We start from the raw sequence: 57,671 nt of genomic DNA, 5'->3' as shown, positions 1-57,671 counted from the left end.
CACATCGAGGATCACGACCCTGGCGGATGCTTTCGCGTCCTTCGGCCGGGGCCTGTTCGAGGTTTATCTCCTCCAGGCAGGCGTCCCTCAGCACACATTCAGGCCGAAACCCGGCGTCACAAAGATCGACGTTCCCTATCCTTTTTACAGCAAAGCGCAGTTCAAAAATCTTCCGGCAGACATCCGGAACATCGGCCTGCGCGCCGATTTCATCCTCGATAAAACCAAAGACATCATGCCGGACGTCTTCATGACGGAATACTTTCCTTTCGGCAGGAGCGAATGCTTCCTGGAGCTTTCCGAGGCGTTCCTTTTTTTGAAGAAACAACGCAAAAAGATCCTGGCAACCATCGGCTATCCCTACATCACTCTCGATGTCATCAAAAATGTCCAGCGTTTTTTCAAAGAAGTGCGTTTCTACGACAAGATCTTCATCCATACGCCGGAGAATTTCGAATACCCGTATTTCCTCGAGCTCGTCCCGGACAAAGAACGCAGGGACTTGTATGCCTCGATCTTCGCATCGCTGAAGGAAAAAATCATCCACACGGGCTATATCCTGCCGCGCTGCACCGAAGGCGCCGGCCATCCGGCGGCAGAACGGCTGATGAAACGATGGAAAAAATCCAAACGCAAAAAAATCCTTGTGAGCAGGGGAGGGGGGACGACCTGCCCCAAGATCATCGCGAGCGCAATCCTCGCCAAACGATATCTGGGAAACGATGCCGCCATGCTGCTGTCCGCGGGTCCTGCGTCGGGTAGAAAAGAAATGGAATTTTTCGAAGCCCTCGTCCGCAAACACGGCATCAAACACACGTCTGTCGTGCCGTACGTGCCTCATTTCGCCGACTGTCTTGGCGCCTGCGATGTCTCCGTCAGCCTGGCCGGCTACAACACATCCGTCCAGCTGCTGCACCTTGGCAAGAAATGCATCATCGCCCCCTATACCGTCCTCGCTAAGTCCGGGTGGATCAATGACCAGACGCCGCGCGCGCGCCTCCTTGAAAAACATCTCAACGCGCGCCTCTTCGACTATGACGGATTGCGTTCGGAAACCCTTGCCGGGGCCATCAAAGATGTCTTGCAGGCGCCGGCGCCAAAACCGCTGCCCCCGGCCTTTTTCGAAGGGGCGGCCGCCACCGTCAAAACCGTTCTCAAAATCCTCTAAACCTTCTCCAGATTGACCGTCTTGAGGAAACCGTGGTAGGCGTAACAACGGGGACAAAGCCCCTGGAGCCCCATCCGTATCCTTTCTTGGTGCTCAGGGCCGTAGATATCTTTTAAAAAGTGGCTCCCGATGGACGAGACGGGGGGCATATACAGACAAGGATGAATAGCGCCGGCGCATGTAATAAACAAGAAGTTCCCCGGAGTCCGGCAGGCGGTGATGGCCGACACCCCCCGCCTGACAATCCTCTCCAGGAAGGAAAGGACCCTCCCGTCTGCCGTTTGTGTTCCGGACGATTTGACATCTGAAGCGATCGCGCGCAACTGACGGATGATCTCAGTCTTGATGCGAGGATCGTCCCAATCCAGCCCGGCCGTGCGTCCGGATACCCGATGATAATAGGCCTCGGTGCCGAACTCGGCCAGTTTCGGCATAAAACGGAAACCGCGGGATTCCGCAAGGCGATACAACGCAAAAAGATCCCCGTAATTGCGCCTGTTGATCGTGAACTTAATGGCGGGCTTGACGAGCCCTCTGCACCGATACGCCACGTAATCCACCGTCTTCATGCTCGCATCGAAAGCGCCCGCCCGGCCGCGCAGGTCGTCATGATGCGCCTTTAGGCCGTCAAGGCTGATCCCCAGGCTGACACCCTTGAGCATATCGCCGTGCTTTTCAAGAAAACCAACAATACGGGAGTGGCCGAAACCGTTGGAATAGATGCCGATCGCGCGGACAAGCTTTTTAAGCTTCAGGATGTGAAAAAATTTAAAAATACCGTCAAACTGGGGATGAAGAAAAGGTTCTCCGCCGGTCAAGGCCACGGAATTGATTTTGATTTTTTTAAGGAGAACCGATACAATATATTCGATTGCAGAAAGAGACAACGACCTGGCCTTGCGTTCTTTCCAGATGCCGCAACAGCGGCAACGCAGGTTGCACGCGTTGGTGATCTCCAGCGTCAAGTCTGTCAACTGCGGGATTTCTGCCATGAGAAACTTTATTTAAGCATCGTCTTTGTCTTCCGTCAATACCTATGAACGAATCCTCTGACTTTGTCTTTCATGACCGTCTCGACCCGTTCCGGCTCGAAGCCGCAAGGGGAAAACGTCCGGCTGTCGGCCCGCGCTCCGTCAATATCCACCTGACGAACCTTTGCAATCTCCGCTGCATCTTCTGCTGGGAGAAATCACCGCTGGTCATCCCGAAAGACCGCCGCATCCGGCACATGGACTTCCAGCTCCTCAAGAAAACAATCCAGGACTGCGCCAGGATCGGCACGACCGGCATATGCCTGGAGGGGGGAGAAACGATGCTCTACCCCCGCATCAAAGAGCTGATCCTTTTCATCAAACACCTGGGCTTGCGCCTCGAGGTCTATTCCAATTGCGCCGTTGAGACCGCCCTCATGCGCTACCTGGCGCTCGCCGACAAAGTAAACGTCAATCTTTCAGCCGCTGACCCCAGGAATTATTCCAGGATACACGGGCCTCGCGCCGCCGGCGCATTCCGAAAAACATTGAACAACGTCTGCGCCCTGACGCAAAACAAGAAAAGACACCCGCTCGTGCAAATGATATTTATCATCAACGAGATGAATTACGAAGACATCCCGCGGGCGCTCGTATTGGCGAAAAATGCACACGCCTCCGAGGTCAAATTTAAACTTATCGAAGCCACCGCCCAGACACGTTCCCTCTTGCTCTCCGACAACGGCCTTCAAGAATTGAAGGCCTTCCTGAAAGACTTTCGGCCGACAAAGGACGGCGTCAAAACAAACTTAGAGGAGATCCGCCGCGCGGTCCTGCATCCCGGTTTCATGAAAAACAGGAAATCATTGAGAAAAAGCGCCTGGCACAATGACCGTCTTTTCTATTTTAAGGCGTTCCATGAAAAACGCATGCCTTGTTATGTGGGGTGGTTTTACGGTTTTATCGACCTGGACGGCCGCGTGGTCGCCCCCTGCGACAATGTCGGCGTGGCTATCATGGGCAATATCCACGAGACGCCATTTTCAAAAATCTGGTTCTCAAAAAGGTTTGAACGCCTCAGGGCAGCCGCAAGACAGGGGACGGACCCGAAAAAAAAATTATGGCAGGAATGCAGGTATTGCGGATTTGCAGCCTTCAACAAAAGCGTCTGCCGCACCCTCAAAGAAATGTGATCCCCTTCAAGAAGACAGGACAGCCAGAGGATCCTTCATCAGATATTCCATCTTTTTCTGGTGCCGGAGCAACTCGCGCCTGAAGGCAACAACTTCTTTGCCGCGATAAGTCTTCCCAAGGCGATGCGCATCCTTCAGATACTCTCCGAAAGCCTCCAGCCTGATAAGAACGGCGAGGGCCTTTTTCCACCCCCTGGGAAAAGATGCATTTTCTTCGCCAGAAAGCAGAATTTTTCCCAGGGCGGACGAAGGCATCTCCTGCACAAAGCACGAAACAAGCAGACTGGCCATGTCCGTCTGAAGACACGCATGCCGCACATGGGTCAAGTCGATGAAAAACACCTGCCGGTCGCTGCATAATATATTGGAAACCGACAAATCCGCATGCAATGGCACGAGAGGAAAATCCGCAGGAGCGTCTCGAAAAGCCTTGAGACAATCATCCAGAAGCCCCCTGGCGCCCGCGTTCCCTTTGCAGGCTTTCGAAGCATCTTTGAGCTGCCTGACTTTTTCGATAAAAGATTGGCGGCGCAAAGCCAATCCCTCGTGTATCAAGGATCTTAAAGTCTTATTGAATGACTGGATGGCTTCGGTTATCCCCAGATGACGCATCCTGGAAACAGGAAATCGGTAAAGCGGTGCCGCATCGAGCCATTCATGGCAGGTGACAAGATAATGCCTGAAAGGGAGGCAGGGAGGAGAAAACATGCGCGGAACGCAGACGCCTTTTTGCCGCAAGAGACGATGCAGAAGGTGTTCGTGCCGATGAAGATTCGCTGAACCATGAGGATGGAATTTTAACGCATAGCGGCCCCTGGATGTCTCCGCATACACCAGAAAATTGGAATGAGAGATCCTGACGTTCTTCTCCGGCTCGAACGAACAGAGCATCCCGAGCCCGAAAGCCTTGCAGATACCCTTCATCCCGGACTCCGAACAATGAAGGCGCCTGAGATCAAAACGCTTGGCATCCACATTCAGCGGCATCGCCGTTTTTTTCATATACCATACCCTCTTTCTTTTGTCGTGTATTATATCATTTTCGGGAGGCGTGCAAAACACCAAATACCAGTTGCCCGCCGCCTGAAGTTTGCATATAATGACTGGAGTCCCCCTCGGCCTTCGACCGGCGCAGGCCACCGCATCGCTCGCACGATCTCTTGCGGAACAGGCAGTTGCCGCAACCCCGTCTCATCATGGTTGTACGCGCGGCCGGCGCCGCGAACTCGACCAAGCCACGACAGACACAGAACAATGGCAAAGCAATCCAAATCAAGATAGTCATGACCACGCGTGACGATCATCTCAGGCTATTCTCGATCAATAAGAGCAAGGTATTGGCCGGCCCCCACACAGCCCTCCTGCACCTCACGGACGCCTGCAACCTCAGGTGTCTCCATTGCTGGTATCATTCCTCTCTCGATACGCAAGCGCCAAGGGCATCGAAAGAGCTGGGATTCGATGCGATTCGAAAGACCCTTGACGATTGTCATGAATTGCGTGTCGAAGAGATCCGTCTTTCCGGCAAAGGGGAACCGACCCTCCACAGCCGGTTTCCCGAAATCGTTTCTTATGCCTCCCAAAAAAAATTCAAACTGCATCTATTCACCAACGCCACGTTTCCGCCCGACTGGATCAAGCTTATCAGGCATTTCGAAGTCTTGAACATCGATCTCTCCGCGGCAACGGAAAAACAATATCTGACCTTGCAATCCAGGGGACCCGGCGATCATTTCAAAACCGTCTGCAAGAATCTGCGCCTCTTGGCATATCTCAAAAAACAAAAGAAAAAGATGCCCCGCCTCAAGCTCATCTATATCCTGAATGCGCTCAACTACCGGGAGGTCCCAAGGATCTTCGAGATCGCCGGAAAGATGATGATCGAGGAGCTGTTCATCAAAAATATCGACACCAGGCGCTACAACACCTCCTTGCGCCTGACGCCGGAGATCGCCTCAAAAACAGAATCCATCATCAAAAAGATATCGGGCAAAAAGGCATTCCTCAAGATCGACAGCAATCTCAAGCATAATTTCAAGGCCCGCGGAATCTACCTTGACGAGCTCTTCATGAGACCGACGCAACCGGCAGCCTGCTACATGACATGGTATTATGTCTTCATCACCTCGTTAGGCCATATCACGCCGTGCTGCCAGATGCAACACACATGCATCATGGGCAACATCTACCGCGACTCCCTGAAAGACGTCTGGCGTTCCCAGAAATTCCAGCGCTTGCGCCTGCGGGGCAGCCGTTCCCTTTTTGACCATGCGATCCACGAGTGCCGCAGCTGCTGTCACTATCGCGAAAATGACGCTATCGCACGCCAGCTCAGGTCCGTCAGAAACGACGCCGCCGGGAAAACAATGCCATGAATCACGACACATTGCGATTGCTGGGTATTGCCAAAAACAAGCTCATGACGGGGCCCAAGAGCCTCTACTGTCAGATCGACACGGCCTGCAATCTCCATTGCGTCTTTTGTCATTATCACGGCTATTTTCCCGCAGACTGGAAGATAAAAAGCCGGACACGGCTCCCGCTGCCGGTGCTCATCAAGGTGTTCGACGACTGCCGGAGACTGCATGTGGAACATGTCTGCATCTCGGCCAAAGGGGAACCAACCTTACATCCGGATTTCAAGGCCATCATCGATGAAGCTACGCAAAGAAATTTTTTTGTCTCCGTGTTGACAAACGCAACCTTCCCGGAAAAAATGATCGAAACTCTCGCCAAGACACATCTGGTCAAATGCAACCTGTCGGCGGCTTGCGCCGAAGAATTCCGCCTTTATCATCATGCCGGGCCATTGCCGAACTTCGAGACGGTAACAAAAAATATCGCGCGCCTGAGCCGCCTGAAAACCAGCCGGCCCAAAATCTCCATTACTTATGTCATGCACCGGTTCAATTACAAGAGCCTGCCGGCGATCTTCGAGCTTGCCCAACAGCTCGGCATCGACGAACTTAACATCAAAGAAGTGCAGAGCAGCTCATTCCACCGCCTCTCCCTGACACCTGCCATGAGGGCGAAAACGGAAAAAATCCTGGCATCCCTTTTGAAGAAAAACCGTCTGCGCCGCATAAAAAACAACCTTCTGGATCATTATCTGAAAACAGGGAAATTCTTTGCGCCGCCGGGCATGCAAGGAAAACCGGCCCCCTGCTTTATGGGATGGTTCCAAACTTTCCTTATGGAACAGGGAGATCTGATGGCCTGCTGTTCGCGGGACAATGTTGTGCGGATTGGAAACATTTACCATACGGACCTGCTATCGCTGTGGCGGTCGGAGCGCTACCAACAGATACGCCAAATGGCTGCACACGGCATCCTCCAGAAGAAAGCCGGCTATCTATGTTCGGACTGCGCTTCGCATGCCGAAAACGATCCTTTGAGATCGTTTGCCGGAACGCTCAGCGATAACGCATCCGTTCTCGCAAAGAAAATTCTTGATTTTAAATTTGTGCCGGGGAATACCGCTACCGCATAAACAACGGCGGCCATGAATGCCATGAAACATCCAAAGACGCCCGGGATAAACGGAAGAGACAAAAGACTGCTCATTTCCTTGACAAACGCGTGCCCCTACCGTTGTGTGTTTTGCGTTTATCTTCACGACCGGCAACCGGCCGATCTGCCAGCCGAGGCCTGGCTCGATATCCTGAAAGAAGCCAAAAGACACGGCTTTGGGTTTTTAGAAATCGGCTCGCAGGGAGAACCGGCCCTGCATCCGGACTTCGAAAAGATCATCGCTTCAGCTTACCGATGGGGTTACGCCGTGGAGGTATTAACAAACCTCCAGGAAGGCAAACGCATCAAGAAAATCCTGCCGTATCTAAATCTGCTGACGATCAATCTGAATGCGACGGACGCCAGGGAATTCCGGGATATTCATGGAATCAAAAGGAGGGACGCCTTTAAAAACGCCCTTGATTCCCTTAAGGACATCCTTGATCTCGCCCACAGAAAGAAATACGCCGTTAGATTCAAAATCAACTATGTCATCACCAAAAACACGGCCGCCAAAGCCATAAGCTTCGTGAGGAAATTCCACCGCATCCTGCTGGAACGGATGGGCCGGCCCGCCGATCTTTCCATCCATTTCCACCATATGCTCCTGACCCCTCACAACCATTTTTTGGCGCCCGACAAAGAGCAGTTGCGGCGCCTTATCAACGAATTCCGCATCGCTGCAAGACTCCCGTTCTTTGTCAGAACCACCAATGTCCTGGATTTCACGAAAAAAACGCAACAGATCCTTAATGCCCGCACCCTGATGGGGCCGCTTCATCGCAACACCATGCCAAACGACACGAATTCCAAAGTCGTCAAACGTCTCAACGGCCTCATGACGTGCGAGGCATGGAAAAATAATCTCTTCATCGACTGCAACGGGGACATTTTCGGATGCCTCAATCCCACGCGGATCCTCTTCGGCCTGCCTGCGGCAGACGACCCCACGTTTTACGGAAATGTCAAAGACGGCCGCCTCGCGCAGATATTGAAAACGCCGCCGCAACCCGCGATGGACATGGACTTCGCGAACAGGTTTTGGAAGGCCTGCGTCATCTGCGGCCTAAAAAAACGGACACAGCCGTGACGACGCTCCACGACATAAAACTGCTTGAGTTCTTACTGCGGGAGGACCCTTTGCTCTTTCGCGCCACGAAGGCCTATCTTAGCATCAAACAAAGGCACGGGGACGAGAAGAGCTTTGAGGTCTCCAGTGAATCGCTCTCCCGTTGCGCCGCAGGCGTCTCACGGATCGCCCTGACCTGCATGAAGAAAACCGACGCCTGCCGCATTTTTCGCCTGCTGGGGATTGAGACCGAAGCCAGGCGTTATATGTTTCGCAACAACAGAGACAACTGTTTCGGGATCGGGGTGGCATCCTACAAAGACCGCCCGCTCCTGCGGGAGACGCGATACAAGCTTTATAATTATTATCACCGCGCACAGGATCCATCCGATCCCGCCAAGCACGCGACGGCCATCGCCTCTCGCCTGCACCTGGATACGGCCTGTATCGCATCGGACATCAGGCGTTTTCAAAACATCAGGATGTCGGCCGTCGACCTTTATGAAACAGGGAGGAAGGGCCTGAAAATCTATTATGGGCCTTTCCCCACGGATTCGCTGGCAACGGCCTGCGCCTCTGTTCTAAAGAAAGGGGCCTTGAAAACCTATGAACGGTGGCGGAAAATAGGATGGTTGCCGCAAAAAGTCATGCTGGCCATCAGGTATCAGCAGAAAGGAAGCCGGTCCGTACGCACGGATTTCCCATTCGACAGCAGCGATGTCACGGCCCTGATAAGGCGTTTCGACAAAACGCAGGCCGCCCAAAGGTTACATCAAGCCCTGCTTCCTGTCGCCAACGCCATACGCATCACATATATCTGCATCGACATGGACAAAAGACCACGCACCCAATTCTATTTTGAGGTATTATAGGAGGTCTTCATGAAGCTTAAATTCTCCATCCCATACAACGGAGACCTGACCCTCATGGCATGGGCCTTTAAAACAGGCCAGGCGGCGGAAGTCTATTTCGCCGGCGCCGGCCGCAATGACCACTCCAGCCCCTACCAGAACCAGAACAAATTTCAGGAAGAGGAGATCCTTGAATTGATGGCGCTGTGCCGCAAACATAACGTCAAAAGCAATCTTTTGATGAACAAGGGGATCGCGTTCACCGATAACCTCAAAAGCGTCTTTCATTACATCGGATCCCTCGACAAGACAGAAGGGCTGACGTCCATCACGGTCGGGGACCCCGCCATTGTCCCATTTCTCAAAAAGGCCTTCCCGCGGATCCGTCTCCAGACGTCCGTATTCATGAACATCGACAGCCTCCAGAAGATCAAAGAAGCCCTCAAAATGGGAGTGACGGATTTCTGCCTGGACGTCTCCACCAACCGCAAAGGAGAAGAACTGGAAAAGATCAGGGATTATAAAAACAAACTCAAAAATTTCTCCGTAAAACTTCTGGCCAACCACGGCTGCTATATGAATTGCTTCTACTCCATGCGTCATTCCAGCTGGCCGCTGCTGAAAGAGATGCTTGAACAGCAGACGGCGGCGCAACGCCCGCCTCAAAAAAGGTATATTCTGGGAGATCTCATCGATGTCAAAAACTGCGTCTATAAAAAAGAAGATGTCACAGACGAGATCAAACGGCCGTTCATCCGGCCGGAAGACCTGACTTATTATGAAAAAAGGGGATTGGCCGACGTGATCAAAATTGCCTATCGCATGGATCGTACTCCTGTCCTGCGCAAAAAGTTGAAAGCTTATTTCGAGCGCTCTTTTGACGGAGACCTTTTTGAATTGACGCCCCCCAACAAAGGCGCCATCCCCTTCATCTGCGACAACAAGAGCATCCCGGACACATTTGCGAAAAAACTGCTGAGTTGCGACATGAGATGCGAAGGGTGCGATTATTGCCGGCTTGTCGCCGTGAAAGCCCTCAAAAAGAAAAACTATGGCCGACACCTTGCATAACGATGCCTTGAGATTGATGGGGGCCCTCAGGCACAGGATCTTCAGCGGCCCCAAGATCCTGTTTTGCCACCTCAACAACACCTGCAACCTCAACTGCCTCTTCTGCGTGCACCACGGAACGGCCGCCAGGGCTCCGGCGAAAGAAACGCGGCTGGAGACGGAAACCCTGGGCCGGGTCTTTGATGATTGTCAAAAACTCAACGTCAGCCATGTCTGCTTTTCGGCCAAAGGCGAACCAACGCTGCACCCCGATTTCGAAAGCATCGTCCACCATGCCGGCAGGAAAGGACTGGCGGTCACGCTGGTGACGAACGGATTGTTTCCGCACAAACTGTTGAAAACCATCCATCGCATCCACGCCGTGAAATTCAGCCTCTCGGCAACAAACGCAAAAGATTTTTTCAGGATCCACCGGCCGCAAAATCTGAGCGATTTTGATATGGTGATAAAAAATATGAAGCTTCTGGGCCGCGTCAGGTCACGGTCGGCCAGGACTTCGCTCAACTTCGTCCTGCACGCCTTGAACTATCACAACCTGCCGGCCGTCATCGATCTTGCCCGGCGCGTCAAGATCGACGAACTCCGGATCAAATGCGAGCATGTCGAACACAGGACAAGTCCTTTGGCCCTGACGCCGCCCCTCATGAAAAAAGCGGAAAAATTACTCTTAGCCGCCCACCGGAAGGGAACCCTGGGCCGCGTCAAAAACAACCTTTCGGCCCATTATGCCGAAACGGGAAAATTTCTGCCGGCCGGCGCGGATTGCCGAAGTCCAGGACCGTGCCACATGGGATGGTTTGCGACGTTTCTGACAGAGCGGGGCGACGTGACCGCCTGTTGTTCAACGCAGAAAAGCGTCAAGATAGGCAACGTCCACGACAAGGGCCTGGCGGAGCTGTGGATGTCGACACGCTATCACCGCGTACGGCTCAAAGCGGCATCCGGATTTTTCCAGAAAAAAATGTACGACCCATTATGCCGGGGGTGTTTTCTTCTACAGGAAAATGCCGCGCTGCAGTCGCTCCGGCTTCTCTATAAACGCGGCGCCTCCCGGTGCCATCGAGACTATTCAAAACAATACGCATGGACATTGTCACCCTGAAAAAAATCAACCATCTCTTGGCATGCTTCGCGCACCTCCAACCATACCGGGCGGTGCGGCTCCCATTGAAGTCATGCGGTGAATTCCTGAAATTGCCGCTCATGATGCGCGACGATATCCGTCAATTTCCCCCTGAAGGAGAGGCCTTCAACGTAACGGCGACGAGCGGCTCTTCGGGAAAACAAATGTACATCCTGCATCCAAAGGATTGTTATCGGACGCACCTGCGCCGTCTCGTCAAAATTTACAAATCCTGCGGGATGAAGCCGGGCGACCTGTGCCTGAACCTCTGTTCGTATGAACTCAACAGCGGCGGCCGCATCATGGAACAGGCCTTCAGGGCCCTGGGCGCCGGCGTGATCCCCCTGGGATCCCTCACGAGCCCGGAAAAAACAAAAGAGGCGATCGCGTTGATCAAATCGCTGAAACCCGCGTTCATCAACTCCTACACCAACCAGCTTTATGACATCTTCTCCGTTTTGAAACGAAAACATCCGGTGAAATCCTGCATTCTTAACGGGGAACCGCTGTATCCATGGTTCAAAGACCGCCTGAGAGCGTTATCGGGGACGCGCATCTTCGACCATTATGGCGCCATGGAATTCTCGGGGTTCGCGATCGCCGAGGATCCGAAAGATACATTCATGAGGCTCTTTGAAGACGGCCTTTACATTGAGATCCTGGGCGAAGACGGCAGGACGGCGGAGACGGGAGAAGGGCGCATCGTGATCACAGACCTGGAAAACACCTGCATGCCTTTCATCCGCTACGTCCTGGGCGACCGCGTCCACATCACCAAGAAAGGGAACGCCAAATACATCCGCGTCCTCGGCCGGGACGCAGATTCACTCTTGATCGAAGGCAAGATCGTTTCGCGCCGGCTCGTGGCCGAGACGATCTTGCGGCTCCTGGGACATCCACGCTTTTTCTGCGTCGTCGATAAAAACAAGCGGAACTTCAGGGACAACATCACCCTGCACATCCCCGAGAAAAACCTTTCTGCAAGCGCAACGCTCATCAAAGAACTCGGCGTCCGCCTTCACATAGCGCATCTGGTCACCATTCGTCCCCATTCCGGCCATGTTCCCAAAACGTCAACCGGCAAATACCGCCATATCATGGACCTGCGAGGACATGCCACCCGCCATTGAATCCTCCCATATCTTTCTCTACGTCACTGAAAAGTGCAATCTCGCATGCAGGTATTGCTATTTCCGGGACAAGAGAAACAGGTCTTTGTCACTGGAAACGATCAGGGGGTTTATCTTTTTCCTTGAAAAAGAAGGGATGAAACCCCGGCGCTTCATCTTAAGTGGAGGCGAACCTCTCCTGGTGTGGCCGTTAACGAAAAAGGTCATTTCCTTCCTGAAAACGGCTGTGCCCAAAGCCGAGATCGGCCTCCAGACAAACGGCCTGCTATTGGACGCGCCCAAGATCGCCTTTCTCAAGACAAATAAGGTCAATCTGGAGATCGGACTCGACGGCCTTCCGGCAACCACGTCGGCATGGAGAAGGGGTACCACAAACGCGTCCTTCGCCCATCTGGTCGAGATGCTCCTGCTGTGCCGGCTGGCGGGCCTGGCGGTCAACTGCAACATGACGGTCCATCCGCAAGAAATGCCGCGGTTCCGCCATAATTTTCTCTTTCTGGCTCAACTGCCGTTCGGCAAGATCGACGTGACTCCAGCGGCTTTTGCTGCCTGGGACCAGGCCGGACGCCGAACATTCAAACAGGATTATGCCTGGATCGCAAAAAAATACCATGCCAAAATCTATGCCGGCGATGCCAGGCGTTTCTCTCCGCAAGGCGCCTGGGACCTCAGCCTGCATCCGCACGGATATCTCTTGCCGGGAGATGCATTCCTATGTCTTCCGGAAAAACTCAAACAGGAATTTTCGCTCATCCAGTTCTCGCCGCAGCCGCGTCTCAATACGAAAACCCTGGCAATGCTGAAGCAACTCTACCAACGCTTCGGCCGGAAAGAGAAAAAACAGACCTACAGAGACTATATCGTCTCGAGCTTCAAGATCGTCAACGACCTGACCGGCAAGACCGGCATCGACTGGAAGACTTTTGAAGAGCTTTTTGATTTTATGACGAGGGTCAACCGTCAAGACCCTTCAGAAACGAAGAAGGGACAGACGAATGACGGGAGGATTGGCGAATAAAATCCGGCGGCAAAAGAGATGCGTCGGCAATGACTTTTTTAAAAAACGCCTTGTCCGTTTTTAGCCCGGCCGGGAGGAACGTGAAAAAACGGACCGAACCATGCGAAAGCCAGGGGGCCCAGAAAGACGAACCGCAGGCCCGCGCAAGTTTTTGATGAGTCCTGATTTCGGCCAAGCCCTTCTTACGATAATAGGCGCGCGCGCGCCTGGCGGACAGGCTGCAGAGTTCGTTCACGCCCATCCCGCTCAATAAAAGGCAGGGATGCTTCTGGCGCTGCGCGATCAGGCGGAAAAAGACAGCCACGGCCGCGATATCCCTCTCACGAGCAACAAAGGGAAGTGTCGGCCGGAGGGAAACGTAGGCCTTTGCGTAATCGCGCTTCGTGACCGTAATGGCGGAAAACTGCAGGCCCAGACGGCGGGCCAGCGCGCGGCACCGGCGCACAGACCACGTATTGTAAGAACGGAGACTCTTATCACGAACAAGAGCGAAATAGAGATGAGGACGCAAAGGCTTCAACAGGCTGGCCAAAAGAGATGAATCCAGCCCGCCTGTCGCCAGGACGCAAAGCCGGGCGCCCGAAGCCGTGCGCCTCTGCGCGTCCGCCGCGATCTTGCGAAAAATTCCCGTCAAGCGGGCCCTATAAAGATCTGCATCGATCTTGGACATAGGCATCATTATATCATCCTGACGGCTTGAATGCGATAAACAGATGGAAAGCGGCGAAAAACGCGCCGGCGCTTGAAAAAGAGACGTCGTTCCCATAAGATAGAAGAGACCTTATCATGAATAATCCCCTTCTGGAACAATACAAGCCGAGATCTTTCTGCGCCGACCTCATGGAGATCAAGGGCAACGGCCTCCAGTTAGGCCTTTACATGTCCTTGATCCTGGGCTTCAAACCCCTCCTGGATGACTGGATTAGAAAAAACAGGATCGAGGCATTCAAAAAGGCCTGCCGCCGATACGGTATCCATGTCCGGGAGAGCGTCATCTTCCGCAATGTGCACAAGAATGACGTCCCGGATTCCGTGATCGGCAAAGACCGGCTCACGACGACATCGGCCTACGGCCTGCCGCTGGAGACAGATACGGACGAAGAGGTCCACGTCTTTCTGGCAAAAGACAAAAAGACGCTGAAACGGGCCATGTGGTATCCCGTCATCATCAACAACCGCGTCATCTTCGCCCCGCGCGCCGACCATCTCAAATACGGCTACGTCCTGGGATATCCCGATTGTTGCATCAGATTTTTCAGGCAATACAACGACTGGATCCGTTACAGCCATCTTTATGAAGCCTGGCGCCACACCAGGACCCGGCCGTCTTTTCTCTGCAACCCTTTGCTCAAAGACACGATCTTTTCCTACATCTATCACATGCCATGCCGCTACGATTGCCCGGCAACCATCAAGCTGGCAGGAAGGCTGCGGCGTGAAATTTTCAAAAAAGAGCCGGAATATGTCCGCAAGATGGACGCCTACCTCAAACAGACGTTTTTGGTGTTCTATGAACGGAAATTCTACGCACTCGCCGGGGCCGCCATGAAGGACAATATCGTGTCTTATAAACATGCGGCGTTCGTCTCTCATGACGCGACGCGCAATGAATACGGCCGGGACTTGGAGCGGGCCGACGCCCTCAAACTCCACGGCAGGCAGCTGACGCTCCTGCGCCGGGGGAAAATCCTGAAAAACATTTCGGTCCCGCTCAACGTTTTCGCGCCGGAGCATCCGTTCCTGGTCACATTCCAATAGCCATGCACATCGCCCATATCAGTTCAAGCCTCTACCACCCGTGTTTCTGGGAACTCGTCCGCCGCCAGAAAATCAGACACCAAATCACCTATATCTCCCTGGAAACCTCTGTGGATTCCGACGGCCAAACGACTCTGCATTCACGCACAGACCTGAGGCATATCCATATCCGATGTTCGCCGGACAACAATATCGTCTACGACGAACGCCTGCGCCTGGCCCTGGACAACGCCTTGAAGGCGGATCCGCCCGACATCGTCCATGTTCATCTTTTTTCAGGAACGAAATTGCGGCCCATCTTGACTACAGCGGCCAGCCTGGGCGCACGCATCGTCGTGACCCTCCACGACCACTCTTTGTTTTGCGCCGGCGGCAGGTTCCATGACGGCCGCAAGATATGCCGCAAGACAAACCCGGAGGCCTGTTCATGTCCTGATGCACAAAGATTGGCGGCATACAATCATATGCCCCTTTCCGAGTTTAACGCCGCGCGGCGCGGCCACATCCGCCAAATCATAGACATGTGCGATGCGATCATATGCCCATCGCAAACACAAAAAGAAATACTGGCCCCACTCGTCGCCGACCCGGACAAGATCGTTTGCTTGCCTTATGGCGTACACATGCGGCGGCGGCCGCGCGCAAGACGCCAAGACAAAGAGCCTGTCTTCGGCTTTTTGGGGATATGGACGCCCCTCAAAGGGTCGGACACGATCGAATATTTGATAAAACGAAACGGCGGTATCCGCATGCTTCTCGGCCTCTGGACAAAAGGCGCACCACAAAAAAACCTGCGGCAGCTGGAGAATATCGGGAATCGGCCGGACATCGAAATCATCGAGAATATTCCTTATGCCGAGCTCCCCGAAAAGTTTTATTCAAAAATAGACTACCTCCTGGTGCCGTCGGTTTGGGACGAAACAGGGCCCATGTCGCTTTTGGAATCGCTCTACCAAAAGATACCCGTCATTATTCCCAGGCAGCCGAGCCTCCTTGAAAAAACCATCCCCGGCAGAAACGCCTTCGTCTATAGTTCTTTGGCACAACTCAACCGCATCATCGGGAAGATCCGGAGGGGCCGCGCGCGCTTAAAGCCTCCTTTTCACGCCCATGTCCAGGATATCCATTCTTACGCCGCGGATGTAGAAGCCATCTATCGCCATATTCTAGACAAAGAACCCCGGACCCTGTTCTTCAGGGTCGGCTACCGCTGCAATAACCGTTGTATTTTCTGTGTCACGGGCGACAACAAACCCGGGACCTTCACATCCCTGGGGATCCTCACAAAGGCGCTGGCCGCCTATCGCCGCAGTTACGACCAACTGGTCCTTTCAGGAGGAGAACCGACGGCCAGGGAGGACTTCTTTTCCCTTATGGAATCCGCCTTCCGGCTGGGCTACAAGATCCAAATACAGACCAACGGACGCCTCATGGCTAAAAAAGAATTTGTCAAGCGGCTTGCCGCTTATCACCCCGTGATCTATACTCATCTGCAGGATTACAAAGCCAAGGCGCACGATGTCACCACGAATGTCCCGGGCAGCTTCTGGGAAACCGTCGCCGGCATCCGCAACGCGCTTGCCGTCTCTCGCGGCCTTTACGTCAAGATCATGATCACAAGGGCCAATTACCGCCACCTGCAAGAGACGGCAAAATTCCTCAAGCGCCTGGGGGTCAAAGGCATCTGGTTCGTCTTTCTGACCCCCCACGGCTTTGCCAGGACCTACTTCGACAAGGTCGTGCCGACATACACGCAAGTCTCGCCATATCTAAAGAGGGCGCTGCAATGGGCGCGAAAAGAAAAAAATCTGGAAGTCGTGCTCGAAGGCTTTCCTTATTGTCATGTGCCACGGCCGTGGCGCAACAACCTGCTGGAAGGCCCGCGCCTGTCTGGACACAGACAACTCTGCCTGCATCCGGCCGAGAAAGGCCATGACTTCAGGATCAGCCCGACACATGAACGCCTGAAAGACAAAACCAAAGGCCCGCGCTGCCAACGCTGTGCTTACCACCAAAGATGCGAAGGCGTCTACCGGACATATGCGCAGCACCACGGGTTCGAGGAATTCAAACCGATCGGAAATGATCCGAAGAAAACACAAGACCGATGAAAAACCCCAAGCTGAAACTGTCCATCCCTTACAACAACGACCTGGCGCTCATGAAATGGGCGATCGCGACAGGGGGGATCTACGAAATCTATTTTGCCGGACCCGAGGGAGACGACCATTCCAACCAATACCTCAACACCCGCAAAGCCTCCAGCGGCGAGATCCGGCAACTGATCGCCCTCTGCCACCGTCACAAGATCAAAAGGAACCTCCTCCTCAACAAACGGATCAATTTCTTTGACGACCTCAAACGCATCGGCCGCTACGTCAAGGCCCTCGAAGACTCCGGAGGGATCACGTCGATCACCCTGGCCGATCCGTGCATCGTCCCGTTCTTGCGCAAGATGTTTCCGAAGATCGCCCTCCAGAGTTCGGTTTACATGAACATCGACAGTGAACATAAAATCAAAGAGGCGGTCAAGATGGGAATGACGGAATTCACACTGGATGTCTCCTGCAACCGTGACGCACGCGCCCTGGATGCCATCCGCGCCGGCCGCAAACATCTGCCTGCCGTCACCATTAAACTTTTGGCGAATCACGGTTGCTATCTTCACTGTTTCTACGGCGGCAGGCATGCTGAATGGCCCGTCCTCATGGAGGCGGCCAGGACGATGCTGCAGGAAGGGGCGGGATGTTACGTCGGCTTCATGCTCAAAGACGGATGCCAATTCGCAACGCAGGAGCCGGCCGATGAGATCAGGCGGCCATACCTGAGGCCGGAAGACCTTGCCTTTTTCGAGGAAAACGGCTGGGCGGACGGCATCAAGATCGCCTACCGCAAAGACGACAGCCGCCTCCTCAAAACAAAGATCTCCGCGTATCTTGCCCGGTCTTTCAAGGGCGACCTCTTCACGCTGGCGCCGTCCAACAAGGGCCCCTTGCCTTTCATCTGCGATAACAAGGCCTTTCCCAAAGACTTTATCGAACACACCACGCATTGCAATCAACGATGTGTGAGCTGCCGCTACTGCGCCTCTGTGGCACAGGCGGCCATAAAACCCAAAACGTCCCCATGAAGACACTCGCCAGGATAAAACAAGATTTCTTGAGGACGGCGCGCGTCAGCCCCGGATACCAGACGAACACGGCCGACAGCGGCATGACAAGAGGCAACTATATGCTGGATGCGCTGGCCGAAAAGGTCTTCGACCATCCGCGCCTCCTGGGGCTCCTCTCGAAAAAAGCGAAGCACTGGCTGGCATGCGACGACTCGGAATTTACCCTCGTCTTGGCCGGTTATATCGCCTACCTCGGCGAACAATACGGGCAGGCCGAAAAACTTTTTCTCAGGGCGATCCAAAAAAACCCTAAGAACATCGACCTCTGGATGGACCTGGCCTTCAGCCTCTTTCACCAAGACGAAAAAAAACAGAAGCTGGCGCACGACATCCTTTTCAGGCACAAAGAACTGGCCGGAACTTTTCCCGAAGGCAATATCTGTCTGCGTGAAATCCGCAGGTGGCTGGACCGCCAGCCTCCTTATTGCCTGCGCTGACCTTTCCAACGATGCCCTTTACAAGAAGAAAAAATCTGCTATAATACGCCAATCGTTCTCGGGACACCGCAGGACCTAAACCGGAAACAAATACCCATCAAACAATTTTTCGGGGGTTTCTATGAATAAAATGACCGTCAAGGACGTCGATCTCAAAGGCAAAAAGATCATCATGCGCGTGGATTTTAACGTGCCTCAGGATAAAAAAACCGGGGCGATCACAGACGATACGCGCATCAAGGCCGCCATCCCCACGATCGATTACATTCTCAAGAACAACCCCAAAAAGCTGATTTTGATGACCCATCTGGGACGACCCGACGGCCAGGTCAAGGAAACCCTCAGGCTCGATCCCGTGGCCCAAAGGCTCCAGGAGCTGATCAAAACGCCCGTCAGAAAACTCAACGATTGCGTAGGCCCTGAAATCGCCAAGGCCATCGACGCCTCCCCTGAAAAAGTCATCCTTCTGGAAAACCTGAGATTCCATGCCGAAGAAGAAGAGAACGACCCTGCATTCGCTAAACAGCTGGCAAGCCTTGCGGACACATACGTCAACGACGCCTTCGGCACGGCCCACAGGGCGCACGCCTCTACGGAGGGCGTGGCCCACGACCTGCCGGCGGTCGCAGGATTCCTGCTCGATAAAGAGATCGAATACCTGGGCAAATCCCTTGAACAGCCGGATAAGCCGTTTGCCGTGATCCTCGGCGGCGCCAAGGTCTCGGACAAGATCGGTGTCATCGAGAACCTCCTCACAAAAGCGCAGGTCCTGGTGATCGGCGGCGGCATGGCATATACCTTCCTCAAGGCCCAGGGGATTGCCATCGGAAATTCAAAACTTGAGAAAGACAAGATCGACCTGGCCAAAGAAACCCTCCAGAAGGCCAAAAAAGCTGGGGTCAAGGTGATATTGCCGGTCGATCATCTCGTTGTCGACAATATCGATACGCCGACGAAGATCGAAACGACAAAAGATGCGGCCATCCCCGACGGCATGATTGCCGTCGATATCGGCCCCAAGAGCATCGCCCTGTTCTGCGACACCCTTAAAAGCGCCAAGACCATCTGCTGGAACGGCCCCCTGGGCATCTTTGAAAACGACAAGTATGCCAAAGGAACAAAAGAAGTAGCGACGTTCATCACGACGCTCAAAGCCAAGACCATCATCGGCGGAGGCGACACAGCCAGCGCCGTGGCCAAGTTCGGCCTCGAGAGCAAGATGACGCATATTTCGACAGGCGGCGGCGCCTCGCTGGAATTCATGGAAGGCAAAGTCCTTCCGGGTATCGCCGCACTGAAGGATAAACAGTAAGGAGTGCATTTAATGAGGAAAATCATCATCGCCGGCAACTGGAAAATGAACAAGACAACGGTCGAAGCCATCGAGCTGGCCAACGGTCTCAAAAGAGATCTGTATGATATCGACGCTATCGGTATCATCGTCTGTCCGCCTTTCACGGCGATCGACGAAGTCGCCGAGGTCGTTTATCAAACGAACATCGGCCTTGGCGCCCAAAACATGCACTGGGAAGACGCCGGCGCCTTCACCGGAGAGGTATCGGCCCCGATGCTCAAAGAGCTTGGATGCGGTTACGTCATCCTCGGCCATTCCGAAAGACGCCAATATTTCCATGAGACCAATGAGACCGTCAACAAAAAGCTTAAATCGGCGCTCAAACACGGCTTGACGCCCATTGTCTGCGTCGGAGAAAGCCTGGAAGAGAGGGAGGCGGGCCGCACTTTCGATGTCATCCGGGACCATGTCACCAACAGCCTCAAAGGGCTCGACAAAGAAGAAATCAAAAAAGTGATCATCGCCTATGAACCTGTCTGGGCGATCGGCACGGGAAAAACGGCGACGCCCGACCAGGCCCAGGAAGTCCACCGTTTCATCCGCGATCTCCTTGAAAAGGCCTATACCCGCGAGATCGCCGATGAGATCACCATCCAATACGGCGGGAGCGTCAAACCAGGCAACATCAAAGAGCTCATTTCCCAAAAAGATATCGACGGCGCTCTCGTCGGCGGGGCCAGTCTCGACGTCAAAAGCTTTGCCGAGATCGTCAAAGGAGCACAAGTAAGCAAATAAGCCGCAGGGCCAATCAAGGAGTCCAAGTTTATGTTCGCGCTCATCATCACCATCCATATCACCGCCTGCACCCTTCTTATCCTGATCGTCCTCGTCCAGCAGGGGCGGGGAGGGGGGCTCATCGAAACGTTTTCGTCGGCCGAGTCCATCTTCGGGACAAAAACAAGCTCGTTCCTCGTGAAATCCACAACGGTCCTGGCGATCGTATTTTTCTTTACATGCCTGTCGCTGGCGTTCATGTCCATCCAGAAAAGCCGCTCACTGGTAGAACGTTACCTGCCGACCGCTCCCGCGGCTCAGGCTCCTGCGCAGACGCCGGATTCAAAGGCGGCAACGGCCCCGGCGCAGGCCCAGGCCCCCGCGCCGGCCCAACAGACAACGCCAGCAACCCCGGCACCGGCAGTCGCGGCCGAAACTCCAAAGACGCCGGCACCGGCTGCCCCAAATCCGCCGGGAAATGAACAATAGGTTATTACGGGTCTTCTGCCTCAGCAGCGCTGTTTACTTCACGCAAGGCATTGAAACACTCCCTTCCCAGGGTCTTTTTTATTATCTGAAGGAATCATTAAAATTCACGCCGGAAAAGATCATGCTCATTTCCGGCGTGATCACTTTCGCCTGGCTCGTCAAGCCCGCCATAGGATACATCGTAGACAATTTCCTGAACAAAAAGATATGGATCCTTATTTCCCTGTCGTGCAGCGCGCTTTTGGCGGCCGTGATAGGATCCAACCATCTCCCCCTGGCCTTCCTCGTCGGAATGCTTATCGTCAGCTCTGCCTGGGCCGCCTTCAGGGATGTGTCTGTCGACGGCATCATGTGCGTCGAAGGCAAACAACACAACGCCACCGGAAAAATCCAGAGCGTGCAGTGGATATCCATCTCTGTCGCAACACTCATCACCGGCATAGGAGGAGGCTACATTGCCGAAAAGTGGGACTATACGACAGGATATCTTTGCCTGATCCCCGTCTACATCATTGCGGGGGCCTTCGCATATTTTTATAACGCAGGAGAACCCATCCGCAGGGAGACGGCCTCGAAATTCATCCAGGACATGAAAACGTTGCTCGGTTCACGAAGGCTCGTGTGGGCAGGACTGTTCGTTTTCCTGTATCAGTTTGCGCCGTCGTTCGGCACGCCGCTCTTGTTCGTCCAGAAAGATGTCTTCAAATGGAGCAAGGTCTGGATCGGAGCGCTGGGCACCATCGGCACGGTGTTCGCCGTCATCGGGGCTTTGCTGTATTTCAAATTCAGCCAGAAGATAAACCTCAAAAAATGGCTGTTTTTCTCGGTCTTCCTGGGCGCGGCGACGACCTTGAGCTATCTTCATTACACGCCGGCCACGGCTGTCGCCTACGATATCGTCTATAGCCTCATGGGCATGTTCGTCTTCCTCATGATCCTGGATTTCATGGCCAGGAACTCCATCCCGGGGTTGGAAGCCGCCTCGTTTGCCCTCTTGACCAGCCTCAGCAATCTGGCCGTTGTGGCGAGCAATTTTTGCGGCGCCTTCCTGTTGCCCGTCTTGGGCCTGCAGGGACTTATCGTCATGTCATCCGCGGCGAGCTTCCTATGCCTCTTCATCATTCCCAAAATCATCGTCTAGCCATCCTTAATCCCTTGGTCAGAATTCCCTGCCCGCCTGGGGCGGACGAGGCTATGCCTGTGGACGGGTTATGCCTGCGGCCTTAGCCGCGAACATAACCATGGCGGATCGGGACGTCGCCCCACGGAGAGCCCCTGACTGAAAGTCAGTGGCAGGCCCGAAGGGCAAGGCGGGGCTCCAGAGAAAATAAATTATTCTCATGGAAGGAAGGCGGTGCGCTTTGGTATAATACTAACAATTCATATATCTACTGCCGCTTTTGACCACATGATACCAAATCCAGCACGCATCAAATATTCCGTAGATTTCATCCTTAACAGGCTGCTTATCCTGTTGTTCTTCGTCATCCTGTCCGTCTATTGTTCCAGGGAAGTCTCCGATCTCGACATCTGGCTGCACCTCAAGACCGGCGAGATCATCGTCAAGACAGGCCTTGTCCCTCTCAACGATATTTTCTCCTTCACCATGGCGGGCAAGCCGTGGATCAATCACGAATGGCTCTTCCAACTGCTGGCGTTCCTCAGTTTCCTGACAGGGGGGGCCGATGGATTGATCCTCATGCAAAACATCGTCGTTGCCGCAACATTTCTTTTGCTTTTGTTCTTCGGCATCAGACGCGGCCATCCTGTTTTTGTCTTTGTCATTCTCTACCTGGCGATGCTGACGATGGCCTACAGGTTCACCATCCGCCCCGACATCTTCAGCCTTTTCTTTCTCGCCCTTTATTTTTTCATCCTCAAGGAATATAAAAAGCGAAAACATGTCCTCGTCTGGTCGTTGCCCGTCTTGCAGGCAGTCTGGGTCAACATGCACGGCTTCTCTTTTCTGGGCCCTGTCCTCATTCTGATAGACCTCGCCGCCGAACTCATCCAACGGGTTGTCCCGCTTCCCGGGGAGTGGAAGGACAACCGGAGAATGACGAAAGCCCAGATCCACACCCTTATCGTCGTCTTCCTGCTCATGCTTGCGGCATCCCTGCTCAATCCTCACGGCCTGAAAGGAGCAGAATATCCCCTGGCCGTCCTGGGACAGATCAGCCAGAAAGGAAGGGTCGTCTTCCAATACATCCAGGAACTGGCCCGACCCATCTCCTGGTCCAATATCCTGGACTTTCACAGGTTCCTCTATTATAAAGTCCTCATTCTCGTCTCGTTTTTCAGTTTCCGCGTCAACTATCGCCGCACCTCGATTCAAAACATCCTGCTGTGGCTCTTTTTCCTCGTTTTCTCTCTGCTGGCGGTACGCAACATCGCCTATTTCGCCATCGCGGCGGTTTTCATCATCTTCGACAATGTCGACAGCGCATTCAAAAACGGCACTCCGTTGCCGCGTTTTACCTCCCGCGCCTGGGGGACGATCGCCTTCTACGCGTTTGTCCTGTTCTTGTTCTATTATCCGACGAAGGGCGCGTTGCAATATCTGGAAACGGCCAGCTTCGATTTCCACACCTACCGATTGAAATCGGAACTCTGGGGGATCGCCCGCAACCGCTATCCAGAGGAAGCCGTCCGTTTTCTTTTAGGCCATCCGTTTCCCGAACACATGTTCAACGATTTCAACTCCGGGTCGTATCTCGTCGGTCAGACCTACCCCAAGCGCCGCGTCTTCATCGACGGCCGCACAGAACTCTACGGCCCTGAATTTTTTATGAACTACGTCAAGGCGGGAGAGGGCAGGAGAGAAACGATCGAGATGCTCGTCGACCGCTATCACATCAAGGGTTTTTTCCTAAGTAATCCTCAGCGCGACCTCCATGTCGGGCTGATCCGCTATCTTTACAAGAGCCCTCAATGGATCTGCGTCTATTTCGATGATGCCGCGCTCATCTTCGTGCGCGATGTTCCCGAAAACGCCTCTTTGATCAAAGCCTTCCGCGTCAATTTCAAATCCTGGAAACCTCCCGTCGTCGATCTCCTGCGCATCGGCATCGCCCAACGCTATCCCGCCCCCGCCTTAAAACGCGCGCACCTCCTGAGCATCCTGGAGTGCCACGAGGCCGCCTGGAAAGAAGCCCGGGCCGCGCTGGACATCATGCCGAACAATGCGGAGGCATTCAAGTATGCGGAAGATTATTATTTCGAGAGGAAAGATTATCTGCAGGCCTATAAATATGCCCGCCTCAATCTCATCTACGGCGGCGCACAACCATGGATGCGCGCCCGGCTGGCGCTCATCTATGCCCGCATGAAAGACGACCAGAAAGCCGAGAAAGTGATTTCGGCGGTCCTCAAGGACCATCCGGACTTTGCTCAAGGATATTATGTCCAGGCCATGATCCTCAAGGACAAAGACCCGAAGCGCGCCATCGAAGCCTTGCGCCGGGCCGTAAAACTCGCGCCCAAGGAATCCCGATACGCCGAAACCTTAGGAAACATGTTGCGGGACCAAGGGGAAACCCAAGAAGCCCTGAAATACTGGAAGGCCGCCTACGAATATGACGGCGCAAATCCTGAACTTAAAGCTCTGGCCCAGGGCGGTTGAACATCAGTTTTTTCTTGTTTTCCTGGCATTTTTTTGTATAATATAAATCTATGCTAATTAATATTTTTAAACTATATCTTGTTACGTTCGTGCCGATCTTCCTGGCCGTCGACATCATCGGCACGGTCCCCATTTATCTGGGAATGACGGAGAACCTCTCCAACAAGCAGAAAAAACGCCTGCTGGCCGAATCCATCCTGACGGCGACGCTGCTCGCCGTCATCTTCGGACTTCTGGGAAAGCTCATCCTCCGGGGACTGGGCATCACGATCGACGACTTCAGGATCGCCGGCGGCATCCTGCTTTTCATCATTTCGGTCTATCTCTTGCTTCCGGGAAAATCCAGGGAATTTACCAGCCAGTCGCTGTATGAAGACATCGGTATCTGCCCCCTCGCGACGCCTCTCATCACGGGACCGGCCGTTCTTGTCACGACCATGATGCTCCTGGATGCCTTCGGAGCGCTGATCACCATGACGTCGCTCATCCTCAATATGCTTCTGGCATGGCTCGTCCTGCGTTTCTCCGACGTCCTGATCACCATCCTAGGAAAATCGGGGATCAAGGCCATTTCAAAGATCAGCTATATCTTCTTGGCCGCCATCGGTGTCATGATCGTCCGGCTCGGGATCGCAGGCTTCATTTATTCGCTCAAATAGGCATGATACCTAACGTTGTCACGTTTATTCTGGCGGGGGGCAAGGGTGAACGGCTTTTCCCGCTCACCAAAGACCGCGCCAAGCCCGCCGTTCCTTTTGGCGGCGTCTACCGCATCATCGACATCACGCTCTCCAACTGCATCAATTCTGGCCTGCGCAAGATCCATACGCTCATCCAGTACAAGTCCATCTCACTCCAGCGCCACCTGCGCCTGGGGTGGAATTTTTTCAACAACGAAGTGAACGAATATATCGACGTCATCCCGGCGCAGCAGAGGGTCGGTTACAGCTGGTACCTGGGAACAGCCGATGCGATTTACCAGAACATCTATACCATCGAACAGGAAAAACCCGAACTGGTCCTGATCCTGGCCGGCGATCATATCTATAAAATGAACTATGCCCGCATGATCGACTTCCATCGCGTCAGCGATGCCGACATGACCGTCGCTGTCGTCGAGCTCGCCAAGGAATTGTCACCGGGCTTGGGTGTCATCCAGACGGATCTCACCGGCCGCATTCTCGGTTTTCAGGAAAAACCGAAGGCCCCAAAAACAATCCCCGGCAAGGACGACAAGATCTATGCCTCCATGGGCATCTATCTTTTCAAGCGCGACGTCCTGGAAGAAGAACTCATCGAAGATGCGCGCAAGGATACATCGCACGATTTCGGCAAGGACATCATTCCCCAGATGCTCAAAAAGAACAGGCGGATCTTCGCGTATCTTTTCCAAGACGAAAACAAGAAAGAATCCCTCTATTGGAGAGACATCGGCACCTTGGACGCCTATTACGAAGCCAATATGGACTTGATCGAAGTGACGCCGATCTTCAATCTCTATGACAAGGCCTGGCCGATCCGCACATATCAGGAACAATTCCCGCCGGCCAAGACGGTCTTTGCCGGAGAAGAAAACCCCGATCGCATGGGCCTGATCCTCGATTCGCTGGTTTCCGGCGGATGTATCGTCTCGGGAGGCCGGGTCCAGCGATCGATTTTGTCTCCCAATGTACGCGTCAACAGTTACAGCGAAGTCCATGACTCGATCCTGCTGGAAGGCGTCAATGTCGGCCGGTATGCCAAAATCCGCCGGGCGATCATCGACAAAGACATCAATATCCCTCCGGGAACGATCATCGGCTACGATCACCAGAAGGACAAAAAACGCTTTACGATCTCCGACAACGGGATCGTCGTGGTCGCCAAAGGCACGGAGATTAAATGAAGACACAATTTATGGAACGGAGTGAACTTGAATTGCTGTCTGAATTAAACCCAGCACTAATTTTGCAGACAGTCATCGTTGATAAAAAATCTACCTTTTGTTTTTGTGCAACAAAACCCAGCGGCAAAATTAATGCTGGGTTTAATTCGCGCAAATCATTTACGGCCGCGTAACAACAATGCAAAGATGCCGTAAATGATGCGCTCAGTGAAGCCTCCCTGGTCTTTAGACCAGGGCTTCCTCCTGAGCAGAAGGCGAAACACCCCTGCCCGCCTTGGCCAAAGGCAGGTGCGAAGGATCAAAAATGATCAGAAAAGCAGGGATCGGAGACGCCAAGACCATCCAAAAACTCATCAATGCCTTTGCCAGCCAAGACCTGATGCTGCCCAGGTCCCTCAATGAGATATTTGAAAACATCCGTGACTTCTGGGTCGCCCTGGATCCCAACGGCCGCGTCGTCGGCTGTGCCGCCCTGCACATCGTCGGCTGGGATAACCTGGCAGAGATCAAATCCCTGGCCGTCCACAAAAAATTCCAAAAAAAAGGATTCGGCGCGCTCTTGATGCGGTCATTGCTTGAGGAAGCCGCCGGGCTGGAAATCGAGAAGGTTTTTGCGTTATCCTATCAGCCGAAATTCTTCAAAAAATTCGGTTTCAGGACCGTCCCGAAGTCAAGGCTGCCGCACAAGATCTGGGCCGAATGCTGCCATTGCCCCAAATTCCCGAATTGCGGCGAGATTGCCCTGGTCAAAACAATCGGATAGCACAGAACAACACAAGAAAGGAATGCACTCATGGATTACCTGCTCAATGAACAACAAATCATGATCCGCGACCTCTGTCGTCAGATTGCGCAGGAGAAGATCGCGCCCGTCGCCGCCGAATACGACAAAACAGAAGAATTCCCCTGGCCCATCGTCAAGCTCCTGGCCCAGGCGGATCTTTTCGGCGTCTCCATCCCCGTCGAATACGGCGGATTGGGAGGAGGGGTATTGGAAACCTGTATTGCGACCGAAGAGCTATCCAAAGCCTGCGGCGGCATCACGCTGTGCTTCGCTGCGTCTTATCTCGGCTTGGATCCGATCCTTTTGTTCGGCAACGACGAACAGAAGAAAAAATACCTGCCGGACCTCGCCGCCGGCAAAAAACTCGCCGCTTTTGCCGTCACGGAACCTGCCGCGGGCTCGGACGCCAGCGCCATCCAGACGACGGCGAAAAAGAAAGGCGAACATTACGTCTTGAACGGCATGAAACATTTCATCACCAACGGCGGTGACGCCGACACCTATGTCGTTATTGCCATGACCGACAAGACCAAAGGGGCCCGCGGAGCCACGGCCTTTATCCTGGAGAAGGGAATGAAGGGCTTTACCTTCGGCAAAAAGGAAGACAAGCTCGGCATTCGCGCCTCTTCGACGCGAGAATTGATCTTTACGGACTGCGAGGTGCCCAAAGAAAACATCCTGGGTAAAGAAGGTCTGGGCTTCATCGTCACGATGAAGACATTCGACGTCTCCCGTCCCGGCGTCGCCTCTCAGGCCCTTGGCATCGCCGCCGGCGCCCTGGAGTCCGCCGTCAAATATTCCAAAGAAAGGCTCCAGTTCGGCAAGCCGATCTCCAGTTTCCAGGGCATCCAATGGATGCTGGCGGATATGGCCACACAGGTGGAAGCCGCGCGCGCCCTGATCTATGCGACGGCGCGCATGATCGATTCCGGCGCCAAGGATGTTTCCAAGTATTCCGCCATGGCCAAGCTTTTCGCCTCGGATGTGGCCATGAAAGTCACGACCGATGCCGTCCAGATCTTCGGCGGCTACGGTTACATCAAAGAATACCCTGCTGAAAAAAGGATGCGCGACGCCAAGATCACGCAGATCTATGAAGGGACAAACCAGATCCAGCGCAACATCATTGCCTTGCAGCTGATCAAGGAGATGGCAAAGAGCTGACGGCCGCTGGAAGAACACAACGGAAGCCCTTAGAAAAGTCTCAAAGAAGAAACAGACAACTTTGTCCTTTCCTGATCACAGCCATTCTCGTCCGGCTGACGATACCCCGGCGACAAAGAAGTATCTGTTGAAAGGCGTTAAGCTTTGCAGTAAACTAAACCAGTACTTTTTGCCCGCAACGGGCCACACCCCGTTGCAGCCCAAATAACCACAACCGGCATCCCATGAACATCATCATCTGTATCAAACAGGTCCCGGACACGGCGGACGTCAAAATCAACCCTGAAACCAACACCCTCGTGCGCGAAGGGGTGCAATCGATTATCAACCCTTTCGATATGTATGCGATCGAAGAGGGTCTGCGTCTCAAAGAACAGTTCAATGGAAAGGCGACGGTCGTCACGATGGGACCGCCGCAGGCGGAAAGCGCGCTGCGTGAAGCGATTTCCATGGGCATTGATGAGGCCGTGCTCATCTGCGACAGGGCCTTTGCCGGCGCCGACACCCTAGCCACGAGCTATACGTTGGCGGCGGCGATCAAGAAACTCGGCGATTTCTCCATCATCCTCTGCGGCAAGCAGGCTTCCGACGGCGACACGGCCCAGGTCGGACCCGGCATCTCGACGCACCTCGACATCCCCCAGGTCACTTATGTCAAAAGGATCGAGTCCATCAAGAACGGCGTCGCCGTCGTCGAACGCATGACGGAAGAAGGCTATGATATCGTCGAAACACCCCTGCCGTGTCTGCTGACCGTCGTCAAAGAGATCAACGAACCCCGCACGCCGTCGCTCAAAGGAAAGATGCGTGCCAAGAGCGCCAAGATCCAGCTATTGAGTGCACAAATGCTCGATTGCGAAGCCGCTCGCCTGGGGCTCAAGGGCTCCCCGACGCAGGTCGTCAAGATCTTTTCGCCGGAGCGGCGCAAGGGCGGCGAGGTCTACCAGGGACCCGTGGAAGAATCCGTTGAAAAAATAGCTGCCGTCATCAAATCACTCATCCCTTAAAAGAGGCACCATGTCTTTGATCATCAATAAAGAGAAATGCGTCGGATGCACCTTGTGCGTCAAGGCCTGTCCCTTTGGCGCTCTTTATATGGAAAACAAGAAAGCCGTTGTGCGTCCTGAACAATGCACCTTGTGCGGCGCTTGCGTCGAGGCGTGCAAATTCGATGTCATCTCGATCAAGAGAGAAAAAACGGCTCAGGCCGATGCCCAAGCGCGGGGCGTCTGGGTCTTCTGCGAACAGAAGCGCGGCGTCGTTCAATCCGTCAGTTTCGAACTCCTCGGCAAAGGCCGCGAGCTTGCGAACAAGCTGGGCTGCGAACTCTGCGGCGTGCTCATCGGCCACGATATCGAATCCAAGAGCCAGGACATCATCCAGAGGGGGGCGGACACGGTTTACGTCGTCGACCACCCTCAGCTGAAACACTACGTGGACGACGCCTACACGGCCGTCCTCGTGCGGCTGATCAAAAAATACAAGCCGGAGATCGTCCTGTGCGGCGCGACATCGATCGGCCGCTCCCTGATATCGCGTGTCGCCGTCAAGATCCACACAGGGCTGACGGCCGACTGCACGGGTCTGGATATCGATCCACACAAAAAGATCCTCCTGCAGACGCGGCCGGCCTTCGGCGGCAACATCATGGCCACCATCATCACGCCCAACCACAGGCCGCAGATGGCGACAGTCCGGCACAAGGTGATGAAAGAAGCGGTCCTCGATCCTTCACGCCACGGAAAGCTCGTCAAGGAAAATTTTGAGGATAACGTCTATGTTTCGAGGACAAAAATCCTTGATATCATCGAAGACGTCTCAGCGACTGTCAACATCGCCGAAGCCGACATCATCGTCTCCGGAGGCAGGGGCATAAAAGGACCGGAAAACTTCAAGATCATAGAAGAGCTTGCGGAAGTCCTCAACGGCGCCGTCGGCGCCTCGCGCGCGGCGGTGGACTCCGGCTGGATCCCCTATTCTCATCAAGTGGGACAAACCGGCAAAACAGTCTGCCCAAGCATCTATATCGCCTGCGGCATCTCCGGCCAGATCCAGCACTTGGTCGGCATGCAGTCGTCCAAGACAATCATCGCCATCAACAACGACCCTGGGGCGCCGATCTTCCAGATTGCCTCCTACGGAATTGTCGGCGATCTCTTTGAGGTCGTGCCGCTGTTGACGAAGACGCTAAGAGAAAAGTTAAGAAAATAGGCGGCTTAAACCATGTATTTCAAAAAACTTGAGATCGCCGGTTTCAAATCTTTTGCCGAAAAGACGGTTCTGCATTTCGAACCCGGTATCACTGCCATCGTCGGCCCCAACGGCTGCGGAAAAAGCAATATCTTCGATTCCATGCGCTGGTGCCTGGGCGAACAATCCATCAAATCCCTGCGCGGCGCCAAGATGGAAGACGTCATTTTCAACGGCACGGAGAACGTTCCCGCCCAGAACATGGCGGAGGTATCCCTCACGATCTCCAACGAAGCCAAGATCCTGCCCATCGACTACGACGAAGTCACGATCACCCGGCGGCTCTTTCGGTCCGGGGAGAGCGAATATCTCATCAACAACAACACCGTCCGTCTCAAAGACATCAACGAACTTCTGATGGGCACAGGCATCGGGGCCGAATCTTATTCTCTTGTCGAACAAGGCAAGATCGACCTTGTCATCAGCTCAAAACCGGAAGACAGGCGCCTGGTCTTCGACGAAGCGACAGGCGTCAGCAAATACAAAGTCAAGAAAAAAGAGGCGATGCGCAAACTCGAGGAAACGGACAACAACCTCCTGCGTGTCAACGACATCATTACGGAAGTCAAACGCCAGATAGGCTCCATCGAACGCCAGGCGAGCAAGGCGCGCCGTTATAAAGAGGTGTTTGAAAAACTTAAATCTTCGGAGATGGCCTTCGCAGCCATCGAACTCAAGACCATCAAGGGAGAGGCGGCGGTCGTGGGGGAAATGGCGAAAAAAGGGACGCAGGAAGAAGTCCAGTTCAATGCGGAACTCCAGACACTCGACGGCCGGCTCATGCGCCAGCAGCAGGAGCTGCAAGAACTCGACGGCCGCATCGCCGAAATGAAAGAAGAAATTTCAAGCCTTGAAAACAGTTCGACCACCTGCCGCCAGCACATCAACCTGAACATGGACCGCATGGGCGACCTGGGCCAGCGCATCCAGGTCCTGACCGGACAAGAACAGCAGCTGACGCCGAAGATCGCCTCTCATCAGGGCAACATCGACGAGCTCTCGGAACAACTGGCCCGCCTGAACGAAGTTTTCTCTGAAAAAGAGTCGCATTTTAAAGAAAGGGAGGCGCTTCTGGCCAAGATGGACGAAGACCTCAACCGCCTCCAGGCCGAAAACAAAGAACTCAAAAACAGGATCTTTGAGCTCAATCTCAACGAGACAAAAACCTCCAACTTGCTCAATGAAAACTCAAGCAGCCTCCACGGCTTATTGGCCCGCCAGAGGCGCCTGGAGACCGAAAAACTAAAAACCGAAGAAGAAAACGCCCAGCTCTTGAAGAATATCGAAGCCATGGGTCTGGAGATCTCCCAGGAAAAGACGAAGATCGAAGAAATACAGTCGCGCCTCACCGGCCTGAAGGCCGAACAGGCGAAGCGCGAAGCAGGGCTCAAAGAGATGGATGCACGCCTGCGCTCGCTCGAAAACGAAAAACTCGGCCTCCAGTCCCAAATCGAATTCCTGAAAGAACTCCGCCTCAAATACGACAGCATGCCCGAAGCCCAGCTGGGTACGCTGGAAATCCACGGTCCGATCGACGGCAAGATATCCGGGATCATCGCCCACGCCCGGGACATCGCCTACGACGAAAAAACAGCCACTACCCGCATCACCTGCGAGCTGAAGTTCATCTCTTTCGACCTCGAGGGGCTGGAACAACGCTCCAAAGACATTGATGCGGAAACCCAGAACCTGCGCGCCGAACTCTCCGCAAAAGAAAAAGAGCTCCTGCAGATTGTGGAGGACGCGCACAAAATCGATGAAGAGCTCCAACAGGAAAAATTCACCCTGACCAACAAGGAAGCCGTCAATACGAACCTGACCGAGAATGCCCGCAAGATCCAAGACGAGATTTCTGTCATTACCTTAGAACTCCAAGATGTGACGCAGGAACTTGGGACCGCCAAAGGCCGCGACGAGCAATACCGCAATGAACTCAATGTCCTATCTGCCGAACTGACGAGCTGCGACAACAAAATCACGCAAAATACCGAACAGGCGGTCAAGATCAGCGCAGAACGCGAGACCGTCCTGGTCGAGATCACGCAACTCAAGGCCGAACTGGACAACCAGAAAGCCAAAGAAGACGGCTTGCGGGCCAACCTCAAGCTTTTTGAAGACGCGCTCAACGCCGATAATCACACCCTGACGCTCGCGCGCCAGGAAATTGCGGAATCGCAGGAAAAGACCCGGCTTCTGGAAGAAGAAACCCAGAATCTGGAGATCAAGATCAAGGCCAATGAAGAGACTGTAAACAAAAAAAGCGAGGAGCTCAGGTCCCAGAGCCAACTGCGTATCGAAGAGGTCAACGCCATCGATTTCATCCAGAAACAAATCATGGACCTTGAGGAGAAGCTGGACCGCATCAAAGAAAGCATCCATCACTACCAGATGCAAGAACAAGAGATGCATTTCAAGCTCACCAACATCAAAAACAGGATCCTCTCGACATACAATGTCGACCTGGACGATGCGGCGACCGTCGCGCCGGAACCCGCCGAAGGCGTGGACGTCCAGGCGCTCCAGCAGGAGATCCAGTCCCTGAGGGAAAAGGTGGAATCTTTCGGGACGGTGAATCTGGTGGCCATCGAAGAACTGGAGGAATTAAAGAACCGTTTCGACTTCCTGACACAGCAGCAAAACGACCTCGTGACGGCCAAGGAATCGCTGAAAAACGCGATCCTCAAGATCAACCGCAACACGCGCAAGATGTTTTTGGAGACATTTCAGATCGTCGCCGAGGAATTCAAGAATTACTTCCGCCTCCTGTTCGGCGGGGGAGAGGCCAAGCTTTTTCTGATGGACGAAGAAGACGTCTTGGAATCCGGCATTGAGATCATCTGCCGGCCGCCCGGAAAGAAACTCCAGAACATCACGCTCCTCTCCGGCGGAGAAAAATCCCTGGCAGCCATCGCGCTGATCTTTGCCATTTTCAAGACCAAACCGTCGCCGTTCTGCGTCCTGGATGAGATCGACGCGGCGCTCGACGAGTCCAACATCGACCGCTTCAGCCGCATGCTGGGCGACTTCGCCAAAACCTCCCAGTTCATCACCATCACACACAACAAAAAAACCATCTCGCGCGCCAATGTGATGTACGGCATCACCATGGAACGCTCCGGCATGTCGAAGATCGTCTCCGTCAAGCTGCACGAAAACGCACAGGCCAAGGCCGCCGCCGCACCGGCGGAACCCCAGCCTCAACCGCAAGAAGACGCCAAAGAAAAAACTCCCGAGACTACCTCGGAAGCGGCGTAATCTTCCAAAACCCCATTCATCAGGCGTATTATTTTTGCCTTACGGCACAGGAGGGCAGGCAACCCGGTTCTTGCCCTGTTTCTTGGCATCGTAGAGCGCCGCATCGGCGGCCCGGATAAGCTCCAGCTTTGTCTTCCCGTTCTCAGGAAACGAGGCAACGCCGATGCTGACGGTGATCTTTTGGGAAGGATGGTCCGTACCTGTTGTGAAGGTGCACTGCTCGATATTCGCCCGGATGCGCTCGGCAACCACCAGGACATCTCTCTTGGCGGCATCCGGCAGGATCACAGCAAATTCCTCGCCGCCATAACGGCAGACCTTGTCGATTTTGCGGGACGACTCCATGATGATCTGGGAAATACGCGCAAGGATCTCGTCGCCCTTCTGGTGACCCCACGTGTCGTTATAATTCTTAAAATTATCGATATCGAGCATGATCAGGCTCAGATAAGACATGTGGTCCTTGGCACGCCGGAGCTCTTCGTCACAAACATACTGGAAATAACCATGGTTCCAAAGATCGGTGAGGGCGTCCTTATGGGCCTTGATCAAGGTGCGCTCATAAAGCTGTGAGTTTTCTATGGCCATGCCGGCCTGGTTGGCGAACATCATCAGGACCCGGATGTCGTCTTTGGTGATGGAACGTTTCGTAAAAATGTTATCAGCGACGATCAGGCCGTTCGACCTATCCTTGGCCTTCAGGGGAATCACGACGAATTCATCGGACGGGAAAATGGCGAAGAGAGGATCCCCCGTAAAGCTCTGAAGATTATCTTTCTTGAAATGGAAGGGCATACCGTCGTTGAACACTTTCGCCAGGATGCCGCCGTCCGGCTCTTTGACGGGCATACGGACGGATTTGACCTGGTTAAAAAATTTCGAACCTTTAATGACCTCATGCGTCTGGGCATAGGAATTGACAAGGTCATCCAGATCCATCTTCTGTTCGTCGATCAGCCTCCAAATGCGCTTGGCCTCTTCACCGTTGTCGGGGCCGATCCCGATGCGGCCTTCCAGGAATTTCGCGGAAGAATCCAGAAGAAAAAGCATGGCCCTGTTAAAGCCAAGGCCCGAATGCGAAGTGACTCCTGTCAAAATAATAAAAAGGATCTCATCCAGGGCAAGGGTCTTGTGCATGGCGTTGGAGATCTCATAGAGGGTCGAGAGCTCCTGTCTCGCCTTGGCCAGCTGCTCTAAAAGAACATCCTGATCGTTTATTGTCCTTGCCTTATCCTGATTTTCCATACGCGCAACTTTAACACATCTCCAGGGGGAAGTCAACCCCGTTAGAAAGGCAAAGTCTTTTCCAACAAATAACCGACAGGGGATTTTTCCTATGCAGCCGCCTTAAAACGACCACGCCCATGGGCGCGGCTTTGTAACGGGGCTGCCCGCGCGGGAAAACGACGTCTTCCAACGTAATCAAGGACGCTCCCTTGACAGGGCCGTATTCCTATGTTATACTTTCAAAAATTTTTAATTAAGGCACTTGTTCTTTTTGTTACGCATTGTCACGACATCACTTAGATATGCGCGGTTGAGCATGCTTTTGCCGCAAGGCATGACCGTTGGCATAAAAAGGTTTAATGCTCACAAAATACTTTATAGGTATCAACTGGGTCGATTTCCTGATGATTGCCGTTATCCTGCGCATGTGCTACATCGGCGTCAAGACAGGATTCATCGTAGAACTCTTCAAGCTCTTCAGTCTCTGGCTTGTCACAGTCACGGCCTTCCACGTCTATACGACCCCCTTATCGGACATGCTCAATCAAAAGCTCCCGGCCCTGCCCCTGGATGCCGGCGATGTCTTTGTCTTCATCGCGCTGGTCGTTCTGGTGACGCTGCTCATCCGCATCGTCCGCGAATCCTTCTTTCTCCTTATCAAGATCGAAGCCAAGAATGTCGTAGATAAGTGGGCCGGGCTCTTCATCGGTTTTGTAAGGGGGCTGTGGATCTGCAGCATCGGCCTCTTCATCATGACCATCTCAACGATCCAGTACCTGGAAGTGAGCGCCAAGTCGTCGCTGTTCGGACACAAGCTCATCGCTATGGCGCCGGCCATTTATAAAGGCAGCTACGAAGGGCTGATCGGCAAATTCTTCCCAGGAAAGCTCAATCCCGAACCTTTCAGGGCCATCGAACGCTAACCGCATCGCGCGGCCGCGGAACATATCGAAAAACAAATAAGGAGCCCCGCATAAGATGAAACTCCAAAAAATCTACGAATTCATCATCGCATCGGGCATCGAAGCAGACCCACGAGGCGCCAAAACCGTCCAGGAATGTCTTAAACAAACGAGCGAAGAATATGCCGCGCTCTCCGCAAAAGAAAAGGCGTGGTTTGACACAGACAAGCTGAAAAACCCCTATGACGACAGCCGGCTCCTCAACGGCCAGCCGGACAAAGAGATCAAGACCATCATGGCGGGCATCGATATCGACACATCCGAGCTCCTGCTCATCGACCGGCTCAACGAATCGGCACGCGGCGCAGGACGCCAAAAGATCGATCTGGCTTTAAGCCACCATCCTCAAGGAAAAGGCTTTGCCGGCCTTCACGAAGTGATGCGGATGCAGGCGGACATCTACGAACAGATCGGCATTCCCGTTAACGTAGCTGAAGGCCTTCTCGGAGAGCGCCTCAAAGAGGTCGGGCGCAGGATCCACGCAGCCAATCATCAACGGGCGGCCAACGCGGCCCAGCTTCTGGGAATCCCCTTCATCTGCGCGCATACGCCGGCGGACAACCACGCGGTCAGCTTCCTGCAAAAACTTTTTGATCGCAAGAAACCAAAACAGCTCAAAGACGTCATAGACCTTCTTTTAGATATAGACGAGTACAAGATCGCCGCCAAGAACAACAATCCGCCCGTCATCCTTTTCGGCGCACCCAGGAACAAAACAGGAAAGATCTTCGTTGACATGACAGGGGGGACCGAAGGGCCGAAAGATATCGCAGACCATCTCCTGGCTGCCGGCGTAGGGACCCTCGTAGGCATGCACGTCAGCGACGAATTCTACAAAAAGCTTCAAAGCAAGAACATCCATGTGATTGTGGCAGGGCACATCTCCTCCGACTCACTCGGCCTCAACCTGCTGTTGGACAAACTCGAAAAAAGCGGAAATCTGAAGGTCTTGTCCTGTTCCGGATTCACAAGAGTCAAAAGGTCAAGTGAAGCCCAGACTTACAGAACGAAGTGAATGTAAGTCGACGGCTGAGATTGACCCAGCACAAATTTTACTTATATTTTCAACAAGCCGATCGGTAAAATTGGTGCTGGGTTTAATTCGCGCATGCAGCTTATGTTCACTTGCCGCTACGCGGCAGTTCCATAAGTTGAGCGCTCAGTGAAGCCTCCCTGGTCTAAAGACCAGGGCTTCCTCCTGAGCAGAAGGCGAAACACCTGTGCCATTTTCCCACGAGGGAACACCGGCGCTATTCCTATAAAGCGCCAGGCGCCGATAAGTGCGGGGTGCAGCAGGACTTCACAACTGCATTTCCGCCACCACAGCTTAGGCGGACCCGCCGATCTTTAGGGGCGGGCATCCCACAGGTTAAAGCCGGGGATGCCTGCGAAGGATTAAAGGTAATGCCCAGACTGTATCCAGACAATCTTATCAGCGACGTCCTGGATCGCTGCAATATCGTCGAGCTTATCTCTTCGTATATCCCGCTCAAGCGGGCGGGGAGAAACTTCCGCGCCAACTGCCCCTTCCATGCCGAAAAGACGCCGTCGTTCATTGTCAGCACGGACAAGCAGATCTTCCATTGCTTCGGCTGCGGACAGGGAGGCAATGCCATCACCTTTGTCATGCAGTACGAAAAGGTGGGCTTCCGGGAAGCCCTGGAAACCGTGGCGCAGAGATGCGGCATCCCTTTGCCGGAACCAGAGCTGACGCCATCCCAGAAAGGCAGGGAAGACAACAGAAAAACCCTCCAAGGTCTCTACGAACAGGCGGCATCGTTCTACCACGCCCGCCTTTTCCAGGCCTCCGACGCTAAAAACGCCAGGAATTATCTGGCCGGCAGGGGCATTTCCAAGGAAACGGCCCAGCGCTTCCGCCTGGGACACGCGCCCGAAGGATGGGACAGCCTCATCGCTCATTTCAAATCGCAGAAAGTCTCCCTTGCGGCGCTGGACAAGTCGGGGCTGATCGTCGCCAAGGAAAACGGCGGCTATTACGACCGGTACCGCAACAGGATCATGTTCCCGATTGCCGATATCAAAGGCCGCGTCATCGCTTTCGGCGGCCGCGTTCTGGATGATTCGCTGCCCAAATACATCAATTCTCCGGAAACAGCCGTCTACATCAAAGGAAAAAACCTCTTCGGCCTGGATGTCTCCAAAGAATACATCCGGCAGGCAGACCAGGTCGTCGTCGTCGAAGGATATCTCGACATGATCGTCCCTTTCGAGGCGGGCGTCAAAAACATTGTCGCCTCCCTGGGAACCGCCCTGACCGAAGACCAGATCCGCCTGATCAAGCGCTTCACGAACCGCGTCGTTCTGCTCTACGACCCTGATGCGGCAGGGGAAATGGCAACGCTGCGCGCCCTGGAACTGCTCATCAAAGAAGACATGGATATCCGCATCGCAAGCCTTCCCAAGGGAAAAGACCCAGACGCCTTCGTCAGGCATAACGGCGGCGGCGCCCTCAAAGAAATCATCGACAAAGCGCTGCCGATCTTTGACTACAAGCTGAATCTCCTGTTGGCCAAATATGACGCCAAGAGCACACACGGAAAAGACAAGATCGTACGCGAGATCCTGCCGACCATCCGGCACTTCAAACATCATACGACCCGCGCGGAATATGTAAAAAGAGCGGCGGCATCTGTCGGCGTCGACGAAGAAGCACTCCTGCAGGACCTGAAAAATATGACGGAGACGGCACGGCCGGCCGCTGCGCCGGACAACGACGCTCTCGCCTTCAGCGCCCTGGAACACCAGCGCCTGACGGAAATCCCGGTCACCGAAAGGATGCTCGTCAAGCTGATGCTCGAAGAGATGCACCTGATCGACCACCTGCGTCAACTCATCGAACCGTCCGATTTCGTTTCTGATGAATTGCGCAAGATCGTCACCTTCATCTTCGACTTTTTCGACCAAGGCAAGAATTTAAAACCGAACGTCCTCATGCATTATCTGGATGACGACGAGGCCATCAACATCATCGCGGAGCTTGCGGCGCTCGACATCCACAACTGTCCCGAAAAAGAAAAGCTTATCGAGGACTGCGTGCGGCGTCTCAAGCGCGACAAGATCCTGCATCGCTGCCAGGAGCTGCACAACCGTATCCGGGAGGCGCAAACATCGGGAGATGAAGGCAAGCTGCATCATCTCGTTCTCGAATACAACAATCTCATCAAAAAAAGGTCGGCTGAAACCGCAGGCTACGGAACTGCTGCGAAAAGCGATAGACACCCGTAAATGAGGAGAAACATATATGGAAAAGCCGGTTGTAAAGAAAAGTCTGGATAAGCTGATCGCGCTGGGCAAAAAGAAAGGTTACCTCACGTATGACGAGGTCAATGACGTCCTCCCGGAGGACATCGTTTCGTCGGATGATATCGACGAAGTCTTTGAAATGCTCAATGACGAAGACATCCAGATCGTCGACAATGAGCTGACGGAAGAAAAGCTCGAGGATATCTCGAAGACGGAGGAGCCCAAGGAGCTCGACGAGGTCGAAGACAGGCTCCTGCCGCTCGACGACCCCGTCAAGATGTACCTCAAACAGATGGGGAGGATCTCGCTGCTGTCCCGGGAAGACGAGCTTCGTCTCGCCAAAAAGATCGAAGAGACAGAGAACAACTTTCGCCAGCTTCTGCTATCCTCCCGGTTCGTCAAACATGCGGTCGTCCTCCTCATCAAGCAGGTCCTGACGAACGAGGTCCACATCGAGAACGTCGTTAAAGAAGACATCGCTATCAAGCGCGAAAAAACCCTCAAGAAATTTTCGACGACGCTCAAAAAACTCCTCAAAACAAAAAAGGACGATGCGACGGCGGCATATCTTTCCGACCTGAACCTAGCCACACCGGCCCTCGAAGACATCGTTCATCAAATGATCGGCCTGGTCAGGCAGGCCGATGCAGCCGACAGAGATCTTAAAAAAATCCGCGAGAAGAAATCAAAAGGCGACAGCCGCGCCTTGAGACAAAAAAAGAACAAGGCTTTAAGACAGATGGGCATGGTGCCTAAAAAGTTCAAGGAACAGCTCAAGCTCATCAAAATCCGGCACGCCCGGTTCCAGAGGGCCAAAAAGGCCCTGGTCGAAGCAAACCTCAGACTTGTCGTCAGCATCGCCAAGCGCTACACCAACCGCGGGCTGTCCTTCCTGGACCTCATCCAGGAAGGCAATATCGGCCTCATGAGGGCCGTCGAGAAATTCGAATACCGCAGGGGCTATAAATTCTCCACCTATGCGACATGGTGGATCCGCCAGGCCATCACGCGCTCGATCGCCGACCAGGCGCGGACCATCCGCATCCCCGTGCACATGACGGAGACCATCAATAAGATCATCCGCATCTCGCGCATCTTCGTCCAGGAGTACGGCCGCGAACCCTCTCCCGAGGAAATCGCCAAATCCATGCGCATGCCGCAGGACAAGATCAAAAACATCCTTAAGATCGCCCAGGAACCCATTTCCCTTCAGACGCCGATCGGCGACGAAGGCGACACGCATTTCGGAGATTTCATCGAAGACAAACGAGCCATCTCTCCGGCCAACGCCACCGTCCATGTCATGCTCAAAGACGAGATGAATTCCGCGCTCAATACGCTGACGGAAAGGGAAAAGAAGATCTTGATGCTCCGCTTCGGGATCTCCGACGGCGCTCCGAAGACGCTTGAGGAAGTCGGAAATGTCTTCAAGGTCACGCGCGAACGCGTCAGGCAGATCGAGGCCAAGGCCCTGCGCAAACTGAGACATCCGTCACGGTCCAGGAAGCTGCGGACTTTTCTCGACATGACCCTGGCGCACGAACGGGAATATTAATCCACCGGATACAGACGGGACGCCCCATGAAGGATATTCTGAATATCATCAAGACCAGGCGCTCCGTCCGTCATTTCAGCGACAAAAAACTCCCGGCTGCAGGGATCGTCAAGATCCTCGAGGCAGGCCGATGGGCCCCTTCGGGGCTCAATAATCAACCCTGGCGTTTCCTTGTCGTTGAAGACAAGGGACTCCGCGACCGCATCGCCGCCTTCACCGCATACGGCTCCGTCATCCGGAGGGCGGCAGCTATCCTCATAGTCTGTCTGGATACGGCTGATTCCTACAACAGGGACAAAGACCTTATGGCCGTGGGGGCATCGATCCAGAATATGCTCCTGGAAGCCAAAAACCTCGGCATCGGGACATGCTGGCTGGGGGAGATCCTGAACAAAAAGAGGGAAGTCGCGGATACCTTGGAACTGAACAAAGATCTCGACCTTCTGGCCGTCGTGGCCATGGGCTATCCGGCAGGCAAGAAGCAGAAGGGCTGCCGAAAAGCCTTAAAAGAACTGCTGATCAACGGATCCAAATACTCATGAATCTGTTATCTTGGTTATTTCTCAGCGAACTCCTTTTGATCGGTGCCGTCTGGCTGATCATTGCCGAACTCAACGACAACTTTCGCAGACAAGACCTGTTTGAACGTATGATACGCGACGGCATCCTCAACAAAGACGCCTCACCGGCCAATCGCCGTCAACATATCCCATGAGCCTCCCCGGGCGCTTCCTGACCGTCATCAGGGGATGGTCTCTGCCTCTTAGTATTTCATCGGTGACCCTTGGGACAACGGCAGCCGCAACAACTCAACGGGGATCCGCCTGGTTGTATCTGCTGGTCGTCTTCGGCGTTTGTCTTTTCCATGCGTGCGCCAACACGTTCAACGATTATTTCGACCTCAAATACGGAGTTGATACCCCTGAAGCGCCAACCGCCATCTACAGGGCCCATGGTGTTTTTGCTGGCCTGATCGCTCCCAAGGCGCTTTTTTACCTCTCCATAATCCTTCTGACCATTGCCCTTCTGATCGGCGCGGCGCTGGCGATTCTGCGCACGGCATATCTCTGGCCCCTCATCATCCTGGGCCTGTTCTTGAACTTATTTTATACGGCACTGCCTGGACATGCGCTCAAATATACAGCCCTCGGAGAGCCTGCTGTTTTTTTGGCCTTCGGTCCTGTCATCATGGAAGGCAGCTTCGCCGTACAGACAGGATATCTCTCATGGAACGTCTTTCTGCTATCTCTACCGGTCGGCATTCTTGTTGCCCTTGTTCTCTTCGCCAATAATCTCAGGGATAGGGAATTTGATTCTTGCAAAAAAATCAAGACCCTGGCGACCCTGCTTGGCCCGCGCGCAGGAATGAAGACCTTCATCGCGCTGGCTTATCTGCCCTATATGATCACAGGCGCCTATGTCGGCATGAAGATCTTGGATTGGCCCGGGTTATTCGTCCTCTTTTCATTACCGACAACTGTCCGCACCGTAAGAAGCTTTTCACAAAACATCCCGGTGGCTGCAGATGCCATGGCATCCGAAACCGCTCTTTCCTTCAATTTCTTCCTCCTCATCTCACTCATTATAAATATTCTGATAAAGATATAACACCTTCCATATTCGCTCTGCATAAGACAAGGGAGGCTAATCCGCTGCAAAGTTGTGGCGGGCGAGGCCTCTCCGAAGGCCGGACGAGATGTCGTTCAATAGCTGGAAGGCGGACAGGTATCACGGCTCGCCGCTCGGCGAAGCCGAGGGCTGTAAAGCCGTGAGTCTCCATAACTTATTATATTACAATTGGTTATTGCTCTCCTTTAATTACATTTATCTGTATGATATACTATAATTGTACGAATATAAGCATTCCTTTTAATAAAAAAATGGCCTTTTGAAGATTCAAATTCGGCTAAAAGGGAAGAGGAAAACCATATTGTTGCACACCGGGGTGAAGTATGTTTATGAACCTCAATACCGAGATCAATCTCGGCACTTCACTAATGGAAAAAAGGCTGATTACGGCCGAACAGCTGAAAGATGCCTATGAACACCTGAAGATCAAAGGCGGATATTTAAGCCAAAGGCTCATTGAACTTGGCTATATCAAAGAAGCGGATATCGCCACTCACCTGACCTGTGAATTCGGCTATTCATACATTCCCCTGAAATCTTATATTGTTACGGAAGACGCTCTGGCATGCATCCCTGCGGAATTTGCGTGCGACTTTTGCGTTCTTCCCATCGAAAAACACGACAAACTGCTGACGATCGCGATGGCCGACCCCCTCAACAAAGGCGTCATCGAGCTGATCCGTCAAATCAGCCGTTGCGAAATTGTCGTCCTCATCAGCATACGCTCAGAAATCCGGCAAAGCATCGAAAGATACTATGGAGGCCATTTCAAAGAGTTTGAACTCGACAGGTATAAAGACGATGTCGTGCTGCGTGACAATCTCATGGAAAAAGAAATTTCCAACGGTCTCTATACGGGCGTTAACCGCCGGCGCTATAAAAGAATGCAAGTAGGATTGGCGGCTGAATACTACGTTTATCCGAACTTTGTCAAAACTGAGATCAAAAATTTAAGCATGGGAGGCATCCTTTTCGAAACACAGAACTATCTACACCCAGGCACAGAACTGGCGATCAATATCCACCTGGATAATTACCGCTATATCACCGCCGTCGTTGAAGTCAGCCGGTCAGAACCAGTCAATATCATCAACGCGGGCTGGGATACCACCAGCAGGGTTATCCATGAAACCGGCGCCTTCTTCAGTTTTATGCCCGAAAAGAATCAGGAGATGCTTGCCCAATTCTTAAAGCACATGATCAAATCCTGAAAACTCTCTCCCCGGGAAACGGCAAGATCAGGATACAGACCCACCATAACAGGTGGGTTTTTTGATTTCCAACAGAAGATAATATTGAGTAAGTAATTGTGTATCTCATGCTCAACTGATTTCAAGGATAGAATAGGACTGTTTTTCTAAAAAATGACGCTTTTCTTCTGAATGCAACCACAATTGGTTTAATAGCTTACATCAAGAAACCCACCCACTTTTTCCCTTGCAAACTAATTAACTTTATGGTATAAATAAAAGTCTTAAATTCTTATTTTTTGCAGATTTATTTAATTATGGCTAAATTATGCCTATGTGGTTCTTTTTTTAAAATTTTTAGCATTATAGGAAGTTGTCTTTTTTAAAAAATCTTTTCCTCCGACGAGAAAAAACAAATTATACAGGGCCCTTAGCTTCCCGACGCTCACGCGTGTTCGGTCGGGATCCCGACTTCCGCCTGCGGCGGAACGTCGGGACAGTCGGTCATCGGATATAGGGATACAAGCAGGTTATGAATAATCAGGGCCCTTAGCTCAGTCGGTTAGAGCAGGTGACTCATAATCACTTGGTCGGAGGTTCGAGTCCTCCAGGGCCCATGAGCTTTTGCAGAGCAAAAGCGAATCCCGAGCGGCTGCAAATTAAGTCATATGCCGCGAGGGATGAAATAAATAATCTCAGAGCTTTTCCTCGATCCATGCATTTAAGAAACGCGGGACCTCGGGATATCACTGAAATATAACATTATGGTGTTCCGCGGACGCATAGCTCAGCCCCTCGACAGGCTCGGGACGAGCTTGCGTTGTTGCACTGTCGAAGGAAAAGATTTTGTCATAGCGTAGAGACACAACAAGACTCGGGCGCATAGCTCAGCTGGTTAGAGTGCTGCCCTCACATGGCAGAGGTCATAGGTTCAAATCCTATTGCGCCCATTTTTTTAAATATGAGAAGGTTCTCCCGCTCCGAAATGAAACAATTTTAGCGGGATCCCGATAGCGAATGAAATGAGCGTATCGGGAAAGTCCTTCTGCGCCCACATTTCACCTCTGGTGAAATGTGTCCCGAACATGCGAAGAGAATTTTCGAGTCGCCTCTGGCGGCTACGAGAAAATTATCGAGCGCTTATGTTCAGGGACGATCAGAAGCCTCTGGCGAAATGTGTCCCGAACATGCGAAGTGAATTTTCGAGTCGCCTCTGGCGAAAAATGTTCTGAGCAAAAAATAAACCCATCATAGGCAAAGTTAAGGAATAAACGTTGACTCCTCGCTTGAACACTTGTAAATTTCCTCTCCGGCCGGCCAAGCCGACCTTCGGGAAATTTACTGCGCAAGCTCGGAGTTAACTTTGAGAGGAAGTAAAACCCATCATAGGCAAAGTTAAGGAGCGTATTTTGTCGACACCAGACATCCGCACAGAACTGATAAAACTCGTCGAACTTCAAGGGTTGGATAAAAAAATATTTGAGCTCAATCAGAAAAAAGAAGAGGTTCCCCTTATCCTGGAAAGATTACAGAAAGCGTTCGAGGGAAAAAAGGCCGATTACAAAACCCTCGAAAGCAACCTGCAGAAGACTCAGCTCCAGCAAAAAGAAAAAGAAGGGGATCTCAATGCCAAGGAAGAGGGTATCAAAAAATCCCAATCGCAATTAGGGGCCCTCAAGACCAACAAGGAATATCAGGCCAAGCTTGCGGAGATCGAAAGCCTGAAGGCCGATAAATCCGTCATTGAAGAAGAAATCCTCAAGTTGATGGATGAGGTCGAAACGGCAAAAAAGGCCTTGGACGAGGAGAAAAAAATCCTCGCCGGCGAAGAAAAAATCTATAACGAAGAGAAAAGGGCCGTTGAAGAACAGGCGAAGGACATAGAGGCTTCTCTGCAGGCCGAGCAGGGAAAAAGACAGATCGCGGCGGCAGGCGTCGACAAAAAGATCCTTCAGGCCTACGAGCACATCCTCCACGGCCGCGGGGGCGTGGCGCTGGTCAAGGTCTCAAATAACTCCTGCGAAGGATGCCACATGCGCGTCCCTCACCAAGTGATCAATGAGATCAAGATGTATAACCGCCTCATCACCTGCGAGAACTGTTCCCGGATCCTTTATCTTGAGGAAGGCGAATGAGGCCTCGCAGGTTTCCGGAAAAAGGATAAATTCCATCACCATGGACATCTATATTGACGGCTCTTCCATGGGCAACCCCGGCGATGCTGGGGTGGGCGTTATTTTTGCGAGGGCGGAGGTCCCGGTCAAGAATATATCCAGATACATCGGACGCCAGACCAATAATGTGGCCGAATACACAGCCCTGATCACGGCCCTGCAGGAAGCCCTGGAGATGAACGTCAGAGAAGCGACCATATTCTCCGACAGCCAATTGCTGTGCCGCCAGATCAACGGAGAATACAAGGTCAAAAACAAGAATATCCGGCATCTGTTCGAACAGGCAAAAATGCTGCTGGGCGAATTTGATGCTTATCGTATTCAGCAGATCCCGAGGGAACTCAATAAAGGCGCCGATAAACTGGCGCGTTTGGCCATAAAGGAAGAACGTTCCAAAATAGGCAGGATAGCCGCCCATGGAGGCCCGAAAGCCGCCGGGGAGGAAAGTCCGAGCTCTAGAGGACAACGCAGCGGGTAATAACCGCCTCCGTTACGTTGCGTAACGGACGGATCAGAGCCACAGAGACGAGTCCCGCCACCAGTGCGTCGGCGGGGGTGAAACGCGGCAATCTCTGCGTAGAGCAATGCCAAATAGGCCCCGACATCCTGGATAACAGGAATAGGGTTGTCCGCCTGAACATCGTGTGTCGGAGCGGGTTGGCTGCTAGATCCCACCGAGCAATCGGAGGGAGAAGTCAAATGGCTATCGCCCCCGCCGTTTTGTTCCGCTTTTGGTGAAACCAGGCGAACCAAAACGCGAAAGCGGGGGAGACAGAACTCGGCTTATATGCCTATTTTGCCGTGAACCAAGCTGATCGCTTCATAAAAAATATTTCGTAGTCGGTTCACGGCACCATAAACCGACAGCGGAACGCACTTTGTGAAGCGGTCGGTCTGGTTCATGGTGAGGGTCTCACGGCCTGCCCGCTTTCAGCGGGCGATCCATAAGGCGTGCCATGGCGTCTTGCGCTCATGGAACAATTCTCTGGAAAACTGAAAAACCGGAAATGCTCGTCATTCGTCTGCGATAAAATAATCTCGACGACAAAATAAGGGAGGAAGCACAATGTCAGGTCATTCAAAGTGGGCAAGCATCAAACACAAGAAGGCAGCGATCGATGCCAAGCGCGGCCAGCTCTTCACGAAGCTGATCAAAGAGCTGACGGCGGCGGCCCGTTCAGGCGGCGGCAACATGGAAACAAATATCCGTCTGCGCACGGCCGTGGCAAAAGCCAAAGAAGGCAATATGCCGTGGGACAACATCGAAAAGGCGATCATGAGAGGCACGGGCGAGTTGCCGGGCGTCACCTATGAAGAGGTCACTTACGAAGGCTATGGTCCGGCAGGCATTGCCATCATGATCGACGTCGTCACCGACAACAAGAACAGGACAACGGCTGAACTAAGAAACATGATGTCCAAAAAAGGCGGCAATATGGCCCAGGCCGGAGCCGTAAGCTTCCTGTTCCAGAAAAAAGGTTTCCTGACGGTCGACAAGAAAGCCATTGGAGAAGACAAGCTCATGGACATCGTGCTCAATGCGGGGGCCGAGGACATGAAAAGCGAAGCCGATGTCTACGAGATCACGACGCAACCGCATGACCTGGAATCCGTCAAGAACGCCCTGACGGCCGTCAAAATCCCGTTTGAGAACGCGGAGATCACCATGATCCCGACCTCGACCATCAAGATCGCGGAAAAAAATACGGCCAACACGATCCTGTCGCTCATGGATTCCCTGGAAGAACACGAAGACGTCCAGCACGTCTATGCTAATTTTGACATCCCGGACGAGCTGATCGAATCAACCGGAGAATAGCGCGCCAGATGCTCATCCTCGGCATCGACCCAGGGTTGCACGTCACAGGTTACGGCCTCATCGAAGCCGACCGGCATGGTTTTACCATCAAAAAGTCTGGTTTCATCAAAACGCGGATAAAAGATGAATTGCCGAAACGCCTCTTGCAGATCCACGGAGAGCTGGCGGAAATCCTGGACCGACACAAACCGGATGCCCTTGTCCTGGAAAAACTCTACGCGCACTACAAGCATCCTTTGACGGCATCCCTGCTCGGACACGCCCGCGGAGTCATCTGCATGCTGGCGGAGGAAAAAAAGGTCGCTTTCTTCGAATATCCGGCGACACGCGTCAAACAGGTCACCACAGGACATGGGCATGCGTCCAAAGAACAGGTCCAGAAAATGATCGAGCATATGTTCGGCGCTGCGCGCGAATCCTTCGGCCCTGTTGATACAACGGACGCCATCTCGCTGGCCGTGACGCACGCCTTGACGATCAGGGCTAAACTATGATCGCACGCATCGGCGGCAAACTGATAGAAAAACGGAAAAACTCGGTCATCCTGGAAAACCAGGGCATCGCTTATGAAATCTTCCTGCCGGTGATCACGATGACGGCGCTCGACAACCATGTCGACCAAGACGGATGCGTGCGCTTCATCACATATCACTATCACCAGCTGGAGCCGTCACGCAGCACACCCGTCCTCATCGGCTTTTTGAATGAGATCGAAAAAGAGTTCTTTGAAGAATTCATTACCGTCTCCGGCATCGGCCCCAAAGCGGCGCTGCGCGCCATCAACACGTCGATTGCTTCCATTGCGCGCGCCATTGACGAGGCCGACGTCGCTTTTTTAAAGTCTCTGCCGGGCATCGGTCCCCAGAGGGCCAAGGAGATCATCGCCAAGCTGCAGGGAAAAATCGGAAAATTCGGCCTCATCCAAGAAGAGGGCGCTTCCAAAACGGCGCCCCTGCCGAAAGATATCATCGACGAGGCCGTGGATATCCTGATGCAGCTGCAATATAAAAAACATGAAGCCAAAGAGATGATCCAAGAAGCCATAAAAAAACAACCACTGTTCAAAGACGCCGAAGAACTGCTGAATTTCGTTTATAAACAACGCATCAACTCTTCGCCTTCCGCGGCCGTGCGCCGGGCGCGCCCGGAGCGATATGCTTGAGACGGCCGGCGAATAACCAAAACTTAGGTGCCCCATGACGGACATGCTCGATCCCCTTCAAATCAAGACAGACCTGGAAGCGCTGATTTTTGTCAGCACCAAACCGTTGCTGCTGGAAGATATCAAAAAAGTATTCACAAATCTCCAGACATCGGAGATCCGCGATCTCATCGAATCGCTCAAGAAAGAATACGAGGAACGCTCCAGCGGCATACGCATCATCGAGATCGCCGGCGGCTTCCAGATGGCGACGGCCCCCGAAAGCGCCGCCACCATCAAGGAATTCTATAAGATCAAGCATACGGAAAAACTGACCGGTCCCTCTCTGGAGGCCCTGGCGATCATCGCCTACAAACAACCGGTGACGCGCATCGATATTGAGGCCGTACGGGGAGTCAATTGTGACGGGGTCGTCAAAAGCCTGCTTGAAAAAAATCTCATCCGCATCGTCGGGCGCAAAGAGGTGATCGGCCGTCCTTTTGTGTACGGGACCACCCGTTTCTTCCTGGACTATTTCGGGCTCAAATCCCTGAATGAACTGCCGAAAATCGAAGAATTCGCCCAGAAAGACATGCTCATGAACATGAAACTGGCTTCCGGCGAGGGCGAGATCACACCGCTCTCCAGCGAAGAAGAACGAACCCTGAGCCAGGAATCCGGCGCCGCAGAAACGACGCCACCGATACGCGAAGAAGAAACGGCGGCACCGGAAGGGGCTTCGCAGGAAACAGAACCCCCCATCCTGAAGGAGACGACAGATGGCCATTAAACATTTGCGCAAAGACATCGATGCGATCGACAAGGAAATCGTCAAGCTGCTCAATAAACGGGCCTGCTGGATCCTCGAGATCGGAAAAATGAAGAACAAGACAGGAGAGGCGGTCTACGCCCCCGCGAGGGAAAAGGAGGTCCTCTCGAAAATCATCCGGGAGAACCAGGGCCCCCTCAACAAAGAAACGTTAACCGCGATCTGGCGCGAGATCATGAGCGCATCTCTCGCCATGGAAAAACCGCTCGTGATCGCATACATGGGGCCGCGAACGACCTTCTCGCACCTGGCGGCGCTGAAAAAATTCGGCGCCAGCGTCTCGTATCTTTCCTGCAACACCATTACGGACGTATTCATGGAGGTGGAAAAAGACAATGCGGATTACGGTGTCATCCCGATAGAGAACTCCATCGAAGGCGCCATCTCGCACACGCTGGACATGCTCGTCGATTCGGACCTCAGCATCTGTTCCCAGGTGATGCTGGATATTTCGCACAACCTTTTGTCGAAACACCTGAAGGACGCGATAGTCAATATCTATTCCAACCCGCAAGTCTTCGGTCAATGCCGCCTTTGGCTGGAAAGCAATCTGCCGAAGGCCGACCTGATAGAAGTTTCCAGCACGACACGGGCCGCCCAGATCGCGGCCAAGGAACCCCGTTCGGCCTGCATCGCATCGCTTCTGGCTGCCAAAGAATACGGGCTGAAGGTCGTCGCCAGGGAGATCGAAGACAGCCCGCACAACATCACGCGGTTTCTGGTGGTCGGCAAATCCCAGGCCCAGAGAACGGGACGCGACAAGACATCCATCATGTTTTCGATCAAAGACAGGGTGGGGGCCCTGCACGACATGCTCCTGCCTTTCAAGAAATACGGCATCAACCTGACCAAGATCGAATCGCGGCCGTCCAAACGAAAAGCATGGGACTACTTCTTTTTCGTGGACCTGACGGGGCACATTCAGGATGACAAAGTCAAGAAGGCCCTGATGGCCCTGGAAGACAAGTGCAAATTTCTCAAAGTTCTGGGGTCATACCCTGTCACGGAATAACAAACAATGAAAATGGAACCCATACGCAAGGATATCGATAATATCGACGCTTATAAACCGGGAAAGCCCATCGAGGAAGTCAAGCGGGAACTCGGTATTGCCGACGTCACGAAGCTGGCGTCCAACGAGAACGCCCTGGGGCCTTCGCCCCGGGCCATCGCTGCCGCCAAAAAAGCGCTGCCATCCCTGAACCGTTACCCGGAAGGAAGCTGTTACTATCTCAAGCGCAAACTGGCACGGCTTTTAGGCATCAAGGAAGTCAACCTTCTATTTGGTAACGGTTCGGACGAACTTATCGATGTCATTCTGAAAACCATCAAGGCCCCGGACGCCGAGATCATCACGGCAGACGTCACCTTCGTCGAATACAAGATCAGCGGCTCCATCAACGGATTCAAAGTAATCAGCGTACCCCTCAAGGATTTCACCTTCGATCTGGAGGCGATGGCCGGTCGCATAACTCCGAAAACAAAAGCCGTTTTTATCGCCAATCCTAACAATCCGACAGGGACATACGTCACGACCCGCCAGGTGCTTGAATTTCTTGACAGGATTCCCCGGGAGGTCATGGTCGTCTTTGACGAGGCCTACGTTGAATTCGCTCAAAAGGAGGACTTTCCAAAAATCCTCGAGCTTTTGGGACACAAAAATGTCGCCATCCTGAGGACGTTTTCCAAGATCTACGGCTTGGCCGGGCTGCGCGTCGGTTACATGATCGCCGACGAGGAATTCGTCGCCGCAGCGGAGCGTATCCGCCAGCCGTTCAACGTCAATTCCGTGGCGCAGGCCGCGGCCTGCGCCGCCCTGGACGACAAGGCATTCGTGCGCAAAAGCATGACCCTTGTTGCCCGAGAAATGAAATTCATGGAGAAGGCGCTGACAGATCTCGGCGTCTGGTTCAAAAAAAGCGCGGCGAACTTTATTTTTGTGCGTACCGGCATGGATGCCAGGAGCCTCTTTGGAAAAATGCTCAAGAAAGGCGTCATCATCCGCGAAATGAGCCAATACAATCTCGACAACTATTCCCGCATCACCATCGGGACAAGACGGGAGAACATAAAATTGATCCGCGCACTCAGAGACATTATCAAGGAGGACTCTAGATGATTATCGTTTTGCGGCCAGACGCCAAAAAAGAAGATATCGACCATATCCTGGACCGCGCCGACAAGCTGGGGCTCAAGCCCCACATCTCCAAAGGCACCGAGAGGACGATCATCGGATTGATCGGTCCCGAAGATGCCCTCAGGGCCATCCCTCTGGAGGCTTTTCACGGCGTTGAGAACGTCATCCCTATTTTGGCGCCCTACAAGCTTGTCTCGCGGGAATTCAAAAAAGAAAATTCCGTCATCCCTATCGGAGAACACCTGAAGATCGGCGCCAAGAAAGTCGTCATCTTCGCCGGCCCCTGCGCCATCGAAAACGAGGACTTGCTCGTGGAAATAGGGGAAGAGGTCAAATTTGCCGGCGCCTCCGTCTTGCGCGGCGGCGCCTACAAACCAAGGACATCTCCCTATGCCTTCCAAGGCATGGGCCTGGAAGGCCTCAAGATCCTCTCGCGCGTCAGCAAAAAGCTGAATATGCCGACGGTCACCGAGGTCATGGACGTACGCGATGTCGGGACGGTCGCGCAATATGCCGACATCCTTCAAATCGGTGCGCGCAATATGCAAAACTTCACGCTCCTCAAAGAAGTCGGCCTGACCCGTAAGCCCATCCTGCTCAAAAGAGGCCTGGCGAATACCGTCAAGGAACTCCTCATGTCGGCGGAATACATCATGGCCGAAGGCAACCATAACGTCATCCTCTGCGAACGGGGCATCAGGACTTTCGAAGATGCGACGCGCAACACCTTCGACGTCAGCGCCATTCCCGTCGTCAAACAGCTTTCGCATTTACCTATCATCGCCGACCCGAGTCACGCCGCGGGCAAATGGAACCTGGTCGCACCCCTGTCCTGCGCCGCCGTTGCCGCCGGGGCGGACGGCCTTATCATCGAGGCCCACACAAAACCCGAGGAAGCCCTTTCAGACGGAGCGCAATCGCTCCTCCCTGAAAAGTTGACCACGCTCATACAAAACCTGGAAAAGATCGCACTGGCGATCCACAGAGAAATCTGATGCGTAGACCTTTATTCAGGAAAATAACGATCGTAGGGGTCGGCCTTTTGGGCGGCTCGATCGGCATGGCCGTCAAAAGACTCAATCTCAGTAAAGAGGTCTGCGGTTATTTCCGCAACCATAAAAAAATAGCGCAGGCCAAACGATACGGGGCGATCGATACAGGGACAAACCGCTTCGCCGCAGCCGTCGAACACAGCGACCTCATCATTCTATGCTCGCCCGTCGAAGACATCAAGACCAAGCTCGGCGCGCTCAAACGGCTGGGAATGACCAAACCCCTCATCACGGACGTCGGCAGCACAAAAGCCGAAATCATCCGGGCAGCCAAAGGATTGAATTTTGTCGGCAGTCACCCTCTGGCGGGGTCGGAACAAAGCGGGGTATCGCACAGCCGGCCCGACCTTTTTAAGGGCTCTATCTGTATCGTCATTCCAGACCAAGCACCGCGCAGCAGTGTGCGCACCGTCTGCCGGTTCTGGAAAACCCTGGGCAGCCGTGTCGTCACTCTCTCGGCCCTAAAACACGATACCGCCCTGGCGTTCACGAGCCACTTGCCGCATGCGGTTGCTTTCACGCTTGCCGCCGTCATGCCGGACCATTGCGAACGATTCGCTGCCGGCGGCCTTAAAGACACCACGCGCATCGCCCTCTCTCATCCGGAAGTCTGGAGCGACATTCTCCTGTCCAATCGGACCAATGTCCTCAAATCCCTCGACGCCTTCGAACGATCGCTGAAACGCCTCAAGAGCGCCGTCGCTGCGAAAAACAGAAAAACACTCAAGAAACTCCTCGTCTGCAGCCGCAATAAGCGCCGACGGATCCTTTCGTAAAAATAATGACAGACCTCAAACCCATCGTAGCGATAGACGGCCCAGCCGGATCGGGAAAAAGCACCGTGGCCCGCGCCGTCGCGCGTAAACTTGGCCTGTTCTACATCGACACAGGAGCCATGTACCGGGCCCTGGCCCTGAAAGCGCGGCAGGAAGCCGTCGATCCGAACGATGCGCCGGCCGTCATCGCCCTGGCACGGCACACCCGCATCGATCTTTCCTATGATCCTCGGGAAGGGACGCTGCGGGTAGACCTTGACGGACGCGACGTGTCCCAGGACATCCGCAGGCCGGAAATCACCGAGCACGTTTCCGTCATCGCCAAAATCAAAGAAGTGCGGGAGATCATGGTGGGGCTGCAGAGAAGCCTGGCGGAAGGCAGGCGCGCAATCCTGGAAGGCCGGGACATCGGAACCGTCGTCTTTCCCGACGCCTACAAAAAATTTTTTTTGGACGCCGCCTGCGAGGAACGCGTCAGAAGGCGTTATCTTGAGATGAAAGAAAAAAACATCCCGGTGGAACAACAGGGCGTGCAGAACGACATCGAAACAAGGGACCGTATCGATTCGACCCGCGCCTGCGCCCCTCTCAGGCGGACGCCGGATGCGGTCTACATCGATACGACACGGATGACGATCGACGAGGTCGTTGCAGCCGTTATCGCAGAAATCAATCGCTGATATGAATCCACGGGAACACGTCAGAAACTTTTCCATCATCGCTCATATCGACCACGGCAAATCGACGCTCGCCGATCGTATCCTCGAATATGTCGGCGCTATCGACAAACGCCATTTTCATGCCCAACTCCTCGATGACATGGAGATCGAACAGGAAAGAGGCATCACGATCAAGGCGTCGGCAGTAACGATCAATTATAAGGCCGATGACGGCCACACCTATACGCTCAACCTCATCGACACGCCCGGACATGTCGACTTTACCTATGAAGTATCCAAATCGCTGGCGGCCTGCGAAGGGGCCTTGTTGCTGGTAGACGCCTCTCAGGGGATCGAAGCCCAGACAGTTGCCAATTTCTTTTTGGCCCGAGAACACAACTTGAAGATCATCCCCGTCATCAACAAGATCGACATCGCCGGCATCGACATCGACCGCGTCAAGGAACAGATCACGGACATCCTCAGGCTCGAAGAAGACGACATCCTTCTGGCTTCCGCCAAAGAAGGGATCGGCATCAAAGAGATCCTGGAGCGGGTGGTCCAAACGATCCCCGCACCGAGCGGCGACGACAACAACCCTCTCGAAACCCTGATCTTCGATTCTTCTTTCGACACCTACAAAGGGGTCGTTATCTATGGACGTCTCTTTAACGGTCAACTGGCGCTGGGCGATACCATCCGCATGATGCAGGCAAACAAGATCTGCACGGTCGAAGAGATCGGCGTCTTCAGACCCCAGATGACATCCACAAAAGCGCTGCACTGCGGCGAGGTCGGCTACATCACGGCCAACATCCGGGACCCGAAAGAAATCCTGATCGGCGACACCATCACGCTCGCCGACCATCCGGCCCAACAACCGCTGCCGGGATACAAAAAAGTCAAGCCGATGGTCTTCTGCGGCATTTATCCCGTCAACGCCAAAGATTTCGCCGAGCTCAAGGTGGCCATGGAAAAACTGGGCCTTAACGACTCTTCTTTTGTGTACGAAACCGAAACGTCACAGTCTTTCGGTTACGGTTTCCGATGCGGATTCCTGGGGCTCCTCCACATGGAAATCGTCCAGGAAAGGCTGGAACGCGAATACAATCTGAACCTCGTCCTGACCACGCCGAACGTCGTCTATCGCATCACCACGCGAGACGACAAAGTCATGGAGGTGGACAACCCGGCCAAGCTCCCGGATCCAGTCCAGATCAAACTGGCCGAAGAACCGTTCGTACGCGCCTTCATGATCGTGCCGACAAATGCCATCGAGGAAGTCTGCGAGCTGACCAAACAGCGCCGCGGAGAATTCCTCGCCAATGACTATCTGGGCGAAGAGAGGGTCAAGGTCATCTACCGCATGCCGCTGGCGGAGGTCATCGTGGACTTTTACGACAAAATCAAATCCGTGACCCGCGGGTATGGATCGCTGGATTATGAATTCGACGGCTACAACCCGACCAAGCTCGTCAAGCTCGATATTCTGATCAATGGAAAAATTTGCGATGCCTTTTCATGCCTGATCCATAAAGACAAGGCCCAGGCCAAAGGCAGACTCCTGGTGGAAAAATTGCGGGAGCTGATCCCCCGTCAACTTTACCTCATCAACCTTCAGGCCGCCATCGGCGGAACGATCCTGGCATCAGAAAAGATCAGGCCTGTCGGCAAGAATGTTACGGCGAAATGTTACGGCGGCGACATCACACGTAAACGCAAACTCTGGGAAAAACAAAAAGAAGGGAAAAAACGCCTCAAGCAGGTGGGCAATGTCGAGATCCCGCAGGAGGCTTTCCTGGCAGCCCTGAAAATCTAAAAAAGCGAGGCCCTATGCTTAAATTAAACGATATGCAAAAAGCGTGGCTTAAAGAATTCTTTGAAACCATTGTCACGGCGGTCATCCTGGCCCTGATCATCCGGACGTTCGTGGTCCAGCCATTCAAGATACCCACCGGCTCAATGGAACCCACCCTGATCCCCGGCGACAGGATCCTTGTCCTGCGTTACGCTTACGGCCTGAGGCTCCCGTTCACCTACAAGAGGATCGCCAAATTCCATTCTCCTGAAACCGGAGACATCATCGTCTTCAATTATCCTGAAGAGCCTATGAGGGATTTTATCAAACGGTGCGTGGGCAGGCCCGGCGATTCCATCGAAATACGCAACGGCCAGATCTACCTGAATGATAAAGCCCTCAAGACCGATCCTTTCAACCGGATCTATTATTATAACCGCGGCCCTTACGGACGGGAGGGAGAAATCCTGCGCGTGCCGCAAGACAACTATTTCGCGCTGGGGGACAACAGCGCTTCATCCAAAGATTCCCGCTACTGGGGATATCTCAACGACAAATACCTCATCGGCAAGGCGTTCCTTGTCTACTGGCCGCCAAACCGGATCAGGATCTTAAAATAATATCCCAGGCCGGAGAGCAGGGGGTGCCGCGTGAACTTTGCCAATAAAATCACACTGTTCCGGATCATCTCTGTGCCGTTCTTTGTGGCCTGCCTTGTTTTTTACACGCCGGCCAAAGATTATCTCCGATACCTGGCGATGGCCATCTTCCTTCTGGCCATCGTTTCCGATGTCGTCGACGGTTATATCGCCCGCCGCCAGAGGCAAAAAACACAGGCGGGCGCCATCCTCGATCCTTTGGCAGACAAAGCTCTTCTGTTGACGGCGTTTATCTTTCTTTATCGCACGAGTAAAACGTATCTGGCAGTCGCGTTGCCCTTATGGTTTTTGTTGATCGTGATCAGCCGCGATATCATCATCCTTGTGGGCAGCGCGATCTTGCTGGCCACCCAAAAAAACACACAGATCACGCCAACCTGGTGGGGCAAGCTCACGACCTTCTTCCAGATGGCCACTGTCATTGCGGTCATCCTGGAATACCCCAAGGCATGGGTCGTCTGGGAACTGGCCGCCGTCTTTACATGCATCTCCGGAATCGACTATGCCCGCAAAGGGATCAACATCCTGAACACTGAATATGGCTCAACACATGCTAAAACCACTACTCGGACTTCTGGTTAGTTACTTTTTAGGGGCCATCCCGACGGCCTATCTCTTCGGCCGGCTTTTAAAGGGAATCGACCTGCGTCGACACGGCTCAGGCAACCTCGGCGCCACAAACGCCTTTCGCGTCCTCGGCAAAGGCGCAGGGACCCTGGTCCTGATCATTGATATCCTTAAAGGAACCACAGCCGTTCTTCTGTCGCGTTACGCTTTTTTTGCGCCGCAGGCCATGCCGCAGGCCGGCATTT

53 protein-coding genes, 2 tRNA genes, 1 other RNA gene and 1 pseudogene (2 of these 57 cut by a window edge) are annotated in these 57,671 nt (G+C 53.5%); 53 read left to right on the top strand and 4 right to left on the bottom strand.

The window, feature by feature from the left end:
* Positions 1-1,168, top strand: the 3' portion of a protein-coding gene (locus BU251_RS04080) for a glycosyltransferase (protein ID WP_128699621.1). The gene continues 56 nt to the left of window position 1, outside the view; the window shows 1,168 of its 1,224 coding nt (coding positions 57-1,224); its start codon lies off the left edge, out of view; it ends in the stop codon at positions 1,166-1,168.
* Here BU251_RS04080 and BU251_RS04075 read toward each other — a convergent pair.
* Positions 1,165-2,160 (bottom strand): radical SAM protein, encoded by a 996-nt coding sequence (locus BU251_RS04075; RefSeq protein WP_128699620.1) that lies wholly within the window; start codon positions 2,158-2,160, stop codon positions 1,165-1,167. The genes BU251_RS04080 and BU251_RS04075 overlap by 4 nt on opposite strands.
* Positions 2,161-2,204: 44 nt before the next feature.
* Between BU251_RS04075 and BU251_RS04070 the strand changes: the two genes are divergently transcribed.
* Positions 2,205-3,332, top strand: coding sequence for a radical SAM protein (locus BU251_RS04070; RefSeq protein WP_128699619.1), 1,128 nt, complete (start codon positions 2,205-2,207; stop codon positions 3,330-3,332).
* Between the two features lie 6 nt (positions 3,333-3,338).
* Here BU251_RS04070 and BU251_RS04065 read toward each other — a convergent pair whose 3' ends face one another.
* Entirely contained in the window at positions 3,339-4,334 is a 996-nt protein-coding gene (locus BU251_RS04065; RefSeq protein ID WP_128699618.1) for a phosphotransferase, read from the bottom strand.
* Positions 4,335-4,615: 281 nt separating this feature from the next.
* On the opposite strand from BU251_RS04065, the gene BU251_RS04060 reads away from it, so the two are divergent.
* The 8 genes from BU251_RS04060 to BU251_RS04025 are packed head-to-tail and all read left to right on the top strand — an operon-like array spanning position 4,616 to position 13,104.
* Complete coding sequence (locus BU251_RS04060; protein ID WP_164908856.1) at positions 4,616-5,707, top strand: radical SAM protein; 1,092 nt, start codon at positions 4,616-4,618, stop codon at positions 5,705-5,707.
* Positions 5,704-6,822: a radical SAM/SPASM domain-containing protein gene (locus BU251_RS04055; protein WP_128699616.1), complete on the top strand. Its 1,119-nt coding sequence runs from the start codon at positions 5,704-5,706 to the stop codon at positions 6,820-6,822. Before BU251_RS04060 ends, BU251_RS04055 begins: the two co-directional genes overlap by 4 nt.
* Before the next feature lie 21 nt (positions 6,823-6,843).
* Positions 6,844-7,932, top strand: coding sequence for a radical SAM protein (locus BU251_RS04050; protein ID WP_164908855.1), 1,089 nt, complete (start codon positions 6,844-6,846; stop codon positions 7,930-7,932).
* Positions 7,929-8,783: a hypothetical protein gene (locus BU251_RS04045; RefSeq protein WP_128699614.1), complete on the top strand. Its 855-nt coding sequence runs from the start codon at positions 7,929-7,931 to the stop codon at positions 8,781-8,783. Before BU251_RS04050 ends, BU251_RS04045 begins: the two co-directional genes overlap by 4 nt.
* A gap of 9 nt (positions 8,784-8,792) precedes the next feature.
* Entirely contained in the window at positions 8,793-9,833 is a 1,041-nt protein-coding gene (locus tag BU251_RS04040; protein ID WP_128699613.1) for a hypothetical protein, read from the top strand.
* The gene (locus BU251_RS04035; protein ID WP_128699612.1) at positions 9,814-10,935 is read left to right on the top strand and encodes a radical SAM protein; all 1,122 of its coding nucleotides are present in this window, start codon (positions 9,814-9,816) and stop codon (positions 10,933-10,935) included. The genes BU251_RS04040 and BU251_RS04035 overlap by 20 nt, the downstream gene beginning before the upstream one ends.
* Positions 10,917-12,086: a phenylacetate--CoA ligase family protein gene (locus BU251_RS04030; RefSeq protein WP_128699611.1), complete on the top strand. Its 1,170-nt coding sequence runs from the start codon at positions 10,917-10,919 to the stop codon at positions 12,084-12,086. Before BU251_RS04035 ends, BU251_RS04030 begins: the two co-directional genes overlap by 19 nt.
* On the top strand, positions 12,070-13,104 hold the full coding sequence (locus BU251_RS04025) for a radical SAM protein (RefSeq protein ID WP_164908854.1): 1,035 nt from the start codon (positions 12,070-12,072) through the stop codon (positions 13,102-13,104). Before BU251_RS04030 ends, BU251_RS04025 begins: the two co-directional genes overlap by 17 nt.
* Here the strand turns inward: BU251_RS04025 and BU251_RS04020 are convergent.
* A complete protein-coding gene (locus BU251_RS04020) occupies positions 13,040-13,783 on the bottom strand; it encodes an asparagine synthase-related protein (RefSeq protein WP_164908853.1) in 744 nt (247 codons plus the stop codon). The two genes, BU251_RS04025 and BU251_RS04020, sit on opposite strands and share 65 nt — an antisense overlap.
* Positions 13,784-13,890: 107 nt before the next feature.
* Between BU251_RS04020 and BU251_RS04015 the strand changes: the two genes are divergently transcribed.
* The 17 genes from BU251_RS04015 to BU251_RS03940 all read left to right on the top strand — a co-directional run bounded on the left by BU251_RS04015 (position 13,891) and on the right by BU251_RS03940 (position 33,988).
* A complete protein-coding gene (locus BU251_RS04015; RefSeq protein ID WP_128699608.1) occupies positions 13,891-14,862 on the top strand; it encodes a hypothetical protein in 972 nt (323 codons plus the stop codon).
* Between the two features lie 2 nt (positions 14,863-14,864).
* Positions 14,865-16,973, top strand: a complete 2,109-nt coding sequence (locus BU251_RS04010; RefSeq protein WP_128699607.1) for a radical SAM protein — start codon at positions 14,865-14,867, stop codon at positions 16,971-16,973.
* A complete protein-coding gene (locus BU251_RS04005; RefSeq protein WP_128699606.1) occupies positions 16,970-17,992 on the top strand; it encodes a hypothetical protein in 1,023 nt (340 codons plus the stop codon). The genes BU251_RS04010 and BU251_RS04005 overlap by 4 nt, the downstream gene beginning before the upstream one ends.
* Entirely contained in the window at positions 17,989-18,471 is a 483-nt protein-coding gene (locus tag BU251_RS04000; protein ID WP_128699605.1) for a tetratricopeptide repeat protein, read from the top strand. Before BU251_RS04005 ends, BU251_RS04000 begins: the two co-directional genes overlap by 4 nt.
* A 121-nt stretch (positions 18,472-18,592) precedes the next feature.
* Positions 18,593-19,783: a phosphoglycerate kinase gene (locus BU251_RS03995; protein WP_128699604.1), complete on the top strand. Its 1,191-nt coding sequence runs from the start codon at positions 18,593-18,595 to the stop codon at positions 19,781-19,783.
* A 12-nt stretch (positions 19,784-19,795) separates the two neighbouring features.
* Positions 19,796-20,560, top strand: a complete 765-nt coding sequence (gene tpiA / locus BU251_RS03990; RefSeq protein ID WP_128699603.1) for a triose-phosphate isomerase — start codon at positions 19,796-19,798, stop codon at positions 20,558-20,560.
* Positions 20,561-20,590: 30 nt separating this feature from the next.
* Positions 20,591-21,028 carry a preprotein translocase subunit SecG gene (secG, locus tag BU251_RS03985; protein ID WP_128699602.1) on the top strand — a complete coding sequence of 146 codons (438 nt, stop codon included), beginning with the start codon at positions 20,591-20,593 and terminating at the stop codon, positions 21,026-21,028.
* The gene (locus tag BU251_RS03980; protein WP_128699601.1) at positions 21,018-22,169 is read left to right on the top strand and encodes an MFS transporter; all 1,152 of its coding nucleotides are present in this window, start codon (positions 21,018-21,020) and stop codon (positions 22,167-22,169) included. Before secG ends, BU251_RS03980 begins: the two co-directional genes overlap by 11 nt.
* Positions 22,170-22,436: 267 nt before the next feature.
* On the top strand, positions 22,437-24,650 hold the full coding sequence (locus BU251_RS03975; RefSeq protein ID WP_128699600.1) for a tetratricopeptide repeat protein: 2,214 nt from the start codon (positions 22,437-22,439) through the stop codon (positions 24,648-24,650).
* Between the two features lie 50 nt (positions 24,651-24,700).
* Positions 24,701-25,309, top strand: coding sequence for a MarC family protein (locus BU251_RS03970; protein ID WP_128699599.1), 609 nt, complete (start codon positions 24,701-24,703; stop codon positions 25,307-25,309).
* Positions 25,310-25,311: 2 nt separating this feature from the next.
* A complete protein-coding gene (gene glgC, locus BU251_RS03965) occupies positions 25,312-26,535 on the top strand; it encodes a glucose-1-phosphate adenylyltransferase (protein WP_128699598.1) in 1,224 nt (407 codons plus the stop codon).
* Positions 26,532-26,708, top strand: coding sequence for a hypothetical protein (locus BU251_RS09415; protein WP_164908852.1), 177 nt, complete (start codon positions 26,532-26,534; stop codon positions 26,706-26,708). The genes glgC and BU251_RS09415 overlap by 4 nt, the downstream gene beginning before the upstream one ends.
* 131 nt (positions 26,709-26,839) lie before the next feature.
* Complete coding sequence (locus BU251_RS03960) at positions 26,840-27,298, top strand: N-acetyltransferase (protein WP_128699597.1); 459 nt, start codon at positions 26,840-26,842, stop codon at positions 27,296-27,298.
* A 30-nt stretch (positions 27,299-27,328) separates the two neighbouring features.
* Entirely contained in the window at positions 27,329-28,483 is a 1,155-nt protein-coding gene (locus tag BU251_RS03955) for an acyl-CoA dehydrogenase family protein (protein WP_128699596.1), read from the top strand.
* A 224-nt stretch (positions 28,484-28,707) separates the two neighbouring features.
* The gene (locus tag BU251_RS03950; RefSeq protein ID WP_128699595.1) at positions 28,708-29,490 is read left to right on the top strand and encodes an electron transfer flavoprotein subunit beta/FixA family protein; all 783 of its coding nucleotides are present in this window, start codon (positions 28,708-28,710) and stop codon (positions 29,488-29,490) included.
* 10 nt (positions 29,491-29,500) lie between these two features.
* Entirely contained in the window at positions 29,501-30,694 is a 1,194-nt protein-coding gene (locus BU251_RS03945) for an electron transfer flavoprotein subunit alpha (RefSeq protein WP_128699594.1), read from the top strand.
* A gap of 12 nt (positions 30,695-30,706) precedes the next feature.
* Positions 30,707-33,988 carry a chromosome segregation SMC family protein gene (locus BU251_RS03940; protein WP_128699593.1) on the top strand — a complete coding sequence of 1,094 codons (3,282 nt, stop codon included), beginning with the start codon at positions 30,707-30,709 and terminating at the stop codon, positions 33,986-33,988.
* A 39-nt stretch (positions 33,989-34,027) separates the two neighbouring features.
* On the opposite strand, the gene BU251_RS03935 is transcribed toward BU251_RS03940, so the two are convergent.
* Positions 34,028-35,233 (bottom strand): sensor domain-containing diguanylate cyclase, encoded by a 1,206-nt coding sequence (locus tag BU251_RS03935; RefSeq protein WP_128699592.1) that lies wholly within the window; start codon positions 35,231-35,233, stop codon positions 34,028-34,030.
* A gap of 341 nt (positions 35,234-35,574) precedes the next feature.
* Here BU251_RS03935 and BU251_RS03930 point away from each other — a divergent pair, with 341 nt between their 5' ends.
* The 26 genes and pseudogenes from BU251_RS03930 to plsY form a co-directional block, all read left to right on the top strand.
* Positions 35,575-36,138 (top strand): CvpA family protein, encoded by a 564-nt coding sequence (locus BU251_RS03930; RefSeq protein WP_128699591.1) that lies wholly within the window; start codon positions 35,575-35,577, stop codon positions 36,136-36,138.
* Positions 36,139-36,193: 55 nt separating this feature from the next.
* Positions 36,194-37,192, top strand: a complete 999-nt coding sequence (locus tag BU251_RS03925) for an NGG1p interacting factor NIF3 (protein ID WP_128699590.1) — start codon at positions 36,194-36,196, stop codon at positions 37,190-37,192.
* A gap of 389 nt (positions 37,193-37,581) precedes the next feature.
* Entirely contained in the window at positions 37,582-39,423 is a 1,842-nt protein-coding gene (dnaG, locus tag BU251_RS03920; protein WP_128699589.1) for a DNA primase, read from the top strand.
* Between the two features lie 16 nt (positions 39,424-39,439).
* On the top strand, positions 39,440-40,996 hold the full coding sequence (rpoD, locus tag BU251_RS03915; RefSeq protein ID WP_128699588.1) for an RNA polymerase sigma factor RpoD: 1,557 nt from the start codon (positions 39,440-39,442) through the stop codon (positions 40,994-40,996).
* A gap of 26 nt (positions 40,997-41,022) precedes the next feature.
* Complete coding sequence (locus BU251_RS03910) at positions 41,023-41,538, top strand: nitroreductase family protein (RefSeq protein ID WP_128699587.1); 516 nt, start codon at positions 41,023-41,025, stop codon at positions 41,536-41,538.
* Positions 41,535-41,711, top strand: coding sequence for a hypothetical protein (locus BU251_RS09410; protein WP_164908851.1), 177 nt, complete (start codon positions 41,535-41,537; stop codon positions 41,709-41,711). Before BU251_RS03910 ends, BU251_RS09410 begins: the two co-directional genes overlap by 4 nt.
* Positions 41,708-42,604, top strand: a complete 897-nt coding sequence (locus BU251_RS03905) for a prenyltransferase (protein ID WP_128699586.1) — start codon at positions 41,708-41,710, stop codon at positions 42,602-42,604. The genes BU251_RS09410 and BU251_RS03905 overlap by 4 nt, the downstream gene beginning before the upstream one ends.
* A 344-nt stretch (positions 42,605-42,948) precedes the next feature.
* Positions 42,949-43,836: a GspE/PulE/PilB domain-containing protein gene (locus BU251_RS03900; RefSeq protein ID WP_128699585.1), complete on the top strand. Its 888-nt coding sequence runs from the start codon at positions 42,949-42,951 to the stop codon at positions 43,834-43,836.
* A gap of 522 nt (positions 43,837-44,358) precedes the next feature.
* Positions 44,359-44,432: transfer RNA gene (locus BU251_RS03895), tRNA-Ile, on the top strand.
* A gap of 259 nt (positions 44,433-44,691) precedes the next feature.
* Positions 44,692-44,765 (top strand) — tRNA-Val (locus tag BU251_RS03890).
* A gap of 459 nt (positions 44,766-45,224) precedes the next feature.
* Positions 45,225-45,950, top strand: coding sequence for a zinc ribbon domain-containing protein (locus BU251_RS03885; protein WP_128699584.1), 726 nt, complete (start codon positions 45,225-45,227; stop codon positions 45,948-45,950).
* Positions 45,874-46,302: pseudogene (locus BU251_RS03880) on the top strand (ribonuclease HI family protein); the annotation flags it as partial. The gene BU251_RS03885 and the pseudogene BU251_RS03880, both read left to right, overlap by 77 nt.
* Before the next feature lie 81 nt (positions 46,303-46,383).
* Positions 46,384-46,791, top strand: an RNA gene (gene rnpB / locus BU251_RS03875) — RNase P RNA component class A.
* A 264-nt stretch (positions 46,792-47,055) separates the two neighbouring features.
* Positions 47,056-47,808, top strand: a complete 753-nt coding sequence (locus tag BU251_RS03870) for a YebC/PmpR family DNA-binding transcriptional regulator (protein WP_128699583.1) — start codon at positions 47,056-47,058, stop codon at positions 47,806-47,808.
* Positions 47,809-47,816: 8 nt separating this feature from the next.
* Complete coding sequence (ruvC, locus tag BU251_RS03865; RefSeq protein WP_128699582.1) at positions 47,817-48,302, top strand: crossover junction endodeoxyribonuclease RuvC; 486 nt, start codon at positions 47,817-47,819, stop codon at positions 48,300-48,302.
* Positions 48,299-48,970 carry a Holliday junction branch migration protein RuvA gene (ruvA, locus tag BU251_RS03860; RefSeq protein WP_128699581.1) on the top strand — a complete coding sequence of 224 codons (672 nt, stop codon included), beginning with the start codon at positions 48,299-48,301 and terminating at the stop codon, positions 48,968-48,970. The genes ruvC and ruvA overlap by 4 nt, the downstream gene beginning before the upstream one ends.
* 34 nt (positions 48,971-49,004) lie before the next feature.
* Positions 49,005-49,739 carry an SMC-Scp complex subunit ScpB gene (gene scpB / locus BU251_RS03855; RefSeq protein ID WP_128699580.1) on the top strand — a complete coding sequence of 245 codons (735 nt, stop codon included), beginning with the start codon at positions 49,005-49,007 and terminating at the stop codon, positions 49,737-49,739.
* Positions 49,729-50,790, top strand: coding sequence for a prephenate dehydratase (pheA, locus tag BU251_RS03850; protein WP_128699579.1), 1,062 nt, complete (start codon positions 49,729-49,731; stop codon positions 50,788-50,790). The genes scpB and pheA overlap by 11 nt, the downstream gene beginning before the upstream one ends.
* A 6-nt stretch (positions 50,791-50,796) precedes the next feature.
* Positions 50,797-51,897, top strand: coding sequence for a histidinol-phosphate transaminase (gene hisC / locus BU251_RS03845; RefSeq protein ID WP_128699578.1), 1,101 nt, complete (start codon positions 50,797-50,799; stop codon positions 51,895-51,897).
* Positions 51,894-52,910: a 3-deoxy-7-phosphoheptulonate synthase gene (aroF, locus tag BU251_RS03840; protein WP_128699577.1), complete on the top strand. Its 1,017-nt coding sequence runs from the start codon at positions 51,894-51,896 to the stop codon at positions 52,908-52,910. The genes hisC and aroF overlap by 4 nt, the downstream gene beginning before the upstream one ends.
* Positions 52,910-53,743 (top strand): prephenate dehydrogenase, encoded by an 834-nt coding sequence (locus BU251_RS03835; protein WP_128699576.1) that lies wholly within the window; start codon positions 52,910-52,912, stop codon positions 53,741-53,743. Before aroF ends, BU251_RS03835 begins: the two co-directional genes overlap by 1 nt.
* Positions 53,744-53,748: 5 nt before the next feature.
* Complete coding sequence (cmk, locus tag BU251_RS03830; RefSeq protein WP_128699575.1) at positions 53,749-54,423, top strand: (d)CMP kinase; 675 nt, start codon at positions 53,749-53,751, stop codon at positions 54,421-54,423.
* Between the two features lies 1 nt (position 54,424).
* A complete protein-coding gene (gene lepA, locus BU251_RS03825) occupies positions 54,425-56,221 on the top strand; it encodes a translation elongation factor 4 (protein WP_128699574.1) in 1,797 nt (598 codons plus the stop codon).
* Positions 56,222-56,235: 14 nt separating this feature from the next.
* Entirely contained in the window at positions 56,236-56,820 is a 585-nt protein-coding gene (lepB, locus tag BU251_RS03820; RefSeq protein ID WP_228767844.1) for a signal peptidase I, read from the top strand.
* Between the two features lie 30 nt (positions 56,821-56,850).
* Positions 56,851-57,441, top strand: a complete 591-nt coding sequence (pgsA, locus tag BU251_RS03815; RefSeq protein WP_128699573.1) for a CDP-diacylglycerol--glycerol-3-phosphate 3-phosphatidyltransferase — start codon at positions 56,851-56,853, stop codon at positions 57,439-57,441.
* Positions 57,410-57,671, top strand: the 5' end (the start) of a protein-coding gene (gene plsY, locus BU251_RS03810; RefSeq protein ID WP_164908850.1) for a glycerol-3-phosphate 1-O-acyltransferase PlsY. It continues 404 nt past the right edge of the window; 262 of the gene's 666 nt are visible here — the first part of the coding sequence; the start codon lies at positions 57,410-57,412; its stop codon lies beyond the right edge, outside the window. The genes pgsA and plsY overlap by 32 nt, the downstream gene beginning before the upstream one ends.

Source organism: Candidatus Velamenicoccus archaeovorus (assembly GCF_004102945.1).
GTDB classification, from domain to species: Bacteria; Omnitrophota; Gorgyraeia; order Velamenicoccales; family Velamenicoccaceae; genus Velamenicoccus; species Velamenicoccus archaeovorus.
Note: the sequence above shows the minus strand (reverse complement) of the source record. Positions and strands in the feature narration are given on the sequence as shown.

Excerpts from the sequence above, each read along its gene's own strand:
- BU251_RS04075 (WP_128699620.1), bottom strand. The coding sequence starts at position 2,160 with ATGGCAGAAATCCCGCAGTTGACAGACTTGACGCTGGAGATCACCAAC.
- BU251_RS04070 (WP_128699619.1), top strand. The coding sequence starts at position 2,205 with ATGAACGAATCCTCTGACTTTGTCTTTCATGACCGTCTCGACCCGTTC.
- BU251_RS04065 (WP_128699618.1), bottom strand. The coding sequence starts at position 4,334 with ATGAAAAAAACGGCGATGCCGCTGAATGTGGATGCCAAGCGTTTTGAT.
- BU251_RS04060 (WP_164908856.1), top strand. The coding sequence starts at position 4,616 with ATGACCACGCGTGACGATCATCTCAGGCTATTCTCGATCAATAAGAGC.
- BU251_RS04055 (WP_128699616.1), top strand. The coding sequence starts at position 5,704 with ATGAATCACGACACATTGCGATTGCTGGGTATTGCCAAAAACAAGCTC.
- BU251_RS04050 (WP_164908855.1), top strand. The coding sequence starts at position 6,844 with ATGAAACATCCAAAGACGCCCGGGATAAACGGAAGAGACAAAAGACTG.
- BU251_RS04040 (WP_128699613.1), top strand. The coding sequence starts at position 8,793 with ATGAAGCTTAAATTCTCCATCCCATACAACGGAGACCTGACCCTCATG.
- BU251_RS04035 (WP_128699612.1), top strand. The coding sequence starts at position 9,814 with ATGGCCGACACCTTGCATAACGATGCCTTGAGATTGATGGGGGCCCTC.
- BU251_RS04030 (WP_128699611.1), top strand. The coding sequence starts at position 10,917 with ATGGACATTGTCACCCTGAAAAAAATCAACCATCTCTTGGCATGCTTC.
- BU251_RS04025 (WP_164908854.1), top strand. The coding sequence starts at position 12,070 with ATGCCACCCGCCATTGAATCCTCCCATATCTTTCTCTACGTCACTGAA.
- BU251_RS04020 (WP_164908853.1), bottom strand. The coding sequence starts at position 13,783 with ATGATGCCTATGTCCAAGATCGATGCAGATCTTTATAGGGCCCGCTTG.
- BU251_RS04015 (WP_128699608.1), top strand. The coding sequence starts at position 13,891 with ATGAATAATCCCCTTCTGGAACAATACAAGCCGAGATCTTTCTGCGCC.
- BU251_RS04010 (WP_128699607.1), top strand. The coding sequence starts at position 14,865 with ATGCACATCGCCCATATCAGTTCAAGCCTCTACCACCCGTGTTTCTGG.
- BU251_RS04005 (WP_128699606.1), top strand. The coding sequence starts at position 16,970 with ATGAAAAACCCCAAGCTGAAACTGTCCATCCCTTACAACAACGACCTG.
- BU251_RS04000 (WP_128699605.1), top strand. The coding sequence starts at position 17,989 with ATGAAGACACTCGCCAGGATAAAACAAGATTTCTTGAGGACGGCGCGC.
- BU251_RS03995 (WP_128699604.1), top strand. The coding sequence starts at position 18,593 with ATGAATAAAATGACCGTCAAGGACGTCGATCTCAAAGGCAAAAAGATC.
- tpiA (WP_128699603.1), top strand. The coding sequence starts at position 19,796 with ATGAGGAAAATCATCATCGCCGGCAACTGGAAAATGAACAAGACAACG.
- secG (WP_128699602.1), top strand. The coding sequence starts at position 20,591 with ATGTTCGCGCTCATCATCACCATCCATATCACCGCCTGCACCCTTCTT.
- BU251_RS03980 (WP_128699601.1), top strand. The coding sequence starts at position 21,018 with ATGAACAATAGGTTATTACGGGTCTTCTGCCTCAGCAGCGCTGTTTAC.
- BU251_RS03975 (WP_128699600.1), top strand. The coding sequence starts at position 22,437 with ATGATACCAAATCCAGCACGCATCAAATATTCCGTAGATTTCATCCTT.
- BU251_RS03970 (WP_128699599.1), top strand. The coding sequence starts at position 24,701 with ATGCTAATTAATATTTTTAAACTATATCTTGTTACGTTCGTGCCGATC.
- glgC (WP_128699598.1), top strand. The coding sequence starts at position 25,312 with ATGATACCTAACGTTGTCACGTTTATTCTGGCGGGGGGCAAGGGTGAA.
- BU251_RS09415 (WP_164908852.1), top strand. The coding sequence starts at position 26,532 with ATGAAGACACAATTTATGGAACGGAGTGAACTTGAATTGCTGTCTGAA.
- BU251_RS03960 (WP_128699597.1), top strand. The coding sequence starts at position 26,840 with ATGATCAGAAAAGCAGGGATCGGAGACGCCAAGACCATCCAAAAACTC.
- BU251_RS03955 (WP_128699596.1), top strand. The coding sequence starts at position 27,329 with ATGGATTACCTGCTCAATGAACAACAAATCATGATCCGCGACCTCTGT.
- BU251_RS03950 (WP_128699595.1), top strand. The coding sequence starts at position 28,708 with ATGAACATCATCATCTGTATCAAACAGGTCCCGGACACGGCGGACGTC.
- BU251_RS03945 (WP_128699594.1), top strand. The coding sequence starts at position 29,501 with ATGTCTTTGATCATCAATAAAGAGAAATGCGTCGGATGCACCTTGTGC.
- BU251_RS03940 (WP_128699593.1), top strand. The coding sequence starts at position 30,707 with ATGTATTTCAAAAAACTTGAGATCGCCGGTTTCAAATCTTTTGCCGAA.
- BU251_RS03935 (WP_128699592.1), bottom strand. The coding sequence starts at position 35,233 with ATGGAAAATCAGGATAAGGCAAGGACAATAAACGATCAGGATGTTCTT.
- BU251_RS03930 (WP_128699591.1), top strand. The coding sequence starts at position 35,575 with ATGCTCACAAAATACTTTATAGGTATCAACTGGGTCGATTTCCTGATG.
- BU251_RS03925 (WP_128699590.1), top strand. The coding sequence starts at position 36,194 with ATGAAACTCCAAAAAATCTACGAATTCATCATCGCATCGGGCATCGAA.
- dnaG (WP_128699589.1), top strand. The coding sequence starts at position 37,582 with ATGCCCAGACTGTATCCAGACAATCTTATCAGCGACGTCCTGGATCGC.
- rpoD (WP_128699588.1), top strand. The coding sequence starts at position 39,440 with ATGGAAAAGCCGGTTGTAAAGAAAAGTCTGGATAAGCTGATCGCGCTG.
- BU251_RS03910 (WP_128699587.1), top strand. The coding sequence starts at position 41,023 with ATGAAGGATATTCTGAATATCATCAAGACCAGGCGCTCCGTCCGTCAT.
- BU251_RS09410 (WP_164908851.1), top strand. The coding sequence starts at position 41,535 with ATGAATCTGTTATCTTGGTTATTTCTCAGCGAACTCCTTTTGATCGGT.
- BU251_RS03905 (WP_128699586.1), top strand. The coding sequence starts at position 41,708 with ATGAGCCTCCCCGGGCGCTTCCTGACCGTCATCAGGGGATGGTCTCTG.
- BU251_RS03900 (WP_128699585.1), top strand. The coding sequence starts at position 42,949 with ATGTTTATGAACCTCAATACCGAGATCAATCTCGGCACTTCACTAATG.
- BU251_RS03870 (WP_128699583.1), top strand. The coding sequence starts at position 47,056 with ATGTCAGGTCATTCAAAGTGGGCAAGCATCAAACACAAGAAGGCAGCG.
- ruvC (WP_128699582.1), top strand. The coding sequence starts at position 47,817 with ATGCTCATCCTCGGCATCGACCCAGGGTTGCACGTCACAGGTTACGGC.
- ruvA (WP_128699581.1), top strand. The coding sequence starts at position 48,299 with ATGATCGCACGCATCGGCGGCAAACTGATAGAAAAACGGAAAAACTCG.
- scpB (WP_128699580.1), top strand. The coding sequence starts at position 49,005 with ATGACGGACATGCTCGATCCCCTTCAAATCAAGACAGACCTGGAAGCG.
- pheA (WP_128699579.1), top strand. The coding sequence starts at position 49,729 with ATGGCCATTAAACATTTGCGCAAAGACATCGATGCGATCGACAAGGAA.
- hisC (WP_128699578.1), top strand. The coding sequence starts at position 50,797 with ATGAAAATGGAACCCATACGCAAGGATATCGATAATATCGACGCTTAT.
- aroF (WP_128699577.1), top strand. The coding sequence starts at position 51,894 with ATGATTATCGTTTTGCGGCCAGACGCCAAAAAAGAAGATATCGACCAT.
- BU251_RS03835 (WP_128699576.1), top strand. The coding sequence starts at position 52,910 with ATGCGTAGACCTTTATTCAGGAAAATAACGATCGTAGGGGTCGGCCTT.
- cmk (WP_128699575.1), top strand. The coding sequence starts at position 53,749 with ATGACAGACCTCAAACCCATCGTAGCGATAGACGGCCCAGCCGGATCG.
- lepA (WP_128699574.1), top strand. The coding sequence starts at position 54,425 with ATGAATCCACGGGAACACGTCAGAAACTTTTCCATCATCGCTCATATC.
- lepB (WP_228767844.1), top strand. The coding sequence starts at position 56,236 with ATGCTTAAATTAAACGATATGCAAAAAGCGTGGCTTAAAGAATTCTTT.